The organism is Duganella margarita (assembly GCF_009857535.1).
Classification (GTDB): Bacteria; Pseudomonadota; Gammaproteobacteria; order Burkholderiales; family Burkholderiaceae_D; genus Rugamonas; species Rugamonas margarita.
On sequence record NZ_WWCS01000008.1, the window covers coordinates 1 to 57,671 of the forward strand.

The 57,671-nt window shown below is 63.1% G+C and carries 39 protein-coding genes, 4 tRNA genes, 1 pseudogene and 1 riboswitch (1 of these 45 running past the window's edge); of the genes and pseudogenes, 35 read left to right on the forward strand and 9 right to left on the reverse strand.

Going from position 1 to position 57,671, the window contains the following annotated elements:
- Window positions 1-150, reverse strand: a pseudogene (locus GTP55_RS13820) (SDR family oxidoreductase); the annotation flags it as partial.
- Window positions 151-174: 24 nt separating this feature from the next.
- On the opposite strand from GTP55_RS13820, the gene GTP55_RS13825 reads away from it, so the two are divergent.
- The 3 genes from GTP55_RS13825 to GTP55_RS13835 all read left to right on the forward strand — a co-directional run bounded on the left by GTP55_RS13825 (window position 175) and on the right by GTP55_RS13835 (window position 4,126).
- Entirely contained in the window at window positions 175-1,326 is a 1,152-nt protein-coding gene (locus GTP55_RS13825; RefSeq protein WP_161045520.1) for a class I SAM-dependent methyltransferase, read from the forward strand.
- 106 nt (window positions 1,327-1,432) lie between these two features.
- Window positions 1,433-2,464, forward strand: coding sequence for a J domain-containing protein (locus GTP55_RS13830; protein ID WP_161045521.1), 1,032 nt, complete (start codon window positions 1,433-1,435; stop codon window positions 2,462-2,464).
- Window positions 2,465-2,542: 78 nt separating this feature from the next.
- Window positions 2,543-4,126 carry a DUF3369 domain-containing protein gene (locus GTP55_RS13835; RefSeq protein ID WP_161045522.1) on the forward strand — a complete coding sequence of 528 codons (1,584 nt, stop codon included), beginning with the start codon at window positions 2,543-2,545 and terminating at the stop codon, window positions 4,124-4,126.
- Between the two features lie 11 nt (window positions 4,127-4,137).
- Here GTP55_RS13835 and GTP55_RS13840 read toward each other — a convergent pair whose 3' ends face one another.
- On the reverse strand, window positions 4,138-7,392 hold the full coding sequence (locus tag GTP55_RS13840; protein WP_161045523.1) for an EAL domain-containing protein: 3,255 nt from the start codon (window positions 7,390-7,392) through the stop codon (window positions 4,138-4,140).
- A 196-nt stretch (window positions 7,393-7,588) separates the two neighbouring features.
- On the opposite strand from GTP55_RS13840, the gene GTP55_RS13845 reads away from it, so the two are divergent.
- The 14 genes from GTP55_RS13845 to GTP55_RS13910 all read left to right on the forward strand — a co-directional run bounded on the left by GTP55_RS13845 (window position 7,589) and on the right by GTP55_RS13910 (window position 22,347).
- Window positions 7,589-7,673, forward strand: a tRNA-Tyr gene (locus GTP55_RS13845).
- Window positions 7,674-7,731: 58 nt separating this feature from the next.
- Window positions 7,732-7,805, forward strand: a tRNA-Gly gene (locus GTP55_RS13850).
- Between the two features lie 47 nt (window positions 7,806-7,852).
- Window positions 7,853-7,927: transfer RNA gene (locus tag GTP55_RS13855), tRNA-Thr, on the forward strand.
- A gap of 85 nt (window positions 7,928-8,012) precedes the next feature.
- The gene (gene tuf / locus GTP55_RS13860; protein WP_161045524.1) at window positions 8,013-9,203 is read left to right on the forward strand and encodes an elongation factor Tu; all 1,191 of its coding nucleotides are present in this window, start codon (window positions 8,013-8,015) and stop codon (window positions 9,201-9,203) included.
- 64 nt (window positions 9,204-9,267) lie between these two features.
- Window positions 9,268-9,343, forward strand: a tRNA-Trp gene (locus tag GTP55_RS13865).
- Between the two features lie 35 nt (window positions 9,344-9,378).
- Window positions 9,379-9,762: a preprotein translocase subunit SecE gene (gene secE / locus GTP55_RS13870; protein WP_161045525.1), complete on the forward strand. Its 384-nt coding sequence runs from the start codon at window positions 9,379-9,381 to the stop codon at window positions 9,760-9,762.
- A complete protein-coding gene (gene nusG, locus GTP55_RS13875; RefSeq protein ID WP_110846316.1) occupies window positions 9,762-10,379 on the forward strand; it encodes a transcription termination/antitermination protein NusG in 618 nt (205 codons plus the stop codon). Before secE ends, nusG begins: the two co-directional genes overlap by 1 nt.
- Window positions 10,380-10,500: 121 nt before the next feature.
- A complete protein-coding gene (gene rplK / locus GTP55_RS13880) occupies window positions 10,501-10,932 on the forward strand; it encodes a 50S ribosomal protein L11 (protein ID WP_090192334.1) in 432 nt (143 codons plus the stop codon).
- 2 nt (window positions 10,933-10,934) lie between these two features.
- Window positions 10,935-11,633 carry a 50S ribosomal protein L1 gene (gene rplA, locus GTP55_RS13885; RefSeq protein WP_110846317.1) on the forward strand — a complete coding sequence of 233 codons (699 nt, stop codon included), beginning with the start codon at window positions 10,935-10,937 and terminating at the stop codon, window positions 11,631-11,633.
- Between the two features lie 252 nt (window positions 11,634-11,885).
- Window positions 11,886-12,419, forward strand: a complete 534-nt coding sequence (gene rplJ, locus GTP55_RS13890) for a 50S ribosomal protein L10 (protein ID WP_110846680.1) — start codon at window positions 11,886-11,888, stop codon at window positions 12,417-12,419.
- 94 nt (window positions 12,420-12,513) lie between these two features.
- Window positions 12,514-12,885, forward strand: coding sequence for a 50S ribosomal protein L7/L12 (rplL, locus tag GTP55_RS13895; RefSeq protein ID WP_161045526.1), 372 nt, complete (start codon window positions 12,514-12,516; stop codon window positions 12,883-12,885).
- 250 nt (window positions 12,886-13,135) lie between these two features.
- The gene (gene rpoB, locus GTP55_RS13900; RefSeq protein WP_161045527.1) at window positions 13,136-17,245 is read left to right on the forward strand and encodes a DNA-directed RNA polymerase subunit beta; all 4,110 of its coding nucleotides are present in this window, start codon (window positions 13,136-13,138) and stop codon (window positions 17,243-17,245) included.
- Window positions 17,246-17,390: 145 nt separating this feature from the next.
- Entirely contained in the window at window positions 17,391-21,623 is a 4,233-nt protein-coding gene (gene rpoC / locus GTP55_RS13905) for a DNA-directed RNA polymerase subunit beta' (protein WP_161045528.1), read from the forward strand.
- A 109-nt stretch (window positions 21,624-21,732) separates the two neighbouring features.
- The gene (locus GTP55_RS13910; protein WP_161045529.1) at window positions 21,733-22,347 is read left to right on the forward strand and encodes a helix-turn-helix domain-containing protein; all 615 of its coding nucleotides are present in this window, start codon (window positions 21,733-21,735) and stop codon (window positions 22,345-22,347) included.
- Here the strand turns inward: GTP55_RS13910 and GTP55_RS30205 are convergent.
- Window positions 22,332-23,702 (reverse strand): sensor histidine kinase, encoded by a 1,371-nt coding sequence (locus tag GTP55_RS30205; RefSeq protein ID WP_161045530.1) that lies wholly within the window; start codon window positions 23,700-23,702, stop codon window positions 22,332-22,334. The two genes, GTP55_RS13910 and GTP55_RS30205, sit on opposite strands and share 16 nt — an antisense overlap.
- A gap of 10 nt (window positions 23,703-23,712) precedes the next feature.
- On the opposite strand from GTP55_RS30205, the gene GTP55_RS13920 reads away from it, so the two are divergent.
- Entirely contained in the window at window positions 23,713-24,285 is a 573-nt protein-coding gene (locus GTP55_RS13920) for an acyl-CoA thioesterase (protein WP_371868348.1), read from the forward strand.
- 42 nt (window positions 24,286-24,327) lie between these two features.
- Here GTP55_RS13920 and GTP55_RS13925 read toward each other — a convergent pair whose 3' ends face one another.
- From GTP55_RS13925 to GTP55_RS13935, 3 genes are all read right to left on the reverse strand, one after another.
- The gene (locus tag GTP55_RS13925) at window positions 24,328-26,148 is read right to left on the reverse strand and encodes a DUF885 domain-containing protein (protein ID WP_371868349.1); all 1,821 of its coding nucleotides are present in this window, start codon (window positions 26,146-26,148) and stop codon (window positions 24,328-24,330) included.
- Between the two features lie 76 nt (window positions 26,149-26,224).
- Window positions 26,225-27,394, reverse strand: coding sequence for an HPP family protein (locus GTP55_RS13930; protein WP_161045531.1), 1,170 nt, complete (start codon window positions 27,392-27,394; stop codon window positions 26,225-26,227).
- Window positions 27,395-27,442: 48 nt separating this feature from the next.
- Window positions 27,443-27,919 (reverse strand): Lrp/AsnC family transcriptional regulator, encoded by a 477-nt coding sequence (locus tag GTP55_RS13935; protein ID WP_110846326.1) that lies wholly within the window; start codon window positions 27,917-27,919, stop codon window positions 27,443-27,445.
- 99 nt (window positions 27,920-28,018) lie between these two features.
- On the opposite strand from GTP55_RS13935, the gene GTP55_RS13940 reads away from it, so the two are divergent.
- Together GTP55_RS13940 and GTP55_RS13945 are read left to right on the forward strand one after the other, a co-directional pair.
- Complete coding sequence (locus GTP55_RS13940) at window positions 28,019-30,109, forward strand: aminotransferase class V-fold PLP-dependent enzyme (protein ID WP_161045532.1); 2,091 nt, start codon at window positions 28,019-28,021, stop codon at window positions 30,107-30,109.
- A gap of 147 nt (window positions 30,110-30,256) precedes the next feature.
- Window positions 30,257-39,010: a GH36-type glycosyl hydrolase domain-containing protein gene (locus tag GTP55_RS13945; protein WP_229257929.1), complete on the forward strand. Its 8,754-nt coding sequence runs from the start codon at window positions 30,257-30,259 to the stop codon at window positions 39,008-39,010.
- On the opposite strand, the gene GTP55_RS13950 is transcribed toward GTP55_RS13945, so the two are convergent.
- On the reverse strand, window positions 38,981-39,556 hold the full coding sequence (locus tag GTP55_RS13950; protein ID WP_161045533.1) for a TMEM165/GDT1 family protein: 576 nt from the start codon (window positions 39,554-39,556) through the stop codon (window positions 38,981-38,983). The two genes, GTP55_RS13945 and GTP55_RS13950, sit on opposite strands and share 30 nt — an antisense overlap.
- A 17-nt stretch (window positions 39,557-39,573) precedes the next feature.
- Window positions 39,574-39,756, reverse strand: a riboswitch (yybP-ykoY riboswitch).
- Between the two features lie 74 nt (window positions 39,757-39,830).
- Here GTP55_RS13950 and GTP55_RS13955 point away from each other — a divergent pair.
- From GTP55_RS13955 to panD, 3 genes are all read left to right on the forward strand, one after another.
- Complete coding sequence (locus GTP55_RS13955) at window positions 39,831-41,681, forward strand: M1 family metallopeptidase (RefSeq protein ID WP_161045534.1); 1,851 nt, start codon at window positions 39,831-39,833, stop codon at window positions 41,679-41,681.
- Complete coding sequence (locus GTP55_RS13960; protein ID WP_161045535.1) at window positions 41,678-43,294, forward strand: serine hydrolase; 1,617 nt, start codon at window positions 41,678-41,680, stop codon at window positions 43,292-43,294. Before GTP55_RS13955 ends, GTP55_RS13960 begins: the two co-directional genes overlap by 4 nt.
- A gap of 97 nt (window positions 43,295-43,391) precedes the next feature.
- On the forward strand, window positions 43,392-43,751 hold the full coding sequence (panD, locus tag GTP55_RS13965; protein WP_110846333.1) for an aspartate 1-decarboxylase: 360 nt from the start codon (window positions 43,392-43,394) through the stop codon (window positions 43,749-43,751).
- 45 nt (window positions 43,752-43,796) lie between these two features.
- Here panD and GTP55_RS13970 read toward each other — a convergent pair whose 3' ends face one another.
- Window positions 43,797-44,417, reverse strand: coding sequence for a Crp/Fnr family transcriptional regulator (locus GTP55_RS13970; RefSeq protein WP_229257930.1), 621 nt, complete (start codon window positions 44,415-44,417; stop codon window positions 43,797-43,799).
- Window positions 44,418-44,659: 242 nt separating this feature from the next.
- On the opposite strand from GTP55_RS13970, the gene GTP55_RS13975 reads away from it, so the two are divergent.
- Complete coding sequence (locus GTP55_RS13975; RefSeq protein ID WP_161045536.1) at window positions 44,660-46,261, forward strand: methyl-accepting chemotaxis protein; 1,602 nt, start codon at window positions 44,660-44,662, stop codon at window positions 46,259-46,261.
- Here the strand turns inward: GTP55_RS13975 and aqpZ are convergent.
- Window positions 46,258-46,950 carry an aquaporin Z gene (aqpZ, locus tag GTP55_RS13980; protein ID WP_161045537.1) on the reverse strand — a complete coding sequence of 231 codons (693 nt, stop codon included), beginning with the start codon at window positions 46,948-46,950 and terminating at the stop codon, window positions 46,258-46,260. The two genes, GTP55_RS13975 and aqpZ, sit on opposite strands and share 4 nt — an antisense overlap.
- Before the next feature lie 190 nt (window positions 46,951-47,140).
- On the opposite strand from aqpZ, the gene GTP55_RS13985 reads away from it, so the two are divergent.
- The 11 genes from GTP55_RS13985 to GTP55_RS14035 form a co-directional block, all read left to right on the forward strand.
- On the forward strand, window positions 47,141-48,304 hold the full coding sequence (locus GTP55_RS13985) for a methyl-accepting chemotaxis protein (RefSeq protein WP_371868350.1): 1,164 nt from the start codon (window positions 47,141-47,143) through the stop codon (window positions 48,302-48,304).
- 13 nt (window positions 48,305-48,317) lie between these two features.
- Window positions 48,318-48,686, forward strand: coding sequence for a response regulator (locus GTP55_RS13990; RefSeq protein ID WP_161045539.1), 369 nt, complete (start codon window positions 48,318-48,320; stop codon window positions 48,684-48,686).
- A 29-nt stretch (window positions 48,687-48,715) separates the two neighbouring features.
- Complete coding sequence (locus tag GTP55_RS13995; protein ID WP_161045540.1) at window positions 48,716-49,012, forward strand: STAS domain-containing protein; 297 nt, start codon at window positions 48,716-48,718, stop codon at window positions 49,010-49,012.
- A 9-nt stretch (window positions 49,013-49,021) separates the two neighbouring features.
- On the forward strand, window positions 49,022-51,193 hold the full coding sequence (locus GTP55_RS14000) for a chemotaxis protein CheA (protein ID WP_161045541.1): 2,172 nt from the start codon (window positions 49,022-49,024) through the stop codon (window positions 51,191-51,193).
- 12 nt (window positions 51,194-51,205) lie between these two features.
- A complete protein-coding gene (locus GTP55_RS14005; protein WP_161045542.1) occupies window positions 51,206-51,763 on the forward strand; it encodes a chemotaxis protein CheW in 558 nt (185 codons plus the stop codon).
- 13 nt (window positions 51,764-51,776) lie between these two features.
- On the forward strand, window positions 51,777-52,586 hold the full coding sequence (locus tag GTP55_RS14010) for a CheR family methyltransferase (protein ID WP_202423707.1): 810 nt from the start codon (window positions 51,777-51,779) through the stop codon (window positions 52,584-52,586).
- On the forward strand, window positions 52,583-53,104 hold the full coding sequence (locus GTP55_RS14015) for a chemotaxis protein CheD (protein WP_161045543.1): 522 nt from the start codon (window positions 52,583-52,585) through the stop codon (window positions 53,102-53,104). Before GTP55_RS14010 ends, GTP55_RS14015 begins: the two co-directional genes overlap by 4 nt.
- Window positions 53,101-54,186 carry a protein-glutamate methylesterase/protein-glutamine glutaminase gene (locus GTP55_RS14020; RefSeq protein WP_161045544.1) on the forward strand — a complete coding sequence of 362 codons (1,086 nt, stop codon included), beginning with the start codon at window positions 53,101-53,103 and terminating at the stop codon, window positions 54,184-54,186. The genes GTP55_RS14015 and GTP55_RS14020 overlap by 4 nt, the downstream gene beginning before the upstream one ends.
- An 8-nt stretch (window positions 54,187-54,194) precedes the next feature.
- Window positions 54,195-55,439, forward strand: a complete 1,245-nt coding sequence (locus GTP55_RS14025; RefSeq protein ID WP_229257931.1) for an EAL domain-containing response regulator — start codon at window positions 54,195-54,197, stop codon at window positions 55,437-55,439.
- Window positions 55,440-55,452: 13 nt separating this feature from the next.
- On the forward strand, window positions 55,453-57,135 hold the full coding sequence (locus GTP55_RS14030) for a methyl-accepting chemotaxis protein (protein ID WP_161045546.1): 1,683 nt from the start codon (window positions 55,453-55,455) through the stop codon (window positions 57,133-57,135).
- Between the two features lie 95 nt (window positions 57,136-57,230).
- Window positions 57,231-57,671 carry the 5' portion of a methyl-accepting chemotaxis protein gene (locus tag GTP55_RS14035; RefSeq protein WP_161045547.1) on the forward strand. 1,035 nt of this gene lie beyond the right edge of the window, so 441 of the gene's 1,476 nt are visible here — the first part of the coding sequence; the start codon lies at window positions 57,231-57,233; its stop codon lies beyond the right edge, outside the window.

The following is a 57,671-nucleotide window of genomic DNA, read 5'->3' on the forward strand; positions in this document are numbered from 1 at the left end:
CGCTTCGCTGGCCGAGGCGCGGTAGTGCACCGCCACGTCCCAGCCGGCGCGCGCCAGCCCGAGCGCGATGGCGCGGCCGATGCGGCGTCCGGCGCCGGTAACCAGGGCCACGCGCGGCGCGGCAGTTGAATTGTCCTGTGCTGTCATCATGTTTGAACTGGATATAATGCCGGGATGTCCTTACCCGTACCTTCTAGCGACGCGCTGGCCGCGTCCCACGCCCTGCAGCACCTGATCGCCGCCGACATCGAGCGCAACGCAGGCGCCATTTCCTTCGCCCGCTATATGGAACTGGCGCTGTATGCGCCCGGCCTGGGCTATTACAGCGGCGGTTCCGCCAAGCTGGGAAAAGATGGCGATTTTACAACCGCTCCCGAGCTGTCGCCGTTGTTCGGCGCAGCGCTGGCGCGGGTTGCAGCCGCTATTATCGCCCAAAGCGCGCCGAATATCCTCGAATTCGGCGCCGGCACCGGCAAGCTGGCGTTCGACATCCTGAGCGAGCTGCGCGCGGCCGGCGTCAAAGTGGACGCGTATTATATTGTCGAGCTGTCCGGCGAGCTGCGCGGTCGCCAGCAGGACCAGCTGCGCGATTTCCCGCAGGTGGTGTGGCTGGACGCCTTGCCGGCCGCGTTCGACGGCGTGGTGTTCGGCAACGAAGTGCTGGATGCGATGCCGGTCGAGCTGGTGATCAAGCATCCGGACGGCTGGCAGGCCTTGCAGGTGACGGTGGACGATGGCCGCTTCCAGTATCTGGAAACACCGGCCAGCCCGGCGCTGCTGGCGCAGGTGGCGCGCCAGATCCCGGAACACGAATTGCTGCCGGCCGGCTACGTGACCGAGCTGCACGGCGTGGCCTGCGGCTTCATGGCGACGCTGGCGCGCATGCTGGACCGGGGCACGGCCAACGCCGCCTTCCTGTTCGACTACGGCTTCCCGGCGCACGAGTATTACTTCGACCAGCGCGTCACCGGCACCCTGATGTGCCACTACCGGCACCATGCGCATCCGGACCCGTTCTACTATCCGGGCCTGCAGGACATCACCGCCCACGTCGACTTCACGGCGATGGCGCTGGCGGCGCAGGAGGCCGGCATCGAGGTGCTGGGCTACCTGAACCAGTCGGGCTTCCTGCTGGGGGCCGGCATCGGCGAATTGTTGCTGCGCACCGATCCGGCGGACGCGATGGCGTATCTGCCGCAGGCGCGCGCCCTGCAAAAGCTGGTGTCGCCGGCCGAGATGGGCGAACTGTTCAAAGTGCTGGTGGTCGGCAAAGGCGTAGAATTGCCGCAAGCGATCGTGCTGCAGGACCGCACCCACCGGCTGTAGACAAAAAAGCACATTGGATGGAAAAGCAAGCCAATTCGTTGTCTGCTCTGCGGGTTGCATGCGCTAAGATGGGCTATGATGACTGATTCTGCGTCGATTTCCAGCTATGGCCAAGATTCACACCCACTATGACAACCTGAAAGTGTCGCGTATGGCGCCGCAGGAGGTCATACGTGCCGCCTACAAGGCGCTCAGCCAAAAATACCATCCGGACAAAAATCCGGGGGATGAAAAGGCTGCGCGCATCATGGCCATTCTCAACAGCGCCTACGAGACCCTGTCCGACGCCCACCGCCGCAAGGAGCATGACGAGTGGATCGCCTCGGAGGAATGGGAGATCGAGTGGCTGGAAAGCACCCGCCACGAAGACGGCCATCGCCATGACAAGCATAAGCACGATGCTGCCTGGCATCCGGAACAAGTCAACGACACCGTGGTCAAGCGCGGCCGCCGGCCCGGCTGGCGCACCTGGGCCGCACTGGCGGCGTGTCTGGCGCTGGGCTGGATCGGCGGCGCCACCATGGTGGCCGAACCGCAACTGATGGGCAGCCTGAGCAGTGCATGGGGCGGCAAGGGCGGCATCAACGCCAATGCGGCCACGCCCGATGCCGGCACGGCGGCGCGGCGCAGCGCGCGCGATGCGCGCGCCGACGGCCGCAGCGAGGAGTCCGACGCCTGGGCCACCGTGCGGCTGGCCGATGCGCACGCCGGCAAGACGGCGCCGATCAAGGTGGTGACCGCCTCGCAGGTGGTGTTGCCGGGCGCCGGCGCCGAATGCGACAGCGAAACCCCGACCCAGACCCTGCTGGCGCCCAACGGCGAACCGTGGCCGGCCCGCTCCGGCTACATGGAAGGTTTCCCGGTTGGCAACCGCGGCGACGAGATGCAGCTGATGCTGGACAACGCCGGCAATGGCTCGGCGGTGTTCATCAAGGTGTACGACCTCGACCGCCGCTCGAATGTGCGCTACGCCTATGTGCAGGCGCACGACAAGCTGCTGGTCGACAAGCTGGCCAACGGCAAGTATGAAATCCGCTACCAGAACCTCGATGCCGGCGCCAATCCGGGCGCCTGCGGCGCGGCCAGCCGTACCGCCGCCGCCAGCGTGGAAGCAGGGGCGTCCCCCGTCAGCAACTAGTGCGGCCGTGTCGCTTCGATAAGAGTTGTCACAGGTTGGGAATCTGATTATCCTGAAGGTAACAACAGGAGATTGCGTATGACCGATTCCAACGCCGCAGACGACAACTGGCTGATCGACGAAGACGACGACGAGCTTCCTGCCAGCGGTCTCGGCGCCCCGGACCAGCGTTTGTGGCGCGTGCTGATCGTTGACGACGACGTCGATGTGCATGCCGTCACCCGGCTGGCGCTGCGCAACGTCAGCTTCAAGGGCCGCGAGCTGGAACTGTTTTCCGCCTACAGCGGGCGCGAAGCGTTTGAAATCCTGCGCGACACGCCGGACATCGCGCTGGTGCTGCTGGACGTGGTGATGGAAACCGACGACGCCGGCCTGATCCTGGCACGGCGCATCCGCGAGGAACTCCACAACGCCATCGTGCGGGTGGTGCTGCGCACCGGCCAGCCGGGCCAGGCGCCGGAGCAGCGCGTCATCATCGAATACGACATCAACGACTACAAGGCCAAGACCGAGCTGACCACGCAGAAGCTGTTTACCACGGTCATTTCGGCGCTGCGCGCTTACGAAAGCCTGAACATGCTGGAGCGCAGCCGCATCGGGCTGGGCAAGATCCTGGCCGGCGCCACCAATCTGTACCAGATCCATTCGCTGCGCGAGTTCGCGTCGGGCGTGCTGAACCAGGTGAGCGCGATCCTCGACGTCGGTTCCGACGGCGTGCTGTGCCTGATGCAGGGCGACACCGGCGTCACCACCGTGGTGGCCGCCACCGGCCACTATGCCGCGCTCAACGAAGCGGAGCTGATGCCGACCGGCCATCCGCTGTGGCCGACCATCGCCAAGGCGTTTGCCGAGAAAAAATCGCAGTTCGAGCATCCGGCCAACGTGCTGTTCATCCATACGCAGGAAAACCGCGAGGTGGCGATTTCGGTCACGCCGCCGTGGCCGCTGGCGCAGATCCAGCGCGATCTGCTGGAAGTATTCTGCCAGCGCATTGCGGCCGCGTTCGACAACCTGTACATGTTCGGCCAGCTGCGCAAGGCGCAGGAAGCCACCGTGGTGGCGCTGGCCGACCTGGCCGAGTTCCGCGACAAGGGCACCGGCGGCCATGTGCGGCGGGTGCAACTGCTGTCGTCGTCGCTGGCGCAGCGGCTGCACGCGCGCGGCGCCTATCCGGACGAGGTGACGCCGCAGCTGCTGGACATGATCGGCCTGGCGTCGATCCTGCATGACGTCGGCAAGGTGGCGACGCCGGACCACATCCTGCTCAAGCCGGGCATCCACACGCCGGAAGAGCGGGCCGAGATGCAGCAGCACGCGGCGGTGGGCCAGACCATCCTGGAGCGGGCGTCCAAGATGGTCGACGGCGTCAGCTACCTGACGTATGGCGCGCAGATCGCCGGCGGCCACCACGAGCATTGGGATGGCAACGGCTATCCGAACCAGCTGAAAGAGCGGGCGATCCCGATCGCGGCGCGGATCGTGGCGGTGGTGGACGTGTTCGATTCGCTGCTGCACGAGCGTCCATATAAAGAGCCGTGGCCGCATACCGAAGCGGTCAACTACATCAAAGAGCGCGCCGGCAAGCAGTTCGATCCGGAAGTGGTGGCCGCGCTGCTGGACATGATCGAGCGCGACCCCAGCGTCGGCCGCACCCCTGAATAAAACCCCCGGATTTAGGCCGGCACTTCGGCGGTGCGGACCATGGCTTCGAATTGCGCGACCGGCATCGGGCGGGCGAACAGGTAGCCCTGGGCTTCGTCGCATTGCTTGGCGCGCAGGAAGTCGCGCTGGGCTTCGGTTTCTACGCCCTCGGCGATCACTTCCAGCCCCAGCGAGTGCGCCAGCGCGATGGTGGCGGCGACGATCACGGCGTCGTTCGGGTCGCTCTCGATATCCTTGACGAAGCCGCGGTCGATCTTGATGCGGTCGATCTCGAACAGCTTCAGGTAGCTCAGCGATGAGTAGCCGGTGCCGAAGTCGTCAATCGCCACCTTGATGCCGCGCGAGCGCAGTTCGATCAGCAGCGCGCGGCTGCGTTCCGGGTCCTGCATCGCCGCCGATTCGGTGATTTCCAACTCCAGCAAGGCCGGGTCGATGCCGTGGCTGTGCAGCATGCGGTCCAGGTGCGGCAGCAGGCCCGGTCCGTGGCACTGGCGCGCCGACAGGTTGACCGCCAGCCGCAGATGCGACAGCCCCGGCGCCCGCCACGCATGCAGCAGGCTGCAGGCGCGTTGCAGCACCCAGTCGCCCAGCGGAATGATCAGCCCGGACTCCTCGGCGATCGGGATGAAGCGGTCCGGCCCCACCATGCCCAGCTCGGGATGGTGCCAGCGCAGCAGCGCTTCGGCGCCGATGATGCGCTGCGTCGCCAGTTCGATCTGCGGCTGCAGATACAGTTCGAATTCGTTCTGCTCCAGCGCCTGCCACAGGCGGCTTTCCAGCATCAGGCGCTCGTGGGTGGCGCTGTTCATTTCTGCCGAGAAGAACTGGAAGTTGCCGCGTCCCTGGCTCTTGGCGGCATACATGGCGGTGTCGGCATGGCGCATCAGCGTGCCGGCGTCTTCGCCGTCGGTCGGGAACATGGCGACGCCGACGCTGGCGCCGCTGTGCACGGTCTTGCCGTTCAGGTGGTACGGCGCAGTCAGCGCGTCGACGATGCGCACGGCGATGTTGGAGGCGTCGTCCGGCGTCACCGCGCCGTCGGTGACGACGATGAATTCGTCGCCGCCGAGGCGGGCGATGGTGTCGACTTCGCGCAGCAGTTCCTGCAGCCGCTGCGCGACGGCGATCAGCAGCATGTCGCCGGTTTCGTGGCCGTGGGTGTCGTTGATTTTCTTGAAGTGGTCGAGGTCGATGAACAGCACCGCCGCCGTGCCGCCGCCGCGACGGGTCTGCGCCAGCAACTGCTCCAGCCGCAGATTGAGCGACAGGCGGTTGGCCAGCCCGGTCAGGGTGTCGTGGTGGGCCAGGCGGTGGATGCGTTCCTGCGCCAGGTGCTGTTCGGTGAGGTCGTGCAGGATGGCGACGAACAGGTGCTCGTCCGGCAGTTCCACTTCCGACACCGACATCGCCAGCGGGAATTCGCTGCCGTCGCTGCGCCAGCCGGGCAGTTCGTATTCGTGGGTGACGCCGCAGGCGATCATGCGCAGCAGGCCGGCCGCGTCGAGGCCGGCCGCTTCGCCGACGCCGACCGGGATCAGCTTGTCGAGCGGCAGCGTGGCCATCTTCTCCGGCGCGTAGCCGAACAGGCGGCCGGCGGCGGCGTTGGCCGACATCAGCGCGCCGTTGCTGTCGATGGTCAGGATGGCGTCGGCCGCTTTGTTGAGGATCGCTTGCAGGCGCGCTTCGCGCTGGCGCAGGCGCGAGGTGGAGTCTTTCACTTCGGCCTGGATGCGGGCGCGCTCGCCGCTGATCAGCATCATCAAGGTGCCCAGCAGGCCGGTCAGCAGCAGGCCGCAGGTCAGCACGGTCCAGCTCTGCCAGCCGCGCTGCTGCTGCAGGTAGGCCGGGGTCGGCGCCAGCGTCAGTTCGTAGATGCGGCCGCCGAAGTGCAGCTGGCGCTGGAAGTCGCCCGGCTGCAGCGCGCGCTGCAGCGTGTCCTGCACCAGGCGGTGCGGGCCGTCGTCGTCGGTGTCTTCAAAGCGCAGCAGGAAGGAGGGGAACTCGGAGCGTTTCAGCGCCTGGTTCAGGTAGGCGTCGAACTGCATCGAGATCATCAGCGCGCCGATCACCTGGCGGTGACTGCCGGGCGGGGAGACGGTCTGCAGCAGCACCAGCCCGGGACTGCGGGTGTCCGCGCGCAGGCTGAGCGGTGCGGTAGCGGTCGGCTGGCCGGACTGGATGGCGCGCTCCAGCGCGGCGCGCCGCTGCGGCGAATGCAGGTAATCCAGCCCCTGGTAGGCGCGGCTGTTGGCGGGCTCGATGAACGTGGTGGCGAAATAGCGGTCGCGCTGCGCCGCGACGGTGAAGCTGCCGTCTTCCGCGCGCTCGCGGATGGCGAAACCGGGCGCCACCTGCTGGCGCGCCCACGCCTCGAAGGCGCGGCGGTCGCTGCCGGCCACCGGCGTCAGCCAGGCCATCGACATCAGTTCGGGGCGCTGGTCGAGGTAGCCATGGGCCAGGTTGCCGAAGTCTTCGGCGTTGAGGTTGCGGCGCGGGTCGTTGAGCGCCTTGGCCATGGCGTAGATGAAGCGCTCGTGCTCGCTGAATTGCGCTTGCAGCAAGTCGCCGGTCTGTTGCGCCTTGAGGCGGAAGGTCTGCATCTGCTGGGTGTTTTCCCAGCGGTCGGCCTGCAGGTAGATGGCGATGAAGGCGGCGGCCGACAGCACCAGCGGCAGCCCGACCAGCAGGCGGCGGCGCGCCCACAGCGCGCGCGGGCGGCCGATGACGATCCAGGTCAGCGGCGCCGCCAGCAGAATGCCGATGGTGTCGCCCATCCACCACGCCAGCCAGTCGGTGGCGACAGTGTCGCGCTGCAGGATGCCGATCGCCATCAGGCCGGACACCGAGATGGTGCACGACACCAGCGTCACGCAGGCGGCCAGCAGGATGAAGCGCACCACGTCGCGGCCGGAGCCGATGGTCTGGTCGATGTAGCGGCGGAACAGGGTGCTGCCGGCCCACGCCTGCAGGGCGGCGCCGGCGGCCGGGGCACAGGCGCCCAGCACGGCGGTGCCGGTGATGCCGGCGGCGCTGAGCGCGGGGTAGACCAGGTTGACCGTCAGCGAACCGAGCGCCACGCCCGGCAGCAGTCGGGCGCCGCCGACCACGCAGGCGGCCAGGGCGATCCCGGCGGGCAGGAAGATGGGGGAGGCATAGCCCGGCGGCAGCGCCAGCAGCAGGCCCAGGCGGCCAGTGAGGAAATACGCGGCCCACAGGGCCAGATTGGCGAACAGCAGGGTCGGCCAGCGGCCGCTTCGATTGTTCAAGCGCAGGGCTCCAGGAGTCTCATTGGTTCAATCGATTGTATAGGAAAACATGCAACGTAAAAACAACACTTGCACTTTTGCAGTTGGGGAGTTTAAAATCTCGCCCCGAAGCAGACGAACTGTGAACACTGCACCGATGAGGTGAAAAAAGGGTTGACGGTTTGAGAAAATTGCTTCATACTCTGCGGTTCCTCGCGGAGGGGTGGCCGAGTGGTTAAAGGCGACGGACTGTAAATCCGTTCTCTCAGAGTACACTGGTTCGAATCCAGTCCCCTCCACCAAGTTTTTGCAAGAAGACTGAGTGGCGCAGTAAAGTGAAATGAATTGAACCAATACCTCGCGGGTGTAGCTCAATGGTAGAGCTGAAGCCTTCCAAGCTTATGACGAGGGTTCGATTCCCTTCACCCGCTCCAGTGTTGTTGCAGTCTGGTGTGCAAACACCAAAAAGTAGTGCAAACAAGCCCTTTTAGCTCAGTGGTAGAGCACTCCCTTGGTAAGGGAGAGGCCACGTGTTCAATCCACGTAAAGGGCACCAGAATTCGCAGTACGCAGTACGGCAGCACTATCAAGACAGTCGGGCAGGGTTCCCTGCCAATCACACAAATCGTTAGGAGTCTAAAATGGCAAAAGAGAAATTCGAGCGGACCAAGCCGCACGTTAACGTCGGCACCATCGGCCACGTCGACCACGGCAAGACCACCCTGACCGCTGCGATCGCTACCGTTCTGTCGAAAAAATTCGGCGGCGAAGCTAAAGCTTACGACCAGATCGATGCAGCACCAGAAGAAAAAGCCCGCGGCATTACCATCAACACCGCGCACGTCGAGTACGAAACCGCCGGCCGTCACTACGCTCACGTTGACTGCCCAGGCCACGCCGACTACATCAAGAACATGATTACCGGTGCTGCGCAGATGGACGGCGCGATCCTGGTTTGCTCCGCAGCTGACGGCCCAATGCCACAGACCCGCGAGCACATCCTGCTGGCCCGTCAGGTTGGCGTGCCATACATCGTCGTGTTCCTGAACAAGTGCGATCTGGTGGATGACGAAGAGCTGCTGGAACTGGTTGAAATGGAAGTGCGTGAGTTGCTTTCGAAATACGAGTTCCCAGGCGACGACCTGCCAATCATCAAAGGTTCGGCACGTAAAGCACTGGACGGTGACACCGGTCCACTGGGCGAGCAAGCCATCATGGCCCTGGCCGACGCACTGGACAGCTACATCCCTACGCCAGAGCGCGCAGTCGATGGCGCCTTCCTGATGCCAGTGGAAGACGTGTTCTCGATCTCGGGTCGCGGCACCGTTGTGACCGGTCGTGTTGAGCGCGGCATCATCAAAGTCGGTGAAGAGATCGAAATCGTTGGTATCACCGACACCGTGAAAACCACCTGCACCGGCGTGGAAATGTTCCGCAAGCTGCTGGACCAGGGTCAGGCCGGCGACAACGTTGGTCTGCTGCTGCGCGGCACCAAGCGTGAAGACGTGCAACGTGGTCAAGTGCTGGCAAAACCAGGCTCGATCAAACCGCACAACCACTTCACCGGCGAGATCTACGTGCTGTCGAAAGACGAAGGCGGTCGTCACACCCCGTTCTTCAACAACTATCGTCCACAGTTCTACTTCCGTACGACTGACGTGACCGGTTCGATCGAACTGCCACAGGACAAAGAAATGGTTATGCCAGGCGATAACGTGTCGATCACCGTCAAGCTGATCAACCCGATCGCGATGGAAGAAGGTCTGCGCTTCGCAATCCGCGAAGGTGGCCGTACCGTAGGCGCAGGCGTCGTTGCCAAGATCCTGGCCTAATAGGATATGAGATTGCCACCCGGGTGTCCGGGTGGTATAATCGCGATCCTTTGTAGTTTTATGTAGGGGCGTAGCTCAATTGGCAGAGCGTCGGTCTCCAAAACCGAAGGTTGGGGGTTCGAGGCCCTCCGCCCCTGCCACCGAATCTGGTGCAGGGCACCGAAAGTAAATATAAATGTCTAATCAATCCGTGCAGACCGTCAGCACGTCGAATGACAAGATTAAGGTTGTACTGGCGATCGCCATTGCAATCGTGGGCGTGATAGGGTTCTATTACCTGTCGGACAAACCAGCTCTGGTACGCGCAGGCGCACTTGTGGCTGGTTTGGCTTTTGCCGTTTTGATCTTGTGGACTTCGTCGACTGGCCGTGATTTCCTGAATTTTGCCAAAGAAGCTGTCCGCGAGACGAAAAAGGTCGTGTGGCCTACCCGTAGCGAGGCGACCCAGATCACCGGCATCGTGTTTGCCTTCGTGCTGGTGATGGCAGTGTTCCTGTGGGGCACGGATAAGACCTTGGAATTCCTGTTGTACGACGTCATTCTGGGCATACGAAAATAATGAGCGAAAACGTGCAAGATGATGCGACCGGTGAAATCCCGGTCGAAGCCGCTCAAGAAGCGGCGCCCGTCAGCGTACCAGTCAGCAATAAGCGCTGGTACGTTGTGCATGCGTACTCCGGCATGGAAAAAAGCGTGCAACGCGCGCTGACCGAGCGCGTCGAACGCGCCGGCATGCAAGAACAGTTTGGCCAGATCCTGGTGCCGACCGAAGAAGTGGTCGAAGTGCGCAATGGCCAGAAATCGGTCACCGAGCGTCGTTTCTTCCCTGGCTACGTGCTGGTCGAGATGGAAATGACCGACGAAACCTGGCACCTGGTGAAAAACACCAGCAAAGTGACCGGCTTCATCGGCGGCAAATCGAACAAGCCGACGCCGATCCCGGCGCGCGAGATCGACAAGATCATGCAGCAGATGCAAGAAGGCGTCGAGAAGCCACGGCCGAAAGTGCTGTACGAAGTGGGCGAGCAAGTCCGCATCAAGGATGGTCCGTTCACTGACTTCAACGGCAATGTCGAGGAAGTCAACTACGAGAAATCGAAAGTGCGCGTCTCGGTCACCATTTTTGGCCGCGCCACACCAGTCGAACTCGAATTCGGCCAGGTCGAAAAAGTCTAAATACCGTTCGCCAGAGCGGGCGACGGTGTCAAAACCCTAGTGCATCTGGCAAAAGAGGAGCCCCGCCCTGCAGCATACGCAGTGTGGGGCGCTACTACTCATATCCAAGATAGGAGCCATCATGGCAAAGAAAATCATTGGTTTTATCAAGCTGCAAGTGCCAGCTGGTAAAGCAAACCCATCCCCACCGATCGGCCCAGCGCTGGGTCAGCGCGGTCTGAACATCATGGAATTCTGCAAAGCGTTCAACGCGCAGACCCAAGGTATGGAACCAGGCATGCCGATCCCAGTCGTGATCACCGCTTTCGCCGACAAATCGTTCACCTTCGTCATGAAGACGCCGCCAGCGACCTTCCTGATCAAGAAACATTCGGGCATCACCAAAGGTTCGCCGAAGCCACATACCGACAAAGTCGGTAAGCTGACCCGCGCCCAGGCCGAAGAAATCGCGAAACTGAAAACCCCTGATCTGACCGCTGCCGACCTGGATGCTGCTGTACGCACCATCGCTGGTTCCGCACGTTCGATGGGCATTACCGTGGAAGGTGTGTAATCATGGCAAAACTGTCCAAACGCGCAAAAGCTATCAAAGCTAAAGTTGATACCACCAAGAACTACTCGTTCGACAACGCTGTTGCTCTGATCAAAGAACTGGCCACCGCCAAGTTCAATGAATCGATCGACGTGTCGGTCCAACTGGGCGTGGATCCGAAGAAATCGGACCAGGTTGTGCGTGGTTCCGTCGTGCTGCCAGCTGGCACCGGCAAAACCGTTCGCGTAGCTGTGTTCGCTTCGGGCGACAAAGCCGAAGCTGCTAAAGCCGCTGGCGCCGACGTCGTCGGTATGGAAGACCTGGCCGAGCGCGTCAAAGCCGGCGACATGCCTTTCGATATCGTCATCGCTTCGCCAGACACCATGCGTATCGTTGGTACCCTGGGTCAGATCCTGGGTCCACGCGGCCTGATGCCTAACCCGAAAGTCGGCACCGTTACCCCTGACGTCGCTACCGCCGTGAAAAACGCGAAAGCTGGCCAGGTGCAGTACCGTACCGACAAAGCCGGTATCATTCACGCGACCATCGGCCGCAAATCGTTCGCTGACGCTGATCTGAAGAGCAACCTGGTTGCCCTGATCGACGCGCTGAACAAAGCCAAGCCAGCCTCGTCGAAAGGCGTGTACCTGCGCAAGGTGTCGCTGTCGTCGACCATGGGCGCTGGCGTCCGTGTTGACCAGGCTACCCTGGCTGCTGCCTAAGTTTTAAGTATTAAGTCCTTGTGCCCTCGGGCATGAGGCAGTTCTTTGGGATGGCTGCTGTTTCGGCAGCAGCCGCAATCAAAGACCGTTGGGCCAGGTGCATCAGGCAGGCATCCGGTTAATTGAATGTTTCACCCAACGCAGATGGTGTTCCCGATCAAGTTTTGCAGTCCATTGGACTCCTAACCTCGGACGCCGTGGTTCGAACCGATGGCCGGCAATGTCGCCGGCGATCATTTAAGGAGATTGACCGTGGGTCTCAATCTGAATGACAAAAAGGCCGTAGTCGCCGAAGTTTCCGCAAAAGTAGCAACTGCGCAAACTATCGTCGTGGCCGAGTATCGTGGCATCCAGGTTGCTCACTTGACGCAACTCCGTGCCAAAGCGCGCGCTCAAGGCGTGTACCTGCGAGTGTTGAAAAACACCCTCGCTCGTCGCGCCGTCGAAGGCACGCAATTTGCCGCCCTGGCAGACAGCATGACCGGTCCGCTGATCTATTCGATCTCGGACGATGCCGTTGCAGCAGCTAAAGTCATCAACGACTTCGCTAAAACCAACGACAAGCTGGTCATCACTGCCGGTAACTACGCAGGCAAACAGCTGGACAAGTCCGCTGTTACCGCGTTGGCGAGCATTCCTAGCCGTGAAGTCCTCATCTCGCAGCTGTTGGGCGTTATGCTGGCTCCGGTGTCGGGCTTTGCACGTGGTCTGGCTGCTCTGGCAGCGAAAAAATCCGAAGGCGCTCCTGTTGCAGAAGTTGCAGCAGAAGAAGCCCCAGCAGCCTAACAGGCCGCTGTGTGCCGGCCGTGGCGCCGGCGCGGGTTTTTTATCAAGTAGCATTCTGATGTATTAACGAATCAAAAAATTATTGGAGTTTCAAATGGCAATTAGCAAAGACGACATCCTGAACGCAGTGAGCGAAATGTCCGTAATGGACCTGAACGACCTGGTCAAAGCTTTCGAAGAAAAATTCGGCGTATCGGCTGCTGCAATGGCTGCTCCTGCTGCTGGCGGCGCAGTTGCTGCTGCTGCTGAAGAGCAAACCGAATTCAACGTTGTTCTGACCGAAGTCGGCGCGAACAAAGTTGGCGTAATTAAAGCAGTTCGCGAAATCACCGGTCTGGGCCTGAAAGAAGCCAAAGACGTGGTCGATGGCGCACCAAAAACCGTCAAAGAAGCCCTGTCGAAAGCTGACGCTGAAGCCGCTAAGAAAAAGCTGGAAGAAGCTGGCGCCAAGGCCGAACTGAAGTAATAAGCTGTACCGGTTGCTAACAGTTTGTGTTAGCGCCACGAGCCAAAGCTGCGGACTTCCCTTGTTAAAGAGGGAATATCCGGCTTTGGCTCCTTTGTCGTCTGTGTCGTATTTGTAGCGTTTTCCCGGCGTTGCAGTCCCAATTGAATCAGCTGGAAATGGTAGAAGTTTCAGGTTTCGTCTGTGTGACAGACAGGCCGCACAGGCTAAACCTGAAATTTTTTCCCTTTCTGTCACTCACGGAGTGTCCATGCACTACTCATTTACTGAGAAGAAACGCATTCGCAAATCATTCGCGAAGCGCGCCAACGTTCACAACGTTCCGTTCCTGCTGGCTACCCAGCTCGAGTCCTACCACAGTTTCTTGCAAGAAGATGTTAGCGCATCGGCCCGCAAGAACGACGGCCTGCAGTCGGCCTTTACCTCGATTTTCCCTATCGTTTCGCACAATGGTTTTGCGCGTCTCGAATTCCTGTCGTACGTGCTGGGCGATCCTGCCTTTGACGTCAAGGAATGCCAACTGCGTGGCCTGACGTTCGCGTCGCCGCTGCGCGCCAAGGTGCGTCTGGTGATCCTGGACAAGGAATCGCCGACCAAGCCGGTCGTCAAAGAGATGAAGGAACAGGAAGTCTACATGGGCGAACTGCCCCTGATGACCTCCACCGGTTCGTTCGTTATCAACGGTACCGAGCGCGTTATCGTTTCGCAGCTGCATCGCTCCCCGGGCGTGTTCTTTGAACATGACCGCGGCAAGACTCACTCGTCCGGCAAACTGCTGTTCTCGGCCCGTATCATTCCTTACCGCGGTTCGTGGCTGGACTTCGAGTTCGATCCGAAAGACATCCTGTACTTCCGCGTCGACCGTCGCCGCAAGATGCCCGTCAGCATTCTGCTGAAGGCGATCGGCATGTCGCCGGAACAGATCCTGGCCAACTTCTTCGTGTTCGACAACTTCCACCTGCGCTCCGAAGGCGCCGAGATGGAATTCGTCGCCGAACGCCTGCGCGGCGAAGTCGCGCGCTTCGACATCGTCGATCCGAAGACCGGCAAGACCATCGTCATGAAAGACAAGCGTATCAATGCCAAGCATGTACGCGACATCGACGCTGCCGGCCTGAAACACATTTCGGTGCCGGAAGACTACCTGCTGGGCCGCGTGCTGGCCAAGAACATCGTTGACGGCGACACCGGCGAAGTCATCGCCAACGCCAACGATGAGCTGACCGACGAAGTGCTGAATCGCCTGCGCGACAGCAACGTCGCCGACATCCAGACGCTGTACACCAACGATCTGGACCAGGGTGGCTATATCTCGCAAACGCTGCGCATCGACGACACCGCCGACCAGACCGCTGCGCGGATCGCCATCTACCGCATGATGCGTCCTGGCGAACCGCCGACCGAAGATTCGGTCGAAGCGCTGTTCAACGGCCTGTTCTACAGCCCGGACCGCTACGACCTGTCGGCCGTGGGCCGCATGAAGTTCAACCGCCGCATCGGCCGTGACGAACTGACCGGCGCCATGACGCTGTCGAACGACGACGTGCTGGCCGTGATCAAGATCCTGGTGGAACTGCGCAATGGCCGCGGCGAAGTCGACGATATCGATCACCTGGGTAACCGTCGCGTACGTTGCGTCGGCGAACTGGCCGAGAACCAGTTCCGCGCCGGCCTGGTGCGCGTTGAGCGCGCCGTCAAGGAACGCCTCGGCCAGGCCGAAGCGGACAACCTGATGCCGCACGACCTGATCAACAGCAAGCCGATTTCGGCCGCGATCCGTGAATTCTTCGGTTCGTCGCAGCTGTCGCAGTTTATGGACCAGACCAACCCGCTGTCGGAAATCACGCACAAACGCCGCGTTTCCGCCCTGGGCCCTGGCGGTCTGACCCGCGAACGTGCCGGCTTCGAGGTGCGCGACGTGCACCCGACCCACTACGGCCGCGTGTGCCCGATCGAAACGCCTGAAGGCCCGAACATCGGTCTGATCAACTCGCTGGCACTGTACGCCCGCCTGAATGAATACGGCTTCCTGGAAACCCCATACCGCAAGGTGGTGGACTCCAAGATTACCGACCAGATCGATTACCTGTCGGCGATCGAAGAAGGCCGTTACATCATTGCTCAGGCGAATGCCAAGATCAATGAAAGCGGTCAGCTGGTCGACGAGCTGGTGTCGTCGCGTGAAGCGGGCGAGACCATTCTGGTGTCGCCAGAACGCGTCCAGTACATGGACGTGGCGCCAGGCCAGATCGTGTCCGTTGCAGCGTCGCTGATTCCATTCCTGGAACACGATGATGCGAACCGTGCACTGATGGGCGCCAACATGCAGCGTCAGGCTGTGCCTTGCCTGCGTCCTGAAAAGGCGCTGGTCGGTACCGGTATCGAACGGACCGTGGCAGTCGACTCCGGCACCACCGTGCAAGCGGTGCGTGGCGGCGTGGTGGACTACATCGATGCAGGCCGTGTGGTGATTCGCGTCAACGACGATGAAGCCACTGCGGGCGAAGTCGGTGTCGACATCTACAACCTCATCAAGTACACCCGTTCCAACCAGAACACCAACATCAACCAGCGTCCAATCGTGCAGGTTGGTGACCGCGTCGCCAAGCACGACGTGATCGCCGACGGCGCATCGACCGACCTGGGCGAGCTGGCGCTGGGCCAGAACATGACCGTGGCCTTCATGCCATGGAATGGTCTGAACTTCGAGGATTCGATCCTGATCTCGGAAAACGTCGTCAAAGACGACCGTTACACCTCGATCCACATCGAAGAGCTGAGCGTGGTGGCACGCGATACCAAACTGGGCGCGGAAGAAATCACCCGCGACATCTCGAACCTGGCTGAGAACCAGCTGGCTCGTCTGGATGAGTCCGGTATCGTGTACATCGGTGCTGAAGTGCAAGCCGGCGACACCCTGGTCGGTAAAGTGACGCCGAAGGGCGAAACCCAGCTGACCCCGGAAGAGAAGCTGCTGCGCGCCATCTTCGGTGAAAAAGCATCGGACGTGAAAGACACCTCGCTGCGCGTGCCGTCGGGCATGGTCGGCACCGTGATCGACGTCCAGGTGTTCACCCGCGAAGGCATCGTGCGCGACAAACGCGCCCAGCAGATCATCGACGATGAACTGAAGCGTTTCCGTCTGGACCTGAACGACCAGATGCGTATTGTGGAAGGCGATGCCTTCCAGCGTCTGGAAAAAATGCTGATTGGCCAGGTGGTCAACGGCGGTCCGAAGAAGCTGGCCAAAGGCGCCAAGATCACCAAGGAATACCTGGACGATCTGGACAAGTACCACTGGTTCGACATCCGCCCGGCGGAAGACGCCTCGGCGACCGCGCTGGAAGCAATCAAGGAGTCGATCAATGAGAAGCGCCACCAGTTCGATCTGGCCTTCGAAGAGAAGCGCAAGAAACTGACCCAGGGCGATGAACTGCAACCTGGCGTGCAGAAAATGGTCAAGGTCTACCTGGCCGTGAAACGCCGCCTGCAGTCGGGCGACAAGATGGCAGGCCGCCACGGTAACAAGGGTGTGGTCTCGCGTATCGTGCCAGTGGAAGACATGCCCTACATGGCGGACGGTACCCCGGCCGACGTGGTGCTGAACCCGCTGGGCGTGCCGTCGCGGATGAACGTGGGTCAGATTCTGGAAACCCACTTGGGCTGGGCAGCAAAAGGCCTGGGTATCCGCATCGGCGAAATGCTGGCGCAACAGATCAAGGTCGCCGAGATGCGCAAGTATCTGACCACGGTCTACAACGAAACCGGCCGTCCGGAAGATCTGGACAACTTCGACGACGAAGAGATCATGAAGCTGGCGCACAACCTGAAACGCGGTGTGCCGTTCGCGACCCCGGTGTTCGACGGTGCGCACGAGTCGGAAATCCGCCGCATGCTGGACCTGGCTTACCCTGACGACATCGCCCGCAACCTGGGCATGACGCCATCGAAGAATCAGGTCACCATGTACGACGGCCGCACCGGCGAAGCGTTCGAGCGCAAGGTCACCGTCGGCGTGATGCACATGCTGAAACTGCACCACCTGGTGGACGACAAGATGCACGCGCGTTCGACCGGTCCATACTCGCTGGTGACGCAGCAGCCACTGGGCGGTAAAGCCCAGTTCGGTGGTCAGCGTTTCGGTGAGATGGAGGTGTGGGCACTGGAAGCGTACGGCGCATCGTACGTGCTGCAAGAGATGCTGACTGTGAAGTCGGATGACGTGAACGGCCGTACCAAAGTGTACGAAAACCTGGTCAAAGGTGACCACGTGATCGACGCCGGTATGCCGGAATCGTTCAACGTGCTGGTGAAAGAGATCCGTTCCCTGGGTATCGATATCGACCTGGAACGCAACTAAGACACTGGCCCGTCGTCCCGGCGAAAGCGGGTGGTCCGCCACCGCGGCCCATGCTGAGCTTGCGCTACCGTGATGCGCGCTCAGCATGGATTCCGGCTTCCGCCGGAACGACGCATTAGAATTTAATCACTACCTGGAGTGATACATGAAAGCACTGCTCGATCTATTCAAGCAAGTACAGACGAACGAGACTTTTGACGCGATCAAAATCGGTCTCGCCTCGCCTGAAAAAATCCGTTCGTGGTCCTACGGTGAAGTTAAAAAACCGGAAACCATCAACTACCGTACCTTCAAGCCTGAGCGCGATGGTCTGTTCTGCGCCAAGATCTTTGGCCCGATCAAAGACTACGAATGCCTGTGCGGCAAGTACAAACGCCTGAAACACCGCGGCGTCATCTGCGAAAAATGCGGCGTCGAAGTGACGCTGGCCAAAGTGCGCCGTGAGCGCATGGGCCACATCGAACTGGCCTCGCCAACCGCACACATCTGGTTCCTGAAATCGCTGCCGTCGCGTCTGGGCATGGTCCTGGACATGACGCTGCGCGATATCGAGCGCGTGCTGTACTTCGAAGCCTATGTCGTGACCGATCCAGGCATGACCCCGCTGAAGAAGTGCCAGATCATGTCGGAAGACGATTACGCCGCCAAGTACGAAGAGTACGGCGACGACTTCACCGCCTTCATGGGCGCCGAAGGTATCCGTGAACTGCTGCGTTCGATCGACATCCACCGCGATGCCGAGACCCTGCGCGTGGAACTGAAGGAATCGAAGTCCGAAGCGAAGATCAAGAAATACGCCAAGCGTCTGAAAGTGCTGGAAGCGTTCCAGCGTTCGGGCATCAAGCCTGAGTGGATGATCATGGAAGTGCTGCCGGTGCTGCCACCGGAACTGCGTCCGCTGGTGCCACTGGACGGCGGCCGTTTCGCGACCTCGGATCTGAACGATCTGTATCGCCGCGTGATCAACCGTAACAACCGTCTGAAACGCCTGATGGAGCTGCGCGCGCCAGAGATCATCACGCGCAACGAAAAGCGCATGCTGCAAGAAGCAGTCGATTCGCTGCTGGACAACGGCCGTCGCGGTAAAGCGATGACCGGCGCCAACAAGCGTCCGCTGAAATCGCTGGCTGAGATGATCAAGGGTAAGGGCGGCCGCTTCCGTCAGAACTTGCTGGGTAAACGCGTCGACTACTCGGGCCGTTCGGTCATCGTGGTGGGTCCACAGCTGAAACTGCACCAGTGCGGTCTGCCGAAACTGATGGCGCTGGAACTGTTCAAGCCGTTCATCTTCAACAAGCTGGAACTGATGGGCTTGGCTACCACGATCAAGGCCGCTAAAAAGCTGGTCGAGATCCAAGAGCCGGTCGTCTGGGACATCCTGGAAGACGTGATCCGCGAACACCCGATCATGCTGAACCGTGCACCAACCCTGCACCGTCTGGGCATCCAGGCTTTCGAGCCGGTCCTGATCGAAGGTAAAGCGATCCAGCTGCACCCACTGGTCTGCGCGGCATTCAACGCCGACTTCGACGGTGACCAGATGGCAGTTCACGTGCCGCTGTCGATCGAAGCGCAGATGGAAGCCCGTACGCTGATGCTGGCGTCGAACAACATCCTGTTCCCGTCGAACGGCGAACCGTCGATCGTGCCATCGCAGGATATCGTGCTGGGTCTGTACTACGCGACCCGCGAAGCGATCAATGCGAAAAACGAAGGCATGCTGTTCCCGGACGTGTCGGAAGTCATCCGTGCCTACGACAACAAGGAAGTGGAACTGACCACCCGTATCACGGTGCGTATCGTCGAGAATCCAAAAGATCTCGAAACGGGCGAGTTCGTCCGTACCGTTACCCGCTACGAGACCACGGTTGGCCGCGCCATCCTGTCGGAAATCCTGCCGAAAGGTCTGCCTTTCTCGGTGCTGAACCGCGCGCTGAAAAAGAAAGAAATTTCCAAGCTGATCAACACCTCGTTCCGTAAGTGCGGTCTGCGCGCGACGGTCGTGTTTGCTGACCAACTGATGCAGTCGGGCTTCCGCCTGGCAACCCGCGCCGGTATTTCGATCTGCGTCGACGACATGCTGGTACCGCCACAAAAAGTCACCCTGATTTCGGCGGCAGAGTCCGAAGTCAAACAGATCGAGCAGCAGTACGCTTCGGGTCTGGTGACCGCCGGCGAGCGTTACAACAAGGTAGTCGACATCTGGGGCAAAACCTCGGATGAAGTCGGCAAGGCCATGATGGACCAGCTGAAAGTGGAAGACGTCATCAAGCGTGACGGCACCAAGTCGACCCAGGAATCGTTCAACGCGATTTACATGATGGCCGACTCGGGCGCGCGTGGTTCGGCAGCGCAGATTCGCCAGCTGGCGGGTATGCGCGGTCTGATGGCGAAACCGGATGGTTCGATTATCGAAACGCCGATTACCGCGAACTTCCGCGAAGGTCTGAACGTGTTGCAGTACTTCATTTCGACCCACGGCGCTCGTAAAGGTCTGGCCGATACGGCACTGAAAACGGCAAACTCGGGTTACCTGACCCGTCGTCTGGTCGACGTGACCCAGGATCTGGTCGTCATCGAAGATGATTGCGGCACCAGCAACGGTACCGTGATGAAGGCGATGGTTGAGGGCGGTGAAGTCATCGAAGCCCTGCGCGATCGTATTCTGGGCCGCGTGGCCGGCACCGACATCGTCAATCCTGAAACCCAGGCGACGCTGTACCCAGCCAACACGCTGCTGGACGAAGATATGGTCGAAGAGATCGAGCGTCTGGGCATCGACGAAGTCAAAGTCCGCACCCCGCTGACCTGCGACACCCGTTTCGGCCTGTGCGCCATGTGCTACGGCCGCGACCTGGGCCGCGGCATGCTGGTCAACTCCGGCGAAGCAGTCGGTGTGGTGGCAGCGCAGTCGATTGGTGAGCCGGGTACCCAGCTGACCATGCGTACCTTCCACATTGGTGGTGCGGCATCGCGTGCGGCAGTGGCCTCGTCGGTCGAAGCCAAGTCGAACGGTGTGATTCGTTTCACCTCGACCATGCGTTACGTCACCAACGGCAAGGGCGCGCAAATCGTCATTTCCCGTTCGGGCGAAGTGCTGATCACCGACGACCACGGCCGTGAGCGTGAGCGTCACAAAGTGCCGTACGGCGCGACCCTGATCGTCAAGGATGGCATGGTCATCAAGGCCGGTACCGCACTGGCAACCTGGGATCCGCTGACCCGTCCGATCATTACCGAGTACGCCGGTACGGTGCGTTTCGAGAACGTCGAAGAAGGCGTGACCGTGGCCCGTCAGGTGGACGAAGTGACCGGTCTGGCAACGCTGGTGGTGATCGATGCGAAACGTCGTGGTTCGTTGACCAAAACGCTGCGTCCACAGGTCAAACTGCTGAACGAAGATGGCAACGAAGTGAAGATCGCCGGCACTGAACACGCGGTGGCGATCGGCTTCCAGGTTGGCGCGCTGATCATGGTGAAAGATGGCCAGGCAGTATCGGTGGGTGAAGTGCTGGCACGTATCCCGACCGAATCGCAGAAAACCCGTGACATTACCGGTGGTCTGCCGCGCGTTGCCGAACTGTTCGAAGCACGTTCGCCAAAAGACGCCGGCATGCTGGCGGAAGTCACCGGTACTGTGGCCTTCGGTAAGGAAACCAAAGGCAAGCAGCGTCTGGAAATTACCGACATGGACGGTAACAAGCACGAGTTCCTGATTACCAAGGATAAACAAGTGCTGGTCCACGACGGCCAGGTGGTGAATAAAGGCGAGATGATTGTCGACGGCCCGGCCGATCCACAAGACATTCTGCGTCTGCTGGGTATCGAAGCGCTGGCACGTTATATCGTTGACGAAGTGCAGGACGTTTATCGTCTGCAAGGCGTGAAGATTAATGACAAGCACATTGAAGTGATTGTGCGTCAGATGCTGCGTCGTGTTCAGATCGTCAATGCCGGCGACACCAACTATATCGTTGGCGAGCAAGTTGAGCGTTCGGAACTGCTGGACGAAAACGATCGCGTGAATGCAGAGAATAAGATCCCTGCCACTTACGAGAACGTTCTGCTGGGTATTACCAAGGCGTCGCTGTCGACCGATTCGTTTATCTCGGCCGCATCGTTCCAGGAAACCACCCGCGTGCTGACCGAAGCAGCGATCATGGGCAAACGCGATGGTCTGCGTGGCCTGAAAGAAAACGTGATCGTGGGTCGTCTGATTCCAGGCGGTACCGGTCTGGCCTTCCACCGCGCTCGCAAGGAAAAAGAAGCGTGGGAAGTCGAAGAGCGCCAGGCGCTGCTGGCTTCCGAGAAGGCAGCCATGTCCGGTGGCGATGTGGAAGCAATCGAAGCGGTTACGCCGCACAGCGACGAAGCGTAATCTTCTAAGCACCAAACAAGAACGGCACCTTCGGGTGCCGTTTTTTTTGCCCCAATTCCTGCGGGGTTTTAGCTGCCAGCGTTTAGTTCGTTCATGCTAAGATTTGGCTATGATTGCTCAAGCCCTCTTCACTCCCGCCCAGCAAAAACTGCTGGGCTTGCTGTTTGTACGTGTCAATCAAGGATTCCACTTGAATGAGATCATGCGCTTGACTGGCTTGGGCAGTGCGTCGGCGCAGCGCGAGTTGAAGCGGCTGCATGAATCGGGCGTGATCGTGTCGGAGCGGATCGGCAATGTGCGCCGCTTCAAGCCGAACCAGGACTGCATCGTCTTCGGTGAACTCAGTGGTCTGGTGAAGAAAACCTTTGGGCTGGTCAGCGTGCTGAACTCGGCGCTGGCGCCGCTGCAGCACGTGCTGAACGTGGCGTTTGTTTATGGCGCCACCGCCAAGGAGCAGGAGAATATGGATACGCCGGTGGAGTTATTGCTGATCGGCGATAACACCAGTTATGGCGAATTATTATCCCGCCTGCCGGTGGCCGAACGCTTATTGCGCCGCAAGATTAATCCCAATCTGTATTCCATTCCCGATTTTAAGCGCCGCCTGCGCGAACAGCAGCCGTTTATTCTGGATGTGTTAAGTGGCCAGAAGATTTATGTTTTGGGTGATGAAACGGATCTGGATAAACTCAGTGGCGAAGAAATCAGTCAGTTAGCCGGATAATTAATTCGCTGCGGAAACCATAATGAAAAGCGGGTATATCTTCCAGCCTGCGATTCACAGTGAATACTGCCGCCAAATGCAGTAATCACTTTCTGGCAAAACGCCAATCCTATTCCCGTGCCGCCGGTGCTGTAAAACGGCTCGAAGACATGCGGCAATACGTCGTCCGGAATACCCGAGCCGGTATCGGTGACCAGTAACTGCCGGTCCGCCAGCGTAATCTCCACTTCGCCGCGTCCAGCCACCTTGATGGCGTGCAGCGCATTCTTGAACAGGTTATACAGCACGTAGACCAGCAGCACGTCCGACCCGAAGAAGGTGAAGTCGTTACTGCCGCGCACGCTGACTTTCTCCCGCATCGCGCTTTCAAACGGATAACTGGCCAGTGCCTCGTCCACGCATTTCTTCACCGAGTGGTCGGCGAAGTCGGTGGGATTGAGGGTGCCGGCGCGCGCCGACGCCAGCATCATGTCGACGATGAAATTGGAGCGGCGGATCTCGGCCTCGATGTGCTGGTTTAGTTGATGTAAATATTGCAACTGTGCCGCCGGTAGCGTCGGCCGGATATGCCCGTGCTCGACCGCCACCTGGTAGCCGGCCAGCAGGTCCGGCAGGCACTTGGCCAGAATGCGCGACTGGTTGCGGATGGTCGCCAGCGGCGTGCGCATTTCGTGGGCAATGGTGGCCGCCACTTCCAGCGGATCGGCCAGCAGGTTGTGGCGCACCATGGCCTGGGCGATCAGGCCGAGGCTGGTAGCGACGAACAGCACGCCCGGCGGATAAAACGCCACGCCGTAGTTGCACAGATAGTCCACCGCCGCAAAGAAGTAAATCAGCAGGCTGACCAGGCAGTAGCGCAGCCGCGTCTTCTCGGTGGACACCGCCAGCCGCTGGCGCCGGTACAGCAGCCACAGTCCGCGGCCGACCACCAGCACGGTCTGGAGCAGGTGCAGCGGATGCAGCGGACCGGCCTTCGGATAGAAGCCAAAGAAATACGGATACAGCCCGGAAATCATCCAGTCACTGGTCAGCAGCAGCACGCCCAGCAGGCCCGCAACCCCGTACGACAGCGCCACCCAGCGCCGTTCGCCACGCTGGCTGGTCAGTTCCGCGATGAAGTGGTACAGCGTGGTCGGCAGGAACAGAATCAGCAGATAGCCCAGCTTGGCCAGGGAGAACGCTTCGTGCTCGTCATGCAGCTGGAACAGGATGGCCCAGGTCGACTGCCAGCAGAAAGTGGTCACGCACAGCAGGAAGAACGTCAGGCTGATGCGGCTCACGCCGCGCGAGTGCAGTACGTAGGCGCCATAGCACAGGAACAGGATGGAAACTACGGCAGGCAGAACGGAGTGCATAGCGCTGTCCATGATGAGTGAACCGAACGCCAAGTATTGCGCGGACCGCAGCGCCTCGCTTGATTATCACCACAGCCTTTGCGGCAGATCAAACTTCCGCCATGCCAACTCCCGCGTAGTGGGATTGCCCGGTTGCCGGGTAACCAACTATTTATTAAGGAGTGACATCATGTTGATGCAAGTTTCCGCCGAGACCTTTACCCACTCGCTGACGATTTATCTGAAAGACTCCAACGCCTATGGCAACACTTACTTTGCGCGCTACTTCGAGTGGCAGGGCATCTGCCGCGAGAAGTGGTTCTTCGAGTGTATATCGCGCGATATGTTGCAGAAAGAGGGCGTGTTTATCACCAAGCACGCGGAGCAGGACTATCTCCACGAGACTTTTCCGTTCCAGGAGATTTCTTGCGAATTAAATGCGTATGACGTCAAGAAGTGCTCATTTTGGCTGGAGTTCCGCTTTTATGCCGAGGGAAAACCGATCTCTGTGGGGCGCCAGCAGATTGTGTTCGCCAACCACGCCAAGCAGATCACGGCCTTGCCTGAGGCGATCATCGCCAGCATCAAGCGCTACGTGAAATAAGGCAGGAAGGGCGGGCCGGTGGCCCGCCTGTGCGTGACGAGTTTAATGTTGTTGAGTGGCAATCCAGTGGTTCACCTTGTCTTCCAGCAAAGCCAGCGGCAGCGTGCCGTCGCCCAGCACCACGGCGTGGAACTCAGGCAGGCTGAACTTGTCGCCGAGGGCGGCTTGCGCGCGCTGGCGCAGCTCCTGGATCTTCAGCGCACCGACCTTGTAGCCCAGCGCCTGGCCCGGCCACGCCATGTAGCGCTCGGTCTCGGTCTTGGCCACCACGTCATACCCCAGCGTGTCTTTCATGTACTGGATGCTTTGCTCGCGGGTCCAGCCCTGCGCATGCATGCCGGTATCCACCACCAGCCGCACGGCGCGCAGCATCTCGTCGTTCAGGTGGCCGAAGTATTGCGCCGGATCGTCGAACAGGCCCATTTCCTTGCCCAGCGTTTCCGCATACAGCGCCCAGCCTTCGGTGAAGGCGTTATTGCCGCCGTATTTGCGGAAGTTCGGCAGGTTCAGTTCCTGCATCAGCGCGATATGGAAGTGGTGGCCAGGCTTGCCTTCGTGCAGGAACAGCGTGGTCATGCCGGTGCTGCCGTACTTGGTCGGATCGTTGACCACTGACCAGAACACGCCCGGCCGCGAACCGTCGCCGGCTGGCGCGGTGTAGTGGTCGGAGGCGGTGGCGCGGCTCAGTTCCGGCTCCAGCCGCAGGTCCAGCTTGGCCTTCGGCTGCAAGGTGAACATCAGCGGCAGCTTGGTGTCCAGCACGTCGTTCAGCTTGTGATAGACGGCCTGTACTTCCTGCTCGGTCCTGAACGGGAAGAATTTCGGCTGCGCCGCCACCCACACCGGCAGGCCGGCGGCCGGACCGTCGTAGCCCAGCTTCGGACCCAGCACGGCAAACTGCGCCTGGATGCGCGCGACTTCTTTCAGGCCGATGGCATGGATTTCATCCGGTTTAAGCGTGGTTGTCGTCGCGTTGGCGACCCGCGCCTGATACCAGGCGGCGCCATCCGGCAGCGCGCCGAGGCCGGTCGAGGTGCGGCAGGCCGGCACGTATTCTTTTTCCAGGAAGGTGGACAGGCGCACCAGCGCCGGCATCACCTTGTCGTTGATGGTCTTGCGGTAGGCGGCGGTCAGGCGCTGCTTGTCGGCAGCGGAAAACGAAGTCGGCAGCTTGGTGATCGGCGTGTAATAAATACTGGCTTCCGGCGTGGCGCTGACCAGCTGCTGGAACTGCGGCAATGCCGAGATCATGATGGCCTTCGGCTGCGTCACGCCTTGCTTGATGCCTTCACGCATGTTGGCGATGGCCTGGTCGATCCACGCCGGCAGTTGCGATACGCGGCTCAGGTAGGCATCGTATTGCTTGACGGTGCCGATCGGCTGCGACGCTTCGCCGCCTGCGTAGTTGGCCAGCGTCACCGGCACGCTGTCCATCTGGTTCAGCGGCAGCAGGTGTTCGGGGAAGCGCTCCATGGCGATCAGGCCAGTCAGCTCGTATTGCAGGATGTCGTAGTTGATGCGGGCTTTCACATCCAGCTGGTAAGGCTTGATGGCTTGCAGGCGCTGCAGGAATTTGCGGTACAGCTTGAACTGCGCGGCGCGCCTGGCCGGCGCAATGCTCAAGCCCAGCTGGTTGTCAAAACGGTTATCGCCATTTTCGGTGGCGCCGATCGGCTCGAAGCGGGCGACCGCATCATAGTATTCGTCGGCAATCGCCAGCACCGCCTGGTTGGCCGAGGCGGCTACTTCCGCACTGACTTTGCCGGCCGGGGCGGCGGCATACACTGGACGCATCGGCGCGAAGGCAAGCGCGACGGCGGCGGCGAAAGGGGCGAGGGCGAACAGGGTACGGCGAGACATCATGATCGGAATCCTTGGGATGGACAAAGTTGGCCGATAGCATAAGCCATTGCCTCAACCGCAGGAAACTAATTTTGTATCAGGCCGCCGCTTCGGCGAAACGGCTCTCGTACAGCGCCGCCACCAGGTCCGATTGGGTGATGATGCCGACAAAGCGCTGCTCATGGTCGACGATCGGGATGTGGTGAAAGCCCGAGTCCGCCATCAGCGGCACCAGGTCGACGACCGGCGTGTCGACCCGCGCGGTGGTCGGGCGCTGGGTCATGATCTGGCCGACCACCTCGGCCTTTTCCGTGTGGGTGACGCCGCTTTTGCGCAGGAACCGGCGCAGTTGCTGGCGGATGCTGCCGTAGTCGTCCAGCCCGCCATGGTCGAGGAAATCAGTCTGGGTGACGATGCCGATCAGGCGCCGGGCGCGGTTCAGCACCGGCAGGCAAGTTACGCGGTGCGCGCGCATCTGCTGCCACGCATCGTCCAGCCCGGTGCCGAACTCGGCGCTGACGATGTCGCGCGACATGATGTCGGCGCAGCTGATGATGCCGAAGCGGCGCTGGTAGGCACGCTGCTCGGTTTGCATGAACAGCGATGCCAGGTCGTCACGGCTGATGTCCAGCACCTGGTTATGCTGTTGCAGCACCGCGTCCAGATCTTCCGGCTTGAAGCCCAGCCGCACGGTCGGCACCGCATCCACGGTGGCATGCGGATGGGCGTGCGCGTGCTGCACGTGCGGATAGCTGCGGCCGGTCAGGTTGTTATAGGTGACGGCCATCAGCACCAGCAGCACCGAATCGGCCAGCACTGTCATCAGCACGAATTCGTAGCCGGCCGCCTGCACCAGCGGGCCGCCGATCACCGTGGTCAGCGCCACCGCGCCGCCCGGCGGATGCAGGCAGCGCGTGACGAACATGGCGGCAATCGCGCCGCCGCAGGCCAGCCCGGCCAGCAAGGGCAGCGGCAGGCTGTCGCCGAACCAGTGCACGCAAGCCACGCCGACCAGGCCGCTGACGACGTTGCCGCCGATCACCGACCACGGTTGCGCCAGCGGGCTGGCCGGCAGCGCAAACAGCAGCACCGACGAGGCGCCGATCGGCGCGACCAGGAAGATGGCCGCATGGGTCGATTGCAGCAGCAGATGGCTGAGCAGGGCGGTCAGCAGGATGCCGCACAGGGCGCCGAAGGAGGCGCGCAGCTGTTCGCGGCGGTTGGCGGTCGGGGCGCTGGGCAGCCAGCTGTCAAAGAAGGCGCGCATGGACTTGAATCAAGTATTTAACATGAAGCATTATCTCATGAATGCACTTTATTGGTGCGAGACCAGCCCCAGCGGCAAAGAGGTGGTGATCTTGATTTGTTCCATCGAAAACGCCGACGACACGCCGGTCAGCTGTACCGACTTGATCAGCTTCTTGTAAAACCGGTCATAGCCGGCGATGTCGATCGTCACCACCTTGAGCAGATAATCGACGTCGCCGCTCATGCGGTGAAACTCCTGCACTTCCGGCAACGCCGCCACGGCGGCGGCAAAGCGGGCGAACCACTTTTCGTCGTGCTGGGTGGTGCGCACGCTGACGAACACCGTTACCGGCAAGCCGACCTTGTTGCGGTTGATGATGGCCACGCGATTTTCAATATAACCTTCCTCCTCCAGCCGGCGCAGCCGTTTCCAGCACGGCGTGGAGGACAAACCTATTTGTTCGCTGAGCTGGGCAACGGACAGCGTGCCGTCCCGTTGCAGCGCGTCGAGGATGGCGTAGTCAAAGCGGTCAAGTTGATTCATTCTATTTATCTGAGAAAGAGAGCACGGAATCTCTCCATCTTATGCCTGAGTGCAGCATTTTGGTACGTTTATTTCGGCATAACTGCGTAAGCTATATGAATGACTACTGAAATCTACCTCGACAGCAACGCCACCAGTGTTGTTCTGCCCGCCGCGCTTGCCGCCGCCACCGACGCCATGGGCCAGCGCTACGGCAATCCCAGCAGCACCCACGCGACCGGCCTGAAGGCCAAAGTCATCCTCGATGAAGCGCGGGCCTGCGCCGTGCGCCTGCTGGGCGTCGGCAACGGCCGCCTGATGTTCAACAGCGGCGCCACCGAGGGCATCCAGACCGCCGTGCTGTCGTCGCTGGTGGCGCTGCGCGAGCGCAAGGATGCCGGCGAAGCCATCGGCACCTTGCTGGTCTACGGCGCCACCGAGCACAAGGCCGTGCCGGAAAGCCTGGGCCACTGGAATCGCCTGCTGGGCCTGAACCTGACACTGCACAAGCTGCCGGTCGATCACCATGGCGCCCACAGCCTGAACGCACTGCGCGACATCGCCGGCCAGGCCGCGATGGTGTGCACCATGGCCGCCAACAATGAAACCGGTGTCATTTCCGACCTGGCCGGCATCGAGGCGGTGCTGCGGCAGACCGGCAGCAAGGCGTACTGGCTGGTCGATTGCGTCCAGGGGCTGGGCAAGCTCAAGCTGGATCTGTCGTCTACCCGCATCGATTACGCGCCGTTCTCCGGCCATAAACTGAATGCGCCGAAAGGCATCGGCATGTTGTACGTGCGCGCCGGCGCGCCGTTCACCGCGCTGATCCAGGGCGGCGGCCAGGAAGGCGGGCAGCGTTCGGGCACCGAGAACATGGCCGGCATCGCCGCGCTGGGCGCCGTGCTGGGCGCGCTGGAGCGGGGCGATACCTTCCGCAGCCAGGCCGAGCTGTGCAATTTCCGCGCGCGGCTGGCGGACAGCCTGCGCGCCGCCTTGCCGGGCGTGGTGTTCAACCATCCGTTCGACACGGCCCTGCCGACCACGCTGAACTTCTCCGTGCCCGGCCTGTCGAGCCGCGAGCTGATGGATGTGTTCGACGCCGCCGAGGTGCGCGTCAGCGCCGGCAGCGCCTGCTCCTCGTCCAAGGCCGCGCCAAGCTATGTGCTGGATGCGATGGGCTTTCCGCTGTGGCGCAGCGCCGGCGCCATCCGTATGTCGTTCGGCCCGCTGACCGATGAGGCCACCATCGCCGCCGCCTGTGCCCGCATCGAGCGTTGCGGCGCGGCGTTGCGCGCCAGCTGCCTGATCCCGTCCGACCGCACCGCCGTGCCGCACGACGGCTTGCTGCAACTGGGCGTGGAAGGCGCATGCAGCTGGATGGTGCTGGACGCCGCCAGCCGCAGCTGCATCGTCATCGACCCGTTGCCGGAACACACCGCGCGCATTGAAGCGTACGTGCGCTGCCAGAACTACCAGGTGCAAGCCGTGGTCAGCACGCTGCCGAATGCCGGCCGCGCCATGCTGGTCGAGGCGCTGGGCCGCCACTTCAACCGCGCGGCCGAGGCCGACGCCTATGGCTGGCCGCAAAACGCCGCAGTCATCGCGCTGGACAATGGCGCTGCCGCCACCGCCATCACGCTCGGTCCGCAAGTGCTGGCGTGCGTGCCCTGCGGCACGGGCAATGAACTGCGCGCTTATCTGCTGGGCTCGGCAAACGAGGCGCAGCTGCCGGCGGCTGCGGTGCGCTTCGCATTCAGCGCCCGTCCGGCGCAACAGGCTTTGCATGAGATCATCAGCGAGCGCACGCTGCTGTGTCCAACGCGGGATGAAGAGAATCAATTTTGCGCCAGCATGAATGCTGAGCCGTCGGCAATTATTGCTGCCGATGCGCAACTCGACAGCAGCGCGCTGGAGGCGTTCCTGGCCGCCCATCCGGATGCGTGCCTGGTGGATGTGCGTGAACCGTACGAATTTGCCGCGACCATCGCGCCGCTGCCGGCCGGCCGCCTGGCCTTGAGCGTGCCGCTGAGCCGTCTGGCCGAGTACGCCAGCGCCTGGCTGGGAGCGGAGCAGGCGCCGCTGGTGTTCTTCTGTCGCAGCGGCAACCGCAGCATGAAGGCGGCCTTGTGCTTGCGCCGGCTCGGACATCAGCACGCGTACAGCCTCAACGGCGGCCTGGCGTTGGCGACGCCTGTGCTGCTGGCAGCCTGAGTCAACTTTCCTCCTCTGCAGGGCCGCGCAAGCGGCCCTTTTTTTTTGCTCACCCTGTTATGTTCGTCACCGTACAGTCCCCTTCCGTGCGCCACCGTACGATTGCATGGCCCATAATTTTCCATTCGCCGCGTCGAAGCGAGGTCCATGTTGAACAAGTCCAATCCTATCCTGCCCGAGATGACCCTGGGTTTCCGAGAATCACAGTCCGGCTCCCTGGTGTCCGAAGACGATGACGAAGACCTGCCGCTGCGCGCGGAACTCTTCAGCGCCGCCCAAATGGCAGCGCACGGCAAAACGCTGGCCCAGCATCATGAGCTGAGCAAGCGCGGCGGCCGCGACCGCCTGCTGTCGCGCCTGACGGAAAACGCCGCCGTCATCGATTCCACCTGCGATGAACTGACCGCCGCCATCAAGGCCGGGCGCCAGATCACGCCGGCGTCGGAATGGCTGCTGGACAATTTCTACCTGATCGAAGAACAGATCCGCATCGCCCGCCGCCACTTGCCGAAGGACTACAGCAAGGAATTGCCGCGCCTGGGCAAGGGCGCGCCGGATGGCTGCCCGCGCGTCTACAAGATCGCGCTGGAAATCATTTCGCACGGCGACGGCCGCGTCGATCCGGAGTCGCTGTGCCGCTTCGTTGACGCCTACCAGGAAGTCGCCACCCTCAAGCTGGGCGAATTGTGGGCGATCCCGATCATGCTGCGCCTGGCGCTGATCGAGAACCTGCGCCGCGTGGCCGCGCGGGTGGCCGACAACCGCGCCCAGCGCGACCTGGCCAACACCTGGGCCGACCAGATGACCGAGATCGCCGACAAGAATCCGAGCGGCCTGATTCTGATGGTGGCCGACATGGCCCGTTCCAATCCGCCGATCACCAGCGCCTTCGTGGCCGAACTGGCGCGCCGCCTGCAAGGACAGAGCCCGGCGCTGACCCTGGCGCTGACCTGGATCACGCACCGCCTGGCCGAAACCGGACAGACCATCGAACAGCAGATCCAGGCCGAGATCCAGCAGCAGGCGGCCGAGCAGGTCTCGATCGCCAACAGCATCGGCAGCCTGCGCTTCCTCGGCACCATGGACTGGCAGGAGTTTGTCGAGACCATGAGCAAGGTCGAACAAACGCTGCGCCAGGACCCGGCCGACATCTACGGCAAAATGGAATTCGCCACGCGCGACCAGTATCGCCATGCGATTGAAAAAATCGCCAAGCGCTCGCGCTTCTCGGAAGAAGAAGTGGCGCAGCAGGCCCTGGCGCTGGCAATGGCGCATCACGGCGCCGGCGATTCGCGCCACGGCCACGTGGGCTTCTACCTGATCGGCGGCGGCCTGGCCGCGCTGGAAAAACAAACGCAGATGCGCCGCCCGTGGGCCGAGGCGATGCAGCAGACCTCCAGCGCCTCGCCGCTGACCTCCTACCTCGGCGCCATCGCCGCCATCTCGCTGGTGTCCACCGCACTGCTGCTGGAACGCGCGTCGTTCTACGGCGTGCATGGCTTCGTGCTGTTCGCGCTGGGCGTGCTGGCGCTGCTGGGCAGCAGCCACCTGGCATTGAGCCTGGTGAACTGGGTCGCCACGCTGGTCACCCATCCGCGGCCGTTGCCGCGCATGGACTTCAAGGACGGCATTCCGGCCGACGCGCGCGCCATCGTGGTGGTGCCGACGCTGGTCTACAGCAAGGAGAACATCGACGATCTGTTCGAACAGATGGAAGTGCGCTTCCTCGCCAACCGCGATCCCAACCTGATGTTTTGCCTGCTGACCGACTTCGCCGACGCCCGCGCCGAGAAGATGCCCAACGACGATGCGCTGACCGAGCAGCTCAAGCGCTGCACCGCGCACCTGAATCACAAGTACGCCAGCGGTGCGCCGCACGCGCCGTTCCTGCTGCTGCATCGCCCGCGCATGTGGAATCCGCAGGAAGGCGTGTGGATGGGCTATGAGCGCAAGCGCGGCAAGCTGGAAGACCTGAACCGCTTCCTGCGCGGCGGCGCGCGCGACAAGTTCTCGCTGGTGGTGGGCGACACCTCGGAGCTGGAAAGCATCCGCTACGTCATCACGCTGGACACCGACACCCAGCTGCCGCGCGACGCGGCCAAGGAATTCATCGCCACCATGCAGCATCCGCTGAACCGTCCGCGCGTCGATCCGCAGCGCGGCCGCGTGACCGAGGGCTACGGCATCCTGCAACCGCGGGTGGCGGTGGCGCTGCCGAGCGAGAATGCCTCGCGCTACGAAAAACTGTGCGGCGGCGAGCCGGGCATCGATCCCTACACCCGCACCGTGTCGGACGTGTACCAGGACGTGTTCTTCGAAGGCTCCTTCATCGGCAAGGGCATCTACGATATCGACGTGTTCGAGCAAGTGCTGGGCGGCCGCCTGCCGGAAAACAAAATCCTCAGCCACGATCTGCTGGAAGGCTGCTACGTGCGCGCCGGCCTGCTGAGCGACGCGCAGCTGTACGAAGCCTATCCGGCCCAATACAGCGACGACGTCAGCCGCCGCCAGCGCTGGATCCGCGGCGACTGGCAACTGATCGGCTGGCTGGCCGGCCGCGTGCCGGGCCATAACGGCAAGCGCGAACGCAATCCGCTGTCGCTGCTGTCGCGCTGGAAGCTGTTCGATAACCTGCGCCGCAGCCTGACCGCGCCGGCGCTGGTGCTGTCGCTGATCACCGCGTGGCGCTGGTTGCCCGATCCATGGATGTGGACCTGCGCCGTGCTGACCGTGATCTTCCTGCCGCCGCTGGTCAGCGTGGTGTATGACTTGTGCCGCCGTCCGCGCGATACGTTGTGGAGCCAGCATCTGCGCGCCTCGTTGCGGCGCAGCGGCATGCAGTTCTCGCATGCGATCCTGATGCTGGCGTTCCTGCCGTACGAAGCCTACTTCAGCGTCGATGCGATCCTGCGCAGCCTGTGGCGTTCTTTCGTCTCGCACCGCAAGCTGCTGGAATGGCGCGCGTCGACCCTGGCGCGCCAGGCCGATGGCACCGTCAGCACCTGGCGCACCATGTGGTTCGCGCCGGTGCTGGCGCTGTTCGTCGGCGGCGCGCTGCTCGGATGGCATCCATCCAGCCTGCCGGCCGCTTCGCTGTTCCTGCTGGCGTGGCTGGTGGCGCCGGCCATCGCCGACTGGATCAGCCGTCCGATCGAGCGCCAGGCCGCCCAGCTGTCGACCGAACAGACGCTGTTCCTCAACAAGCTGGCGCGCCGTACCTGGGCCTATTTCGAGCGCTTCGTCGGCCAGGAAGACAACTGGCTGCCGCCGGATAATATGCAGGAGCATCCGGTGCAGGTGATTGCGCACCGCACCTCGCCGACCAATATCGGCATGGCGCTGCTGGCCAACCTGACCGCCACCGATTTCGGCTACATCACCGTCAGCCAGCTGATGGCGCGCACCGCCAATACGCTGGACAGCATGGACCAGCTGGAGCGTCACCAGGGCCACTTCTACAACTGGTACGACACGCTGACCCTCAAGCCGCTGCATCCGATGTACGTTTCGACGGTGGACAGCGGCAACTTGGCCGGCCACCTGCTGACCATGGCGCCGGGCCTGACCGGCCTGTATGACCAACCGGTGCTTGGCAAGCAAATCGTCGACGGCATCGTCACCACCGCGCGCGTGCTGCAGGAGACGCTGGCCGACACCGGCGCTGCTGCTGCCGCCGCCACCTCCGCCGTGGCCGCCGACGCAATCGACAAGCTGCTGGCCGCGCTGGCGCCGGCGCCGGACGCCGGCAACCTGCAGGAGCTGTATGGCTGGCTGACGCGGGTGAACGCCGCAGCGGAAGAATTCCAGCCGCACGCCGTCACCCACAGCGAAGCCGCCGCCCTGTGGGCCGACTCCCTGGTGCAGCAATGCCGCGCCGCGCTGGCCGAACTGGCCGCGCTGACGCCGTGGGCCGCGCTGTCGCCGGACGCCATCTTCGACACCAGCATGACGCGCATGCCGACCTTGCGCGAGCTGGCGGCGCTGGCGCGCGCCACCGCTGCCATCGCCGTCAACGACCTGGCGCCGGACGAACGCGACCGCCAGCAACGCCTGGCCGAATTGTTCGAGCAGGGCAGCACCACCGCGCATGAACGCATGCGCGCGCTGGCCGACCTGGCGCAGCGTTGCGGCGCTTTCGCCCAGATGGAATATGGCTTCCTGTTCAACCCGACCACCAATCTGCTGGCGATCGGCTACAACGTCAGCGACCGCCGCCTGGACGCCAGCTACTACGATCTGCTGGCGTCGGAAGTGCGCCTGGCCAGCTTTGTCGCCATCGCCCAGGGCCAGCTGCCGCAGGAGCACTGGTTCGCGCTCGGCCGCCAGCTGTGCATCGTCGCCGGCAAGCCGGTGCTGCTGTCGTGGAGCGGCTCGATGTTCGAGTACCTGATGCCGCTGCTGGTGATGCCGAACTATCCAAGCACGCTGCTGGACCAGACCTACAATTCCGTGATCGACGCGCAGATCGACTACGGCAAGCAGCGCAACGTGCCGTGGGGGATTTCCGAATCCGGCTACAACACGGTCGACGCCAGCCTGAATTACCAGTACCGCGCCTTCGGCGTGCCGGGCTTGGGCCTGAAGCGCGGCCTGGCCGACGATCTGGTGATCGCGCCGTACGCCAGCATGATGGGCCTGATGGTGCAGCCGGAAGCCTCGTGCGCCAACCTGCAGAAGATGGCGGAGCTGGGCTACATGGGCCGCTACGGTTTCTACGAAGCGATCGACTACACGGCGTCGCGCCTGCCGCGCGGCCAGAGCGCGGCGGTGATCCGCTCGTTCATGGTCCACCACCAGGGCATGGGCTTCCTGTCGCTCAGCTACCTGCTGCACGACCGGCCGATGCAGCGCCGTTTCGAATCGGACCCGCTGCTGCAATCGACGCTGCTGGTGCTGCAGGAACGCAGCCCGCAGGTTGGCGCCTTCTACTCCAACACCACCGAGATGGCGGCCATCCGCAGCACCGCGCCGGAACAGTCGATGCCGATGCGCGTGCTGACGCAGCATTCGACGCCGGTGCCGGAAACCCAGCTGCTGTCCAACGGCCGCTATCACGTCATGGTCACCAACTCCGGCGGCAGCTACAGCCGCTGGAAAGACCTGTCGGTAACGCGCTGGCGCGAAGACAGCACGCGCGACAACTGGGGCAACTTCTGCTACGTGCGCGATGTGGAGGACGGCGAGTTCTGGTCCACCACCTATCAGCCGACGCTGGTCGAGCCGCGCAAGCATGAAGTGATCTTCTCCGAAGGCCGCGCCGAGTTCCGCCGCTCCGACCGGCACATCGACCTGTACACGGAAATCGTGGTGTCGCCGGAAGACGATATCGAATTGCGCCGCACCCGCATCACCAACAAGTCGGACCGCGTGCGCACCATCGAGGTGACCAGCTACGCCGAAGTGGTGATGGCGCCGGCCGCCGCCGACAACGCCCACCCGGCCTTCAGCAAGCTGTTTGTGCAGACCGAAATCCTGGCGCAGCAGAAAGCCATCCTGTGCACGCGCCGTCCGCGCGGCGCCAATGAAGTCATGCCATGGATGATGCATTCGATGATGGTGCATGACGCGCCGGTGGTCAACGTCTCGTACGAAACCGACCGCTCGCGCTTCATCGGCCGCGGCAACACCATGGCCGCGCCGAGCGCGATGCTGAACCAGGGGCCGCTGAGCGGCGGCGAAGGCTCGGTGCTGGACCCGGTGGTGGCGATCCGCTACACCATCACGCTCAAGCCGGACCAGTTTGCGACGGTGGACATCGTCACCGGCATGACCGAGCAGCGCGACGCGGCGCTGCACCTGATTGACAAATACCAGGACCGCCATCTGGCCGACCGCGTGTTCGAACTGGCGTGGACCCACAGCCAGGTGGTGCTGCGCCAGCTGAATGCCAGCGAAGCGGACGGCCAGCTGTACGGCCGCCTGGCCAACTCGGTGATCTACCCGAACGCCGGCCTGCGCGCCGAAGCCGCAACGCTGATCAGGAACCAGCGCGGCCAGTCCGGCCTGTGGGCGTACGCAATTTCCGGCGACCTGCCGATCGTGCTGATGCAGATCAAAGACCCGTCCAACATCGAACTGGCGCGCCAGATGGTGCAGGCGCACGCCTACTGGCGCCTGAAAGGGCTGGTGGTGGACCTGGTGATCTGGTACGAAGACCAATCCGGCTACCGCCAGGCGCTGCACGACCAGATCATGGGCCTGATCGCGTCCGGCATCGACGCCCAGGCGATCGACCGGCCGGGCGGCATCTTCGTGCGCCTGATGGACCAGATCCCGAACGAGGACCGGGTGCTGATGCAGTCGGTGGCGCGCGTCATCATCAGCGATTCGCGCGGCTCGCTGGCCGAGCAGATCAAGCGGCCGACGCCGCCGACGCTGCGCATGCCGCCGCTGCTGGCGGACAACCGCGGCGAATATGCCGATGCCGGCCCGGTCACCCATCCGGCGCGCGGGCTGATACTGGAAAACGGCACCGGCGGCTTTACGCCGGACGGCCGCGAATACGTGATCACCACCAGCGACGCCCAGCGCACGCCGGCGCCGTGGTCCAACGTGCTGGCCAATCCGCAGTTCGGCACCGTGATTTCGGAAAGCGGCCAGGCCTACACCTGGCACGAGAACGCGCACGAATACCGCATCACCCCATGGGACAACGATCCGGTCAGCGACAGCAGCGGCGAAGCGTTCTACCTGCGCGACGAGCAGAGCGGCCAGTTCTGGTCGCCGACGGCGCTGCCGGCGCGCGGCAATGGCGACTACATCACGCGCCACGGCTTCGGCTACAGCGTGTTTGAACACATCGAGGCGGGTATCTACACCGAGATGACCACCTTCGTCGCGGTCGACGCGCCGATCAAGTACACCGTGCTCAAAGTGCGCAACGACTCACTGGTGCAGCGCCGCCTGTCGGCATTCGGCTATGTGGAATGGGTGCTGGGCGATATGCGCTCCAAATCGGGCATGCACATCGTCACCGAGGCCGACCCGGTCAGCGGCGCGCTGTTCGCCAAGAATCCGTACAACACGGAGTTCAGCGGCCGCGTGGCGTTCTTCAATTGCGACGCCACGCTGCGCAGCATCACCGCCGACCGCACCGAGTTCATGGGCCGCAACGGCACGCTGGCCGCACCGGCCGCGCTGCGCCGCACACGCCTGTCCGGCAAGATCGGCGCCGGGCTGGATGCCTGCGCCGCCATCCAGGCGCCGTTCGATCTGCTGCCCGGCCAGGAGCGCGAAATCGTCTTCGTGCTGGGCGTGGCCGGCCGCCGCAACGCCGACGCCAGCAGCCTGGTACAGAAACACCGCAGTGCCGAGGCGGCGCACGAAGCGCTGCGCGCGGTCCATGCGCACTGGGAGAAAACGCTGGGCGCCGTGCGCATCGAAACGCCGGAGCCGGAGCTGGACGTCATCGCCAACGGCTGGCTGATGTACCAGACCATCGCGTGCCGCATCTGGGCCCGCAGTGGCTACTACCAGTCGGGCGGCGCGTTCGGCTTCCGCGACCAGCTGCAGGATGCGATGGCCACCATTCATACCCAGCCGCAGCTGCTGCGCGACCAGCTGATGCTGTGCGCCGCCCACCAGTTCCTGGAAGGCGATGTGCAGCACTGGTGGCACCCGCCGTCGGACCGCGGCGTGCGCACGCACTGCTCGGACGATTACCTGTGGCTGCCGCTGGGCGCGTGGCGGTACGTCTCCAGCACCGGCGACATGAGCATCCTCGATGAAATGGCGCCTTACCTGGAAGGCCGCGCGGTCAAGCCGGAAGAGGATTCGTACTACGACATGCCGGCCCGTTCCAGCGAGCAGGGCACGCTGTACGATCACTGCCAGCGCGCCATCCGCAACGGCCTGCGTTTCGGCGTGAATGGCCTGCCGCTGATCGGCTCCTGCGACTGGAATGACGGCATGGACAAGGTGGGCGAACATGGCAAGGGGGAGAGCGTGTGGCTGGCCTTCTTCCTGTGCGAAGTGCTGAAGCGCTTCGCCGAAGTGGCCGACATGCGCGACGACACGGCGTTCGCCGCCGAGTGCCGCGAGCAGGCGCGCCGCATCGCCGCCAACGTCGAGCAGAACGCGTGGGACGGCGAATGGTATCGCCGCGCCTACTTCGACGACGGCACGCCGCTGGGTTCGCACACCAACGAGGAATGCCAGATCGATTCGATTTCGCAAAGCTGGGGCGTGCTGTCCGGCTCCGCCGATCCGGTGCGGGTGCGCGGCGCGATGGAGCAGGTCAACCAGCGCCTGGTACGCCGCGATTCGGGCATCATCCAGTTGCTCGATCCGCCGTTCGACAAGGCCGGGCCGAATCCGGGCTACATCCGCGGCTACGTGCCGGGCGTGCGCGAGAACGGCGGCCAGTACACCCACGCCGCGATCTGGACCGCGATGGCCTTCGCGCGCCTGGGCGACACCGAGCGCGCCTGGGAACTGGCGCGCATGATCAACCCGGTCATGCACGGCCGCACGCCGGAAGACACCGCGATCTACAAGGTGGAACCGTATGTGGTAACGGCCGACGTGTATGCCGTGGCGCCCCATGTGGGACGCGGCGGCTGGAGCTGGTACACCGGTTCGTCCGGCTGGATGTATCGGCTGATCCTGGAGTCGCTGCTGGGCCTCACGCGCACGGCGAACCATCTGAAGCTGGAACCGCGCATGCCGGAGAACTGGACCACGTTCACGCTGACGTATCGCTACGCCAGCGCCACCTACGAGATCCGCGTCAACAAAGGCGCGACCTCGGCGCCGGTGATGTCGGTGGATGGCGTGCCGCAGCCCGACGGTCTGATCGCGTTGCAGGACAGCGGCCGCACCCACCGCGTGGAGCTGCTGGTGCCGGCGGGGTCGCCGCCGGTCGCTGCGCTGTTAAACGCCGAGGGAGGCGCCGGCGCCTAGCAGCGTGGCCACGCCCAGCACTGCGAAGATCACGGCAGCAATGCCGTGCACCAGCTTGAGCGAGACCTTGTTGGCGATCCTGTCGCCAAAGTAGACCGCAGGGACGTTGGCCAGCATCATGCCCAGCGTGGTGCCGCATACCACGGCGATCATGCTGTGGTAGCGGGCCGCCAGCGCCACGGTGGCCACCTGCGTCTTGTCGCCCATTTCGGCCAGGAAGAAGGCGATCAGCGTGGTGAGGAACACGCCGTATTTCGCCAGCTTGGCGTCTTCCTCATCCAGCTTGTCGGGCACCAGCGTCCATGCGGCCATCGCGAGGAAGGACGCGCCCAGCACCCAGCGCAGCAACTCCGGTCCCAGCATGCTGGTGATCCAGGTGCCGATGGCGGCGGCGAAGGCGTGGTTGGCGATGGTGGCGACAAAGATCGCGGCGACGATAGGCAAGGGGCGGCGGAACCTGGCGGCGAGGACAAAGGCGAGGAGCTGGGTTTTATCGCCGATTTCTGCAAGGGCGACAATGCCGGTAGAGACGAAGAATGCTTCCATGATGAGTAAGGTACGCGGGCCGGAACGGTTAACCAATGATCCAGGCGCGGCTCCGGCCCATCACGGCCGCCCCAGGATCATGGTCTCGCCAAGCCGGTGCGATTTGCACGGCCACCTGCGCCACGGTCTGCGGACCGATTATGTTGACACAGGTTCTTGCACCGGGCGGCGCAAGCCGACTACTCCCCACTAACGGCGCGGATTTTAACACATGGCAGAAACATGCCTATGGTATTCTGCTTCGCGCTGAAGATAACATTGAAAGTATCGCCACATGATCAAGAAGACCATTTCCGCGCTCGTGCTGACCGCATGCATGTCGCTCGCCGTCCACGTAGCCCATGCCGATCCGCTGAGCTACGCCCGCTACGACCAGGTGCGCACTACCGATCTGCATCTGGACCTGAAAGCGGATTTCAGCCACAAGATCCTGTCCGGCTATGCCGAACTGTCGCTCAACTGGATCGACAAGTCGGCCCGCACGCTGGTGCTGGATACCAATGAACTCAATATCGCCAAGGTGCAGGTGCTGGCCGCCGATGGCCGCTGGACCGCCGCTTCCTTCATGCTCGACAAGCTGGATGTGGAGAAGGGCCGCGCGCTGCGCATCGCCCTGCCGTTCCAGCCGCAGAAAGTGCGCATCTACTACCGCACCGCGCCGTCGGCCACCGCGCTGCAATGGCTGACGCCCGAGCAGACCATGTCGGGCAAGCGTCCGTTCATGTTCAGCCAGTCGGAAGAAATCAATGCCCGTTCGTGGGCGCCGGTGCAGGACACGCCGGCGGTGCGCTTCACCTACAGCGCCCGCATCGAAGCGCCGTCCGGCATGCGTGTGGTGATGAGCGCCGAAAACGACCAGAAGGCCACCGGTGCCGGCGGCTGGAAGTTCAAGATGACGCAGCCGATTCCGTCCTACCTGCTGGCCATCGCCATCGGCGAGATCGACGTGCGCAACGTCGGTCCGCGTTCGGCGGTGTACGCCGAGCCGCAACGCATCGAGGCCGCCGCCAGCGAAATGGCCGACACCGAAAAAATGATCGCCGCCGCCGAAGGCCTGTATGGCCCGTACCGGTGGGAGCGGTACGACATGATCGTGCTGCCGCCATCGTTCCCGATCGGCGGCATGGAAAATCCGCGCCTGACCTTCGTCACGCCGACCATGATCGCCGGCGACAAGAGCCTGGTCGACCTGATCGCGCATGAACTGGCGCACTCGTGGTCCGGCAACCTGGTGACCAACGCCTCGTGGAAGCACTTCTGGCTCAACGAAGGCTTCACCACCTACGTCACCACCCGCATCGTGGAAAAACTGTACGGCGAAGAAGTGGCGGAGATGAACCTGCAGGTGGAGCAGGAGGAAGCGCTGGCGTCGCTGGCGAAAATCCCTGCCGCCAAGCAGGCGCTGGTCACGCGTGATGCGGACACCAGCGCCGCCACCTACACCGACAGCAACCTGGTGTACCCGAAAGGCGCGTGGCTGCTGCGCACCCTGGAGCAGCGCGCCGGCCGCGAGGTATTCGATCCGTTTCTGCGCGGCTGGTTCGACCAGCATGCCTTCCAGTCGGCGACCACCGACGAATTTGTCGCTTACCTGAAAAAGAACCTGCTGGACGCGCATCCGGAAATCATGTCGCAATCCGAACTGGATGAGTGGCTGTACGGTCCCGGCATTCCGGCCAGCGCCAAGCGCGCCGCCTCGCCACGCCTGGCCGATCTGGATACCCAGCGCGCCGCCTGGCTCAAAGGCGAATTCCCGACCGCCGACCTGCCGGCCAAAAACTGGATCGCGCTGGAGTGGATGCACTTCCTGAACGATATCGACGGCAAGGCCACGGCGGCGCAGATGCAGGAGCTGGACCAGACCTTCGGCCTGGGCAAGACCGGCAACAACGAAATCGCTTATCGCTTCTTCCTGGCGTCGGTGCATGCCGGTTACAACGTGCGCGAGCCGCTGAGCAAATTCCTGATGAGCGTGGGCCGCCAGAAGTTTGTGGTGCCGCTGTACACGGCGCTGATGAAAAATCCGAACGAGAAGGACTGGGCCAAGGGCCTTTACGCCAAGGCGCGTTCGCACTACCATCCGGTGACCCAGGCTTCCGTCGACAAGGCATTTAAAAAACAATGAAGATGAATCGCAAATTTGCCGCCGCCGCGTGCGCGCTGGCGGTGTGGGGCACGCTGGCTGGCGCGCCTGTGATGACGGCGCAGGCGGCCGACGCGACCCCGATCCCGGCTGTGCGTCCGGCGCTGGCCGATGACGTGCGCCGCGCGCTGCAGACCTTCGAGGTGCCGGGCATGGCGGTCGCCATCGTCAGCCATGGCGAAGTGCTTTGGGCCCGGGGCTTCGGCGTGCGCAAGCTGGGCGAGCCGACGCCGGTGGACGGCAAGACGCTGTTCGAGGTGGCGTCCAATTCCAAGGCCTTCACCGCCGCCACGCTGGCGATGCTGGTCGATGAGGGCAAGATCGCCTGGAACGATCCGGTCACCAAGCATCTGCCGGGCTTCCAGATGTATGACTCCTACGTCACCGGCCAGATGACGGTGCGCGACCTGCTGACGCACCGCAGCGGCCTGGGTCTGGGCGCCGGCGACCTGCTGTGGTGGCCGAGCACCCAGTTCAGCACCGATGAAATCATCGACCGGCTGCGCTACGTCAAGCCGGCCACCAGCTTCCGCGCCAGCTACGCCTATGACAACCTGCTGTACATCGTGGCCGGCAAGATCATCGCCGCCAAGACCGGCAAGCCGTGGGGCGAGGCGGTGCAGGAACGCATCCTGACGCCGCTGGGCATGAGCGACACCAAAACCAGCGTGGCCGACATGCTGGCCAGCAGCGACTACTCGGCGCCGCACAGCAAGATCCATGACAAGATCGCGGTGGTGAAGCCGATGCCGGTGCCGAATGCGGTCGGCGCGGTGGGCATCAACACCAGCGCCGAAGACATCGCGCGCTGGATGAACCTCCTGCTCAAGCAGGGCAAGACGCCGGATGGCAAGCAGCTGATCAGCGCCAAACAGGTCGCCGAGCTGTGGAGCGAGCAGACGCCGATGCCGATCAAGGAGCCGAAGCCGCCGCTGGCCGCCACCAAACCCAACTTCCTGTCGTATGGCCTGGGCTTCCAGCTGCGCGATTACAAGGGGCACAAAATCGCCATGCACGGCGGCGCGCTGCAAGGCTTTTATTCGACGGTGCTGATGGTGCCGGACCAGGAGCTGGGCATCGCCATCCTGACCAATGCGGAAAACAGCCCGGCCATGGCCTCGCTGTACTACACGATCCTGGACGCGTTCCTGGACGTGCCGCAGAAGACCGACTGGATCGGGCTGTACGCCGCGCAGGAAGCGGCCATGCATAAAGAGGAACTGGAACGGCAGGGCAAGGAGAGCAAGGCACGCGTGGCCAGCTCCAAACCTTCGCTGCCGCTGGCGTCCTACGACGGCGAATATGAAGACGCGTGGTACGGCAAGGCCAGCATCCGCGCGGAAGGCGGCAAGCGCATCATGCGTTTCGAGCGCACGCCGGACCTGAGCGGGGAACTGGAGCACTTCCAGCACGATACCTTCATCGTGCGCTGGAAGGAGCGCAACTTCAACGCCGACGCCTACGTGACGTTTGCGCTCAATCCGGACGGCAGCATCGAGCGCATGAAAATGGCGCCGATTTCCACCGAAACCGACTTCAGCTACGACTTCCGCGACCTGACATTCACACCGGTGAAGGCGACCTCGACCAAGTAATGCTGGGCGGCAAATGGTACAATGCCGCCCTCGCGTCACTGCCCCCGCCTGGACAGGATGCCAAGTTTGAACGATTACTATCGAGGGAAAGAATTCTATGCAACGTATTATGCTGCGCTCCAAGCTGCACCGCGTGACGGTGACCCAGGCCGACCTGAACTACGAAGGTTCCTGCGGTATCGACGTCGACCTGCTGGAAGCCGCCGATATCAAAGTCAACGAGCAGATCGAGCTGTACAACGTGAACAACGGTGAGCGCTTCGCCACCTACGCCATTCCCGGCAAGCGCGGCAGCGGCGAGATTTCGCTGAACGGCGCCGCCGCCCGCAAGGCGCAGCTGGGCGACCTGCTGATCATCTGCACCTACGGCCCGATGACCGACCAGGAAATCGAAACCCACGTGCCGAAGCTGGTGTTTGTGGATGAAAACAACAAAATCAAAAGCATCAAGAAATAAATAAAGCCAGCAAATCAAAAGGCGCTCCGTGGAGCGCCTTTTTTATTACCGCTTGCTGCCGTCCAGCCGCAGCAACTGCGACATGTACTGTGGCGTAATGCCCAGGAACGACGCCACCACCTTCTGCGAAATGCGCTGCTCCAGCCCCGGATACTCGCGCCGGAAGGCATTGAGCCGGCCCTGCGCCGGCGAGGCGTTCAGGTACAGCCGCCGGCTCTGGTCGATGATGCTGCGCTGGGCCGCGCCCAGGTAGTAGTCGCGCAGGTCGCTGTTGCGTTTATACAGCGCGATGATTTCCGACCAGTCCAGCCGATAGCCGTGAATGGCCGTCTCGGCCACCACAAAATTCAAGGCCGGTTCCGCTTCACGCGAACGCAACAGGTCGTCATGGGCGCCAACCGACTCGCCGTCGGTCTGGAAATGCTGGGTGACTTCGTTGCCGGCCTCGGTAATGAAGCCGGTGCGCGTGACGCCGCTGTGCAGCCAGTGCACATACTGCGCCGGCGTGCCGATGCGTTGCAGGTATTCGCCCTTGCGCATGCTGAAAGGGACAGCCAGCGGCGCCAGCTGGCGCGAGGCTTCATCGTACAGTTCTGGGGTGACGCCGTAGCGGCGTGCCACGACTTCGCGGTATTTAGCGCGGTGTTCTAGGAATGCGTTGCTCATCTCAGTTGTTTGGGAGTGGCGGTGAAGAACTGCCGACAAGGTTGTCAAGAAAACCAACGATGTAAACGGCTGTACAAGGTAATCGCAAAGTGTAAACCTTTTCCCAGTCCGTGACACAAGATTTGTTGCAAATTAGAATGCAAATTAAAATTTATTTCAAACTTCAAGCAGTTGAAGAAGTTGCCCAGTGATATGCTTTTTGGCGTTACCATCAAAGAACAATTCAAAACTAGGGGACCGGCATGAAAATATCTGATCTCAGCATCGGCAGGCGGATGGCGTTGGGTTTTGCCGTCATTCTTGCCATCCTCATCCTCAACACGGCGTTGGGCATTTACCGCCTGCAGGGCGTGGCCGCCGCCACCCGCGAGATGATGGCGCAGCCGCTGGCCAAGGAACGGCTGATCTCCGACTGGTATCGCAATGTGTTCGCCGGCATCCGCCGCACCACCGCCATCGCCAAGAGCGCCGACCCCTCGCTGGCCACCTTCTTTGCCGACGAAGCCAAAAGCGCCACCGTCTTTTCGCAGGGGCTGATCAAGCAGATCGAGGCCCTGTCCAACGACGATGACCGCAAGCTGATGGCGGAATTGGGCGCCACCCGCAAGATTTACCTGGAGTCGCGCGACGGGCTGATGAAGGCCAAGGCGTCCGGCGACGCCGCCGAAGCGACCCGCCTGCTGGAGCAGGTATATCTGCCGGCCTGCAAAGTGTATGAGAGCATGTTGCAGCGCATCCTGGAGCACCAGCGCAAGGAGATCGACGCCGCCGCCGTGCGCATCGAGCAGGTCTCGAGCGATAGCCGCAACCTGCTGGTGCTGCTGGCGGTGCTGGTGGTGGCGTTTGGCGTGGCGTTTGCCTGGTGGCTGACCAGCGGCATCACGCGGCCGATCAATCAAGCGGTGGCGCTGGCCGAGTCGGTGGCCGAGGGCGACCTGGTCGACCATCGCCAGGGCGCGCACCACGACTACAGCAAGGATGAAACGGGCAAGCTGCTGCACGCGCTGCAGCGCATGTCGGCCAGTCTGGTGCGCATCGTCAGCGAGGTGCGCAACGGGACGGATACGATCACCACGGCGTCGTCGGAAATCGCCGCCGGCAACCTGGACCTGTCGTCGCGCACCGAGGAGCAGGCCAGCTCGCTGGAGGAAACCGCGTCGTCGATGGAAGAGCTGACCAGCACCGTCAAGCAGAACGCCGAGAACGCGCGCCAGGCCAACCAGCTGGCCGCCAGCGCGGCCGAGGTGGCGCAGCGCGGCGGTTCGCAGGTGTCGGATGTGGTGCAGACCATGGCCTCCATCGACCAGTCGTCGAAGAAAATTGTCGACATCATCGGCGTCATCGACGGCATCGCCTTCCAGACCAACATCCTGGCCTTGAACGCGGCGGTGGAAGCGGCGCGCGCCGGCGAGCAGGGCCGCGGCTTTGCGGTGGTCGCCTCCGAGGTGCGCAACCTGGCGCAGCGCTCGGCTGCCGCCGCCAAGGAGATCAAGACGCTGATCGACGACTCGGTCGGCAAGGTGGAAACCGGCACGCGCCTGGTGGGCCAGGCCGGCAGTACGATGGAGGAGGTGGTCAGCAGCATCCAGCGCGTGACCGCCATCATGGCCGAGATCAGCAACGCCAGCGTCGAGCAGACCCACGGTATCGAACAGATCAACGTCGCCATCTCGCAGATGGACCATGTGACGCAGCAGAACGCCGCGCTGGTGGAGCAGGCCGCAGCGGCGGCCGGCGCCATGCAGGAACAGGCCGCGCAGCTGGCCGACGCCGTCAGCATCTTCAAGCTCGACGATGCCAACGCGCCGCGCCGTGCGGCGCCGCCCCGCAAGCTGCTGGCTTAAGCCGGATCGGCCTTGCCGATGGCGCGGTAGATCAGCGCGCCGAGCAGCGCGCCGGCGATGGGCGCCAGCCAGAACAGCCACAGCTGGCTGACCGCCCAGTCGCCCACGTACAGGGCGACGGCGGTGCTGCGCGCCGGGTTGACCGAGGTGTTGGTGACCGGGATCGAGATCAGGTGGATCAGCGTCAGCGCGAAGCCGATCGGCAGCGGCGCGAACCCTTTCGGCGCGCGGGCGTCGGTGGCGCCCAGGATCACCAGCAGGAACATCATGGTCATCACCACTTCCGACACCAGCGCCGCGCTCAGCGAGTAGCCGCCCGGCGAGTGCGCGCCGTAGCCATTGGCGGCGAAGCCGGCGCTGACGTCAAAGCCGGCCTTGCCGCTGGCGATCAGGTACAGCACGCCGCCAGCCAGCAGCCCGCCCAGCACCTGCGCCACGACGTAGGGCAGCAGCTGCGCGGCCGGGAAGCGGCCACCGGCCCACAGGCCGATCGATACCGCCGGGTTGAAGTGGCCGCCCGATATGTGGCCGACGGCGAACGCCATGGTCAGCACCGTCAGGCCGAAGGCCAGCGCCACGCCCAGCAGGCCGATGCCGACGCCGGGAAAGGTGGCCGCCAGCACGGCGCTGCCGCAACCGCCCAGCACCAGCCAGAACGTGCCGAAAAATTCCGCTCCATACTGCTTCATGTTAACTCCAGGAATTAAGAATTTAATAAGATTGGCAATGTACTAGCTCCGGCCGAAAATGTCGAGGAGCAATGGCGGCTTGATGCGGCTGCGCAACGTGGGCGGTGGCGTGGCCCGGGTTTCTGCGCTACAGTGGGACACCGGAGGCGTGCTGCGAGTGTGCCCCGCGACTACGGCGAGGTGGCGTCCAGTGAAGAGCGATACCGGGTTGAACCGCAAGATTCTCGTGCCCATGGGGCTGGCCGCCGCCGGAGCGGTCGGCACCGTCGTGGCAGGCTGGAGCACCTGGGGCTGGCCCACGCTGATCTGGGCCGCGCTGTTGTTGGGGGCCGCCGTGTGGCTCACGCGCGACAGCGGATTCGGCGCCGGCGCCGCCAGCGGCGACCCCCCGATGATCGACGACTATCTTGCAAGTCGCGAACGCTTCGGCGACGCGGTGTTGCCGGTGTGGTGCCGGCATATTGAAAACTCCCGCACGCAGATGGAAGAAGCGGTGTCCGACCTGGCGTCGCGCTTCTCCAGCATCGTCGACAAACTGGACAACGCGCTGCACGTTTCCGGCGCCGGCAACCAGGGCGGCAGCGCGATGACCGAGGTGTTTGCGCACAGCGAAACCCGGCTCGGCTCGGTGGTGACGTCGATGAAATCGGCGATGGCCTCCAAGCACGCCATGCTCGGGCAAATCAAGGATCTGGAACGCTTCACGCGCGAACTGCGCGGCATGGCCGAGGGGGTGGCCAGCATCGCCGCGCAAACCAATCTGCTGGCGCTGAACGCGGCCATCGAAGCGGCGCGCGCCGGCCCGGCAGGCGCCGGCTTCGCGGTGGTGGCCACCGAGGTGCGCATGCTGTCGATGCGCTCGGCCGAAACCGGCAAGGAAATCACCAACCGCGTGGGACTGATCAGCAGCGCCATCCTGGCCGCCAGCCAGGCCGCCGAACAATCCAGCGAGGCGGAAGACAAATCGATGCAGTCGGCCGAAGGCATGATCGAGGCGGTGCTCAACGAATTCCGCCAGATGACGGATGCACTGGTGCAGTCGTCCGAGCTGCTCAAGCAGGAGAGCGTCGGCATCCAGGGTGAAGTGGGCCAGGCGCTGGTGCAGCTGCAGTTCCAGGACCGGGTCAGCCAGGTGATGTCGCACGTGCGCGAGAACATGGAGCGCCTGCCGCTGCTGCTGCGCGAGCACCGCGCCGCCTACGAAGCCAGCGGCGTGCTGGACGCGCTCGATCCGGACCTGCTGCTGCACGAACTGCAAAAGACCTACGCAATGGCGGAAGAACACGCGGTGCACGGCGGCGCCAGACTGGCGGCGCCGGCGGCAGCGGCCGCCGATGAAATCACTTTTTTCTGAGGATAGATGAGACATGGCAAAAACCATTATGGTGGTCGATGATTCAGCTTCACTGCGGCAGGTGGTGGGCATTGCGCTGAAGGGCGCGGGATACGAAGTGATCGAGGGCCGCGACGGCGTCGATGCGCTGGCCAAATGCACCGGGCAGAAAATCCATCTGGTGGTGTGCGACGTCAACATGCCGAATATGGACGGCATCACCTTCGTCAAGCAGTTCAAGCAGCTGCCCAACTATAAATTCACGCCGGTGATCATGCTGACCACCGAGTCGCAGGAGAGCAAGAAGGAAGAAGGCAAGGCCGCCGGTGCCAGGGCGTGGGTGGTCAAGCCGTTCAAACCGGAAGTGCTGCTGGGCGCCGTGGCCAAGCTGGTACTGCCATAATCGATTGAGCTAACTGGACGGAGGCTGCGATGGCGGACGACGTTACCCGGATGTCCCTGGACGGCGAACTGACGATCTACCGCGCCGCCGATCTGAAAGTCAGCGTGCTGGAAGCGCTGCGCCAGACGCGCGTGCTGGAAATCGATTTGTCCGGCGTGATCGAGCTCGATACCGCCGGCCTGCAGGTGCTGATGCTGGCCAAGCAGACCGCGACGGCGGAGCAGCGCGAACTGCGGCTGCTGCAGCATAGCCCTGCGGTGGTGGAAATTATTGAAATGCTGGACCTGGTCGCCTTCTTCGGCGACGCCGTGCTGATACACGCTTGAGGGGACGCCATGAACCTGGACGACGCGCTACAGACCTTTATCGCCGAAAGCCGCGAGCTGCTGGAGGAGATGGAGAACGCACTGCTGAATGTGGACCTGGCCGGCGACCAGGACGAAGCGATCAACGCCATCTTCCGCGCCGCGCACACCATCAAGGGCTCGGCGGGGCTGTTCAGCCTCGATCATATTGTCGCCTTCACGCACGTGGTGGAAAGCCTGCTGGACAAGGTGCGCGACGGCAGCGTGACGCTCAACGACGAGATGGTGGTGCTGCTGCTGTCCTGCTGCGACTACCTGTCCGGCATGATCAACGGCCTGGCCGCCGGCCAGCATGAGCAGAACCCCGACACCGCGCCGGAAGGCGAGATGCTGCAACAGCAGCTGCGCCGCCACATGGACGGCGAAGCGACGGCATCGTCGGCGGCAGTGGCGGCCCATCTGACGGTGAGCGCGGAGCCCAGCGTCGAGCGCATCGACAGCGAGCGCGGCGACAGCGACTACTGGCACATCTCGCTGCGTTTCGGCCGCGTGGTGCTGCAAAACGGCATGGACCCGATCGCCTTCCTGCGCTACCTGGGCAAGCTGGGACGCATCGTCGGCATCGCCACCATCCCGGATGCGCTGCCCGCCGCCGACGAGATGGATGCGGAGCTGTGCTACCTGGGTTTCGAGATCGCCTTCGACAGCACGGCCGACCGCGAAGCCATCGCCGGCGTATTCGAGTTCGTGCAGGACGATTGCGAGATCCGCATCATCCCGCCTAACAGCAAGGTGTCGGAATACGTCAACCTGATCCGCTCCTTGCCGGAGCGCGCCGCGCGGCTGGGCGAGATCCTGGTCCGCTGCGGCAGCGTCACCGCGCACGAGCTGGAAGAGGCGCTGCACCAGCAATCCGGCAAGCCGGATGACGCGCCGGCGCAGCAGCTGGGCAGCATCCTGGTCGGCGCCGGCAATGTGCCGCCGGTGGTGGTGGAAGCCGCGCTGGCCAAGCAAAAGCAGGTCAGCGAACAGAAGGCACAGGAAAGCCGGTCGATCCGCGTCGACTCGGACAAGCTGGATCGGCTGATCGACCTGGTGGGCGAACTGATCATCGCCGGCGCGCGCGCCAACCTGATAGGCCAGCGCATACAAAACACGGAACTGCTGGAGTGCACCTCCACGATGACCGGCCTGGTGGAGGACGTGCGCGACGCCGCGCTGGAACTGCGCATGGTGAAGATCGGCGCCACCTTCAACCGCTTCCAGCGCGTGGTGCACGACGTGGCGCGGGAACTGGGCAAGGACATCGGCCTGATGGTCGACGGCGAGGATTCGGAGCTGGACAAGACCGTGGTGGAAAAAATCGGCGATCCGCTGATGCACCTGGTGCGCAACGCCATGGACCACGGCATCGAACCGGCCGAGGTGCGCGTGGCGGCCGGCAAGCCGGCCAAGGGCATGATCAAGCTGAATGCCTTCCACGAATCGGGCAGCATCGTGATTGAGGTCAGCGACGACGGCGGCGGCCTGCGCAAGGAGAAGATCCTGGCCAAGGCCATCGAGCGCGGACTGGTGGACCCGGAGCGCAAGCTGACCGACAGCGAAATCTACAACCTGATTTTTGAAGCCGGCTTCTCGACGGCGGAGAAGATCACCAACCTGTCCGGGCGTGGCGTCGGCATGGACGTGGTCAAGCGCAATATCCAGGCGCTGCGCGGCAGCGTGGACGTGGGCAGCAAGGAAGGGCAGGGCACCACGGTGACGGTGCGCCTGCCGCTGACGCTGGCCATCATCGACGGCTTCCTGGTGCAGGTGGGATCGTCGGTATTCGTCATCCCGCTGGACATGATCGAAGAGTGCATCGAGTACGCCACCGAACCGGGGCAGGACTACACCAACCTGCGCGGCCAGGTGCTGCCGCTGGTGCGCCTGCGCCAGGTGTTCCGCATCGACGGCGCGGCCACGCGGCGCGAGAGCATTGTGGTGCTCAAGTTCGGCAACCAGCGCGCCGGGCTGGTGGTCGACACGCTGCTGGGCGAATTCCAGACCGTGATCAAACCATTGAGCCCGCTGTTCAGCGAAGTCAAATGCATCAGCGGCTCCACCATCCTGGGCAGCGGCGAGGTGGCCCTGATACTGGACGTGGCGGCCCTGATGCATGTCGTCGGCGCCAAGGGCGCCGTGGCGGCGCTGGCCGCATAGGAGAACCATCAGATGAGCACTGCAACCGAATCTTCCCGTTCCAGCGTTGCCAGTTACGGCGGCAGCGCCATCGCCGCGCTGCAAACCGAGCCCGCGCTGCCAAGCCAGTTCCTCACCTTCATGCTGGGCGACGAGCAGTATGCGGTCGGCATCCTGCACATCAAGGAGATCATCGAATACGGCAGCCTGGCGACGGTGCCGATGATGCCGGACTGCGTGCGCGGCGTGATCAACCTGCGCGGCGCGGTGGTGCCGGTGATGGATCTGTCGGCGCGCTTCGGCCGCGCGCCCAGCGTGATCGGCAAGCGTAGCTGCATCGTCATCGTCGAGGCGGGCGGCGAGGAAAAGCAGGTGCTGGGCATGCTGGTGGACGCCGTCAACGCCGTGGTGGAAATCGCCGCCACCGATATCGAGCCGGCGCCGTCGTTCGGCACGCGCATCCGGCCCGACTTCATCGCCGGCATGGGTAAACACAGCGGCCGCTTTGTGATCCTGCTCGACATCGAGCGCGTGCTGTCGGGCGAAGAGATCGTTGACCTGGCGCGCAGCACCGCTGCCGCCCAGGCGTAAAGCGCGGTGCATCATGACCGTGGCGACGATCACCGAGCGCGAGTTTCTGCAATTCCAGCGCTTTATCTTCGACGCCGCAGGAATCACCATGTCCGACGGTAAGCAGGCGCTGGTCAGCGGCCGCCTGGCCAAGCGGCTGGCGCATTACCAGCTCGCCAGTTACAGCGATTATCTGCGCCTGCTGGAGAGCCGCGCGCAGCCGGCCGAATTGCAGGTGGCGGTGGACCTGCTGACCACCAACGAGACCTACTTCTTCCGCGAGCCCAAGCACTTTGCGCTGCTGCGCGACGTGGCGCAGGAGGCGCGCGACAAGGGCCGCGCGCTGCGCGTGTGGAGCGCGGCCAGCTCCAGCGGCGAGGAGCCGTACAGCATCGCCATGGTGCTGGCCGACGTGATGGGCGTGGACGGCGCATGGGAGGTGCTGGGCACCGACATCAGCACCCGTGTGTTGCAGCGCGCCCGCAGCGGCCACTATCCGATGGAGCGGGCGTCGCAGATGCCGCAGCACTACCTGAAGCGCTTCTGTCTCAAGGGCCAGGGCTCGGAGGAAGGCACGATGCTGATCGAACGTCCCTTGCGGCAGCGGGTGCAGTTCCAGCATCTGAACCTGAACGCGCCGCTGCCGCGCCTTGGCACGTTTGACGTGATCTTCCTGCGCAATGTGATGATCTACTTTAGCCTGGAGACCAAACGCCAGGTGGTGGCGCGCTTGCTGGCGCAACTGCGGCCGGGCGGCTACTTCCTGATCGGCCACTCGGAAACACTGAACGATATCAACGACACCTTGACCGCAGTCGCACCGTCGATTTATCGCAAGCCATGAACGACGCCAAGTTGATCGATATCTTCCTGATGCCGGGCGATTACTTCGTCGGCAACGGGCAGTATCGGGTGCGCACTTTGCTGGGGTCGTGCGTGTCGATCACGCTGTGGCATCCGGCGCTGCGCATCGGCGCCATGTCGCACTTCCTGCTGCCGGGCCACGGGCGGCGCAAGAGCGATCGGCCAGACGACAAGCCGGGCATGTACGGCGCCGACGCCATGCAGTTGCTGGTGGACGGCATGGCGCAGCAGGGCGTGCCGCTGATTCAGTGCCAGGGCAAGATCTTCGGCGGCGGCGCGATGTTCCCGCGCAGCGCCAAGGTCAAGGATATCGGCATGCAGAACGGCGACTACGCGCGCAGCATGCTGCAGCAGCATGGCATCCAAGTGGTGTCCGAAAGCCTGTTCGGCGAAGGACATCGTCAACTCATCTTCACCATCCGTAACGGCGAGGTGCTGAGCCGCCAGGTTCCGCCGGAACCGGGATGGGGCAACGCAGGAGCAAGGATTCAGGCATGAGTGAAATCAAGGTCATGATCGTCGACGATTCCGCCGTGGTGCGGCAGGTGCTGAGCGGCCTGCTGAACGCGGCGCCCGGCATCACCGTCACCCATGCGGTGGCCAATCCGTTGTTGGCGATCGAGCGCATGAAGGTGCAGTGGCCGGACGTGATCGTGCTGGACGTGGAAATGCCCAAGATGGACGGCATCACCTTCCTGCGCAAGCTGATGACCGAACATCCGACGCCGGTGGTGATCTGCTCGACGCTGACGGAGAAAGGCGCGCAGACCTCGGTGGAGGCGCTGACCGCCGGCGCGGTGGCGATCATCACCAAGCCGCGCCTGGACCTGAAGCAGTTCCTGCATGACAGCGCCGACGAACTGGTGTCCGCCGTGCGCGCCGCCGCCGGTGCGCATGTGGGCAAGCTGGCGGCGCGCGCTTTGGCCTCGCCGCCACCGCCGCCGGTCACCGTCAAGCTGAATGCGGACGCCATTCTGCCGCCTACCGATGCGCGGCCGATGACGGCGACCACGGAACGGGTGGTGGCCATCGGCACCTCCACCGGCGGCACGCAGGCGCTGGAAGAGGTGCTGACGGCGCTGCCGCGCGTCGCGCCCGGCATCGTGGTGGTGCAGCACATGCCGGAGAAGTTCACGGCGGCGTTTGCGGCGCGGCTCGACAGCGTGTGCGAAGTGCGCGTGAAGGAGGCCGAGAACAACGACCGCGTGCTGCAAGGGCAGGTGCTGATTGCGCCGGGAGGCAAGCATATGCTGTTGCGGCGTACCGGCGCGCAGTATTTCGTGGAAGTGGTGGATGGCCCGCTGGTCAATCGCCACCGGCCATCGGTGGATGTGCTGTTCCGCTCCGCCGCGCGCGCTGCCGGCGCCAATGCGCTGGGCGTGATCATGACCGGCATGGGCGACGACGGCGCGGCCGGCATGCTGGAGATGCTCAAGGCAGGCGCGCGCACGGTGGCGCAGGATGAGGCGAGCTGCGTGGTCTATGGCATGCCGAAGGAAGCGGTGAAGCGCGGCGGCGTCGAGAAGTCGGTGCCGCTCAACGCCATCTACCGCGAAATCCTGCAACAGCTTCAATATTGAACATGAATATGCCAACCACCTCCGCTCCCTGGGCCGGCCGCCGTGTGCTGGTGGTTGAGGATAGCGCCGTGCAGCGCGGCTATCTGGTCGGCCTGTTGAAGCAGCTGGCGTTTGGCGAGATATTCGAAGCGGCTGACGGCAACGAAGCCTTGCAGCTACTGGAGCGCGAGCGGAACGACCGCATTTTCCTGGTGCTGACCGATCTGGAAATGCCCGGCATGGACGGCATCGAACTGACCTGCCAGCTGCGCGAACGCGATCTGGCGGAAAACCTGATCGTGGTCAGCGCGCGCGATCCGCGCCTGCTGGAGATCATTGAAAACATGGCGTGCGAGGACGCGTCCATCGGCCTGCTGGGCACCTTGCTCAAGCCGGTGCAGCTGGACTCCCTGGCGCTGCTGCTGTCCAAGGTCAATGACCGCAACAATGACAGCCGGCCCGCTGCACCGACACCGGCGCAGGCCTCGCTGGAAGAAGTGGCGCAGGCGCTGGAACGCCACGAATTCCTGCCCTGGTTCCAGCCCAAGATCGCCATGCAAAGCGGCCAGCTGAAAGGCGTGGAAGCGCTGGCGCGCTGGCAGCATCCGCAGCGCGGGCTGCTGTCGCCGGGGTACTTCATCGACACGCTGGAAGGCCATCCGCTGATGGCCGACTTTACGCTGCTCCTGGTGCAGCAAGTGCTGCAGCACATTCTGCACTGGCAGCAGGCCGGCCTGCCGGCGCTGGCGGTGTCGGTCAACCTGTCCGCCGACAACCTGTCCGACCGCAGCTTCATTGACCGCCTGACGGCGCTGGTGATGCAGTCCGGCGTGGCGCCGGCGTCGCTGGTGTGGGAGGTGACCGAGACCAGCGTGATGCGCCAGCTGTCGCAGGCGCTGACCAATATGGGCCGTTTGCGGCTGATGGGCTTTGGGCTGGCGATGGACGATTTCGGCATCGGCTATTCATCGATGCAGCAGTTCGCGCGCTGCCCGTTCACTGAGCTGAAAATCGACCGCGCCTTCGTCAACGGCGCGGCGCAATGGCCTAACCGCCTGATGGTGTTGAAAAGCGCGCTCGATCTGGGCCAGAGTCTGGGCGTGGCGACGGTGGCGGAAGGCGTGGAAACGGTGGAAGACTGGAAGCTGCTGCGCGATCTCGGTTGCGATCTGGCGCAGGGTTATCTGCTGGCCAAACCGATGCCGGCTGACGATTTGGTGGGGTGGATGCGACAGGACCGGCGCCGCTTGCGCGCGCTGGCGGGAATGGAATAAACAGGAGAAGCTCATGTTGGCGAAATTGACAGTCAGGACCAAGATCCTGGCGCTGATTGCTGTGGCAGTGCTGGCGTTGTTGCTGGTGGTGGTGATCGCCTTCCAGGGGCTGAAAAAGGAAGGCGAGATGCTGGCGGAAATCGGCAGGAACCGCATGCCGTCGGTGCAGGCGCTGATGACCATCAACGAGGGCAAGACCGGCATCCGTTCCGCCAACCGCGCGGCGGAAGCGGTGGCGTCGTATCCGGAAAACACGGCGGAAATCGCGCAGCAGATCAAACGCCGCGCGGAGATTTTTACGCAGATCGACCAGGCATGGAAAGTCTACGACGCGCTGCCGCAGTCGCCCGAGGAAGCCACGGTGTGGAAGACCTTCGTCAAGGCGTGGGAGACGTGGAAGAACAAAGACGCTGAATTCGGCAGCGTGCTGACGCAGATCCAGGGCGCCGATCCGGCCAGGCGCAAGGACTTGTTCGCCGCGCTGCATAACAACCTGCTCGACAACCGCAATGCCTTCCATGAGCTGGAAACCAATCTGGATAAGCTGGTGGAACTGAACGTGCGCTATGGCGACGAGGCGGTAAAGGAAGCCGATGCCGCATCGGCGTCCGCTGCCTCGCGCATGTATGCCGCATCCGCCGTGGCACTGGCGCTGCTGGTGGCACTGGGTTTGCTGATCCTGCGCGGCATCATGAAACAGCTGGGCGGCGATCCGTCGTACGCAGCGGACATCGTGCGGCAGGTGGCCGACGGCGACCTGAGTGCGCAGGTGCAGCTCAAAGCCGGCGACACCGGCAGCCTGCTGGCGGCGATGAAAGGCATGATCGACAAGCTGTCCAGCGTGGTGCAGGAAGTGAACAACGGCGCCGAGGCGCTGGCGTCGGCGTCGGAAGAGGTCAGCGCCACGGCGCAGTCCTTGTCGCAGGCGGCCAGCGAACAGGCGGCCGGCACCGAGGAGACCAGCGCCTCGGTCGAGCAGATGACGGCTTCCATTTCGCAGAATACCGAAAATGCCAAGGTCACCGACAGCATCGCCAGCAAGGCCGCGCTGGAAGCGGCGGAAGGTGGCGCGGCGGTCAAGTCCACCGTGGCGGCGATGCAGCAGATCGCCAAGAAGATCAGCATCATCGACGATATCGCCTATCAAACCAATCTGCTGGCGCTCAACGCGGCCATCGAGGCGGCGCGCGCGGGCGAACATGGCAAGGGCTTCGCCGTGGTGGCGGCCGAGGTGCGCAAGCTGGCCGAACGCAGCCAGGTGGCGGCGCAGGAAATCGAACAGGTGGCGTCCAGCAGCGTGGAGCTGGCGGAGAAGGCCGGCCAGCTGCTGGACGAGATGGTGCCGAATATCCGCCGCACCTCGGACCTGGTACAGGAGATTACGGCAGCGTCGGAAGAGCAGTCGGCCGGCGTCGGCCAGATTAACTCGGCGGTGACGCAGCTGAGCCAGACCACGCAGCAGAACGCGTCCAGCTCCGAACAGCTGGCGGCGACGGCGGAAGAGATGAGCGCGCAGGCGGAGCAGCTGCAACAGGCCATGTCCTTCTTCAAGCTGGCCGGCGGCAAACGGGCGGTGCGCGCGCCGGTAATCAAACAGAAGCCGCGGCGCACCGGCCGGCAGCCGGTCGGCGCAGGCTCCAGCCGCCGCATGCCGGAGATGAGCGACCCGGATGAGACAAACTTCGTGAAGTTCTGACGCTGGAATGCCGCACCGTTAGTTTTGGTGAGAATTAGCGGGCAATATTGGTTCACAATGAATTGTCATCCCGTCTCTCCAAGGAGTACCCGCCTATGTTCAAGCAGATGAAAATGGAGACCCGGCTGCATACCGGGTTTGGCCTGGTTGTTGTATTGGTGGTGCTGATGGGCGTGATCGCCTTCAGCAAGCTGACGTCCCTGCACGATCACTGGACCGACTTTGAAAACGTCACGCTGGCGCGCAAGAACGCCGTGCTGGAAGCGGTGACGGCGCATGGCCGCGCGGTGCGTCACTTCAAAAACTATATCCTGCGTGGCCCCGATAGCAATGCGCAGTTCCGCACCGAGCTGGCAGTGATCGAAAAAGAGATGGCGGCGTATCGCGCAGCCGGTGCGCTGTCGGCGGAAGAGCAGGCGCTGCTGGGAGAGGTGCAGGACGGCGTCAAGGCCTATGACCACAGCATGGGGCAACTCGAGGCGATGCACGAGAAGGGCATGACGGCGCTGGAGATGGACAAGAACATCAAAGGTGCG

Excerpts from the sequence above, each read along its gene's own strand:
- GTP55_RS13975 (WP_161045536.1), top strand. The coding sequence starts at position 44,660 with ATGAAAATATCTGATCTCAGCATCGGCAGGCGGATGGCGTTGGGTTTT.
- GTP55_RS14020 (WP_161045544.1), top strand. The coding sequence starts at position 53,101 with ATGAGTGAAATCAAGGTCATGATCGTCGACGATTCCGCCGTGGTGCGG.
- GTP55_RS13825 (WP_161045520.1), top strand. The coding sequence starts at position 175 with ATGTCCTTACCCGTACCTTCTAGCGACGCGCTGGCCGCGTCCCACGCC.
- GTP55_RS13960 (WP_161045535.1), top strand. The coding sequence starts at position 41,678 with ATGAAGATGAATCGCAAATTTGCCGCCGCCGCGTGCGCGCTGGCGGTG.
- panD (WP_110846333.1), top strand. The coding sequence starts at position 43,392 with ATGCAACGTATTATGCTGCGCTCCAAGCTGCACCGCGTGACGGTGACC.
- aqpZ (WP_161045537.1), bottom strand. The coding sequence starts at position 46,950 with ATGAAGCAGTATGGAGCGGAATTTTTCGGCACGTTCTGGCTGGTGCTG.
- GTP55_RS13990 (WP_161045539.1), top strand. The coding sequence starts at position 48,318 with ATGGCAAAAACCATTATGGTGGTCGATGATTCAGCTTCACTGCGGCAG.
- GTP55_RS13910 (WP_161045529.1), top strand. The coding sequence starts at position 21,733 with ATGATTGCTCAAGCCCTCTTCACTCCCGCCCAGCAAAAACTGCTGGGC.
- GTP55_RS14000 (WP_161045541.1), top strand. The coding sequence starts at position 49,022 with ATGAACCTGGACGACGCGCTACAGACCTTTATCGCCGAAAGCCGCGAG.
- GTP55_RS13830 (WP_161045521.1), top strand. The coding sequence starts at position 1,433 with ATGGCCAAGATTCACACCCACTATGACAACCTGAAAGTGTCGCGTATG.
- rplL (WP_161045526.1), top strand. The coding sequence starts at position 12,514 with ATGGCAATTAGCAAAGACGACATCCTGAACGCAGTGAGCGAAATGTCC.
- GTP55_RS14005 (WP_161045542.1), top strand. The coding sequence starts at position 51,206 with ATGAGCACTGCAACCGAATCTTCCCGTTCCAGCGTTGCCAGTTACGGC.
- rpoB (WP_161045527.1), top strand. The coding sequence starts at position 13,136 with ATGCACTACTCATTTACTGAGAAGAAACGCATTCGCAAATCATTCGCG.
- rplA (WP_110846317.1), top strand. The coding sequence starts at position 10,935 with ATGGCAAAACTGTCCAAACGCGCAAAAGCTATCAAAGCTAAAGTTGAT.
- GTP55_RS13925 (WP_371868349.1), bottom strand. The coding sequence starts at position 26,148 with ATGATGTCTCGCCGTACCCTGTTCGCCCTCGCCCCTTTCGCCGCCGCC.
- secE (WP_161045525.1), top strand. The coding sequence starts at position 9,379 with ATGTCTAATCAATCCGTGCAGACCGTCAGCACGTCGAATGACAAGATT.
- GTP55_RS13955 (WP_161045534.1), top strand. The coding sequence starts at position 39,831 with ATGATCAAGAAGACCATTTCCGCGCTCGTGCTGACCGCATGCATGTCG.
- rpoC (WP_161045528.1), top strand. The coding sequence starts at position 17,391 with ATGAAAGCACTGCTCGATCTATTCAAGCAAGTACAGACGAACGAGACT.
- GTP55_RS13930 (WP_161045531.1), bottom strand. The coding sequence starts at position 27,394 with ATGCGCGCCTTCTTTGACAGCTGGCTGCCCAGCGCCCCGACCGCCAAC.
- GTP55_RS13935 (WP_110846326.1), bottom strand. The coding sequence starts at position 27,919 with ATGAATCAACTTGACCGCTTTGACTACGCCATCCTCGACGCGCTGCAA.
- GTP55_RS13940 (WP_161045532.1), top strand. The coding sequence starts at position 28,019 with ATGACTACTGAAATCTACCTCGACAGCAACGCCACCAGTGTTGTTCTG.
- tuf (WP_161045524.1), top strand. The coding sequence starts at position 8,013 with ATGGCAAAAGAGAAATTCGAGCGGACCAAGCCGCACGTTAACGTCGGC.
- GTP55_RS14010 (WP_202423707.1), top strand. The coding sequence starts at position 51,777 with ATGACCGTGGCGACGATCACCGAGCGCGAGTTTCTGCAATTCCAGCGC.
- GTP55_RS13970 (WP_229257930.1), bottom strand. The coding sequence starts at position 44,417 with ATGAGCAACGCATTCCTAGAACACCGCGCTAAATACCGCGAAGTCGTG.
- GTP55_RS13945 (WP_229257929.1), top strand. The coding sequence starts at position 30,257 with ATGTTGAACAAGTCCAATCCTATCCTGCCCGAGATGACCCTGGGTTTC.
- GTP55_RS14025 (WP_229257931.1), top strand. The coding sequence starts at position 54,195 with ATGCCAACCACCTCCGCTCCCTGGGCCGGCCGCCGTGTGCTGGTGGTT.
- GTP55_RS13995 (WP_161045540.1), top strand. The coding sequence starts at position 48,716 with ATGGCGGACGACGTTACCCGGATGTCCCTGGACGGCGAACTGACGATC.
- GTP55_RS14015 (WP_161045543.1), top strand. The coding sequence starts at position 52,583 with ATGAACGACGCCAAGTTGATCGATATCTTCCTGATGCCGGGCGATTAC.
- GTP55_RS14030 (WP_161045546.1), top strand. The coding sequence starts at position 55,453 with ATGTTGGCGAAATTGACAGTCAGGACCAAGATCCTGGCGCTGATTGCT.
- GTP55_RS13950 (WP_161045533.1), bottom strand. The coding sequence starts at position 39,556 with ATGGAAGCATTCTTCGTCTCTACCGGCATTGTCGCCCTTGCAGAAATC.
- nusG (WP_110846316.1), top strand. The coding sequence starts at position 9,762 with ATGAGCGAAAACGTGCAAGATGATGCGACCGGTGAAATCCCGGTCGAA.
- GTP55_RS13835 (WP_161045522.1), top strand. The coding sequence starts at position 2,543 with ATGACCGATTCCAACGCCGCAGACGACAACTGGCTGATCGACGAAGAC.
- GTP55_RS30205 (WP_161045530.1), bottom strand. The coding sequence starts at position 23,702 with ATGCACTCCGTTCTGCCTGCCGTAGTTTCCATCCTGTTCCTGTGCTAT.
- GTP55_RS13920 (WP_371868348.1), top strand. The coding sequence starts at position 23,713 with ATGATGAGTGAACCGAACGCCAAGTATTGCGCGGACCGCAGCGCCTCG.
- rplK (WP_090192334.1), top strand. The coding sequence starts at position 10,501 with ATGGCAAAGAAAATCATTGGTTTTATCAAGCTGCAAGTGCCAGCTGGT.